54 protein-coding genes, 2 pseudogenes and 1 riboswitch (2 of these 57 only partly in view) are annotated in these 56,863 nt (G+C 57.9%); of the genes and pseudogenes, 14 read left to right on the top strand and 42 right to left on the bottom strand.

Features of this window, described 5'->3' with window-relative positions; all coding sequences use genetic code 11:
* The 7 genes and pseudogenes from lonB to rph all read right to left on the bottom strand — a co-directional run.
* Positions 1–771, bottom strand: partial view of an ATP-dependent protease LonB gene (gene lonB, locus IRT44_RS11420; RefSeq protein WP_230076694.1) — the 5' portion only. The gene continues 921 nt to the left of window position 1, outside the view; 771 of the gene's 1,692 nt are visible here — the first part of the coding sequence; the start codon lies at positions 769–771; the stop codon falls past the left edge of the window.
* A 350-nt stretch (positions 772–1,121) separates the two neighbouring features.
* Positions 1,122–2,387, bottom strand: coding sequence for an ATP-dependent protease ATP-binding subunit ClpX (gene clpX / locus IRT44_RS11415; protein ID WP_171566361.1), 1,266 nt, complete (start codon positions 2,385–2,387; stop codon positions 1,122–1,124).
* Between the two features lie 20 nt (positions 2,388–2,407).
* Positions 2,408–2,995: an ATP-dependent Clp endopeptidase proteolytic subunit ClpP gene (clpP, locus tag IRT44_RS11410; RefSeq protein WP_268255227.1), complete on the bottom strand. Its 588-nt coding sequence runs from the start codon at positions 2,993–2,995 to the stop codon at positions 2,408–2,410.
* 171 nt (positions 2,996–3,166) lie between these two features.
* A complete protein-coding gene (gene tig / locus IRT44_RS11405; protein WP_171566363.1) occupies positions 3,167–4,459 on the bottom strand; it encodes a trigger factor in 1,293 nt (430 codons plus the stop codon).
* A gap of 72 nt (positions 4,460–4,531) precedes the next feature.
* Complete coding sequence (locus tag IRT44_RS11400) at positions 4,532–5,107, bottom strand: metallophosphoesterase family protein (protein WP_230076693.1); 576 nt, start codon at positions 5,105–5,107, stop codon at positions 4,532–4,534.
* A 40-nt stretch (positions 5,108–5,147) separates the two neighbouring features.
* Positions 5,148–5,749: pseudogene (locus tag IRT44_RS11395) on the bottom strand (XTP/dITP diphosphatase).
* Positions 5,742–6,524, bottom strand: a complete 783-nt coding sequence (gene rph, locus IRT44_RS11390; RefSeq protein ID WP_171566366.1) for a ribonuclease PH — start codon at positions 6,522–6,524, stop codon at positions 5,742–5,744. Before rph ends, IRT44_RS11395 begins: the two are co-directional and overlap by 8 nt.
* A gap of 243 nt (positions 6,525–6,767) precedes the next feature.
* On the opposite strand from rph, the gene IRT44_RS11385 reads away from it, so the two are divergent.
* Entirely contained in the window at positions 6,768–8,009 is a 1,242-nt protein-coding gene (locus IRT44_RS11385; protein WP_230076692.1) for an MFS transporter, read from the top strand.
* A gap of 60 nt (positions 8,010–8,069) precedes the next feature.
* Here the strand turns inward: IRT44_RS11385 and IRT44_RS11380 are convergent, their stop codons facing one another.
* Together IRT44_RS11380 and racE are read right to left on the bottom strand one after the other, a co-directional pair.
* A complete protein-coding gene (locus IRT44_RS11380) occupies positions 8,070–9,134 on the bottom strand; it encodes a GerMN domain-containing protein (protein WP_171566450.1) in 1,065 nt (354 codons plus the stop codon).
* Positions 9,135–9,621: 487 nt separating this feature from the next.
* Positions 9,622–10,434 (bottom strand): glutamate racemase, encoded by an 813-nt coding sequence (racE, locus tag IRT44_RS11375; RefSeq protein WP_171566368.1) that lies wholly within the window; start codon positions 10,432–10,434, stop codon positions 9,622–9,624.
* A gap of 165 nt (positions 10,435–10,599) precedes the next feature.
* Between racE and IRT44_RS11370 the strand changes: the two genes are divergently transcribed.
* Together IRT44_RS11370 and IRT44_RS11365 are read left to right on the top strand one after the other, a co-directional pair.
* Positions 10,600–11,553, top strand: coding sequence for a superoxide dismutase (locus IRT44_RS11370; RefSeq protein ID WP_171566369.1), 954 nt, complete (start codon positions 10,600–10,602; stop codon positions 11,551–11,553).
* A 125-nt stretch (positions 11,554–11,678) separates the two neighbouring features.
* The gene (locus IRT44_RS11365) at positions 11,679–12,056 is read left to right on the top strand and encodes a DUF3899 domain-containing protein (protein ID WP_230076690.1); all 378 of its coding nucleotides are present in this window, start codon (positions 11,679–11,681) and stop codon (positions 12,054–12,056) included.
* 107 nt (positions 12,057–12,163) lie between these two features.
* Here the strand turns inward: IRT44_RS11365 and IRT44_RS11360 are convergent, their stop codons facing one another.
* The 9 genes from IRT44_RS11360 to IRT44_RS11320 all read right to left on the bottom strand — a co-directional run bounded on the left by IRT44_RS11360 (position 12,164) and on the right by IRT44_RS11320 (position 23,895).
* On the bottom strand, positions 12,164–13,186 hold the full coding sequence (locus IRT44_RS11360; RefSeq protein WP_230076689.1) for an ABC transporter ATP-binding protein: 1,023 nt from the start codon (positions 13,184–13,186) through the stop codon (positions 12,164–12,166).
* 19 nt (positions 13,187–13,205) lie between these two features.
* Positions 13,206–14,144 (bottom strand): ABC transporter permease, encoded by a 939-nt coding sequence (locus IRT44_RS11355; protein WP_230077880.1) that lies wholly within the window; start codon positions 14,142–14,144, stop codon positions 13,206–13,208.
* Positions 14,145–14,153: 9 nt separating this feature from the next.
* Entirely contained in the window at positions 14,154–15,086 is a 933-nt protein-coding gene (locus tag IRT44_RS11350) for an ABC transporter permease (protein ID WP_230076688.1), read from the bottom strand.
* A 16-nt stretch (positions 15,087–15,102) separates the two neighbouring features.
* Complete coding sequence (pepV, locus tag IRT44_RS11345; RefSeq protein ID WP_230076687.1) at positions 15,103–16,545, bottom strand: dipeptidase PepV; 1,443 nt, start codon at positions 16,543–16,545, stop codon at positions 15,103–15,105.
* Positions 16,546–16,562: 17 nt separating this feature from the next.
* A complete protein-coding gene (locus tag IRT44_RS11340) occupies positions 16,563–18,623 on the bottom strand; it encodes a sigma-54 interaction domain-containing protein (protein ID WP_230076686.1) in 2,061 nt (686 codons plus the stop codon).
* A 66-nt stretch (positions 18,624–18,689) separates the two neighbouring features.
* Complete coding sequence (locus tag IRT44_RS11335; RefSeq protein ID WP_171566375.1) at positions 18,690–20,345, bottom strand: peptide ABC transporter substrate-binding protein; 1,656 nt, start codon at positions 20,343–20,345, stop codon at positions 18,690–18,692.
* Between the two features lie 71 nt (positions 20,346–20,416).
* Positions 20,417–21,442, bottom strand: coding sequence for an asparaginase (locus IRT44_RS11330; RefSeq protein WP_230076685.1), 1,026 nt, complete (start codon positions 21,440–21,442; stop codon positions 20,417–20,419).
* Between the two features lie 370 nt (positions 21,443–21,812).
* Positions 21,813–22,784, bottom strand: coding sequence for a GDP-mannose 4,6-dehydratase (gmd, locus tag IRT44_RS11325; protein ID WP_171566377.1), 972 nt, complete (start codon positions 22,782–22,784; stop codon positions 21,813–21,815).
* Between the two features lie 7 nt (positions 22,785–22,791).
* On the bottom strand, positions 22,792–23,895 hold the full coding sequence (locus tag IRT44_RS11320) for a glycosyltransferase (RefSeq protein WP_230076684.1): 1,104 nt from the start codon (positions 23,893–23,895) through the stop codon (positions 22,792–22,794).
* A 158-nt stretch (positions 23,896–24,053) separates the two neighbouring features.
* Here IRT44_RS11320 and IRT44_RS11315 point away from each other — a divergent pair.
* Positions 24,054–25,791: pseudogene (locus IRT44_RS11315) on the top strand (phospho-sugar mutase).
* Positions 25,792–25,884: 93 nt separating this feature from the next.
* Here the strand turns inward: IRT44_RS11315 and IRT44_RS11310 are convergent.
* The 3 genes from IRT44_RS11310 to IRT44_RS11300 all read right to left on the bottom strand — a co-directional run bounded on the left by IRT44_RS11310 (position 25,885) and on the right by IRT44_RS11300 (position 28,664).
* A complete protein-coding gene (locus tag IRT44_RS11310) occupies positions 25,885–26,598 on the bottom strand; it encodes a class I SAM-dependent methyltransferase (RefSeq protein WP_171566380.1) in 714 nt (237 codons plus the stop codon).
* A gap of 32 nt (positions 26,599–26,630) precedes the next feature.
* Positions 26,631–27,275, bottom strand: a complete 645-nt coding sequence (locus IRT44_RS11305; RefSeq protein WP_171566381.1) for a class I SAM-dependent methyltransferase — start codon at positions 27,273–27,275, stop codon at positions 26,631–26,633.
* A gap of 126 nt (positions 27,276–27,401) precedes the next feature.
* Positions 27,402–28,664 carry a glycosyltransferase family 2 protein gene (locus tag IRT44_RS11300; RefSeq protein ID WP_171566382.1) on the bottom strand — a complete coding sequence of 421 codons (1,263 nt, stop codon included), beginning with the start codon at positions 28,662–28,664 and terminating at the stop codon, positions 27,402–27,404.
* Between the two features lie 279 nt (positions 28,665–28,943).
* Between IRT44_RS11300 and IRT44_RS11295 the strand changes: the two genes are divergently transcribed.
* From IRT44_RS11295 to IRT44_RS11285, 3 genes are read left to right on the top strand one after another with little or no spacing between them, the layout of a single operon-like run.
* The gene (locus tag IRT44_RS11295) at positions 28,944–29,660 is read left to right on the top strand and encodes an FkbM family methyltransferase (protein WP_230076683.1); all 717 of its coding nucleotides are present in this window, start codon (positions 28,944–28,946) and stop codon (positions 29,658–29,660) included.
* Between the two features lie 6 nt (positions 29,661–29,666).
* Positions 29,667–30,500 carry an FkbM family methyltransferase gene (locus IRT44_RS11290; protein WP_230076682.1) on the top strand — a complete coding sequence of 278 codons (834 nt, stop codon included), beginning with the start codon at positions 29,667–29,669 and terminating at the stop codon, positions 30,498–30,500.
* 13 nt (positions 30,501–30,513) lie between these two features.
* Entirely contained in the window at positions 30,514–31,755 is a 1,242-nt protein-coding gene (locus tag IRT44_RS11285) for a glycosyltransferase family 2 protein (protein ID WP_171566385.1), read from the top strand.
* Positions 31,756–31,891: 136 nt separating this feature from the next.
* Here the strand turns inward: IRT44_RS11285 and IRT44_RS11280 are convergent, their stop codons facing one another.
* The 3 genes from IRT44_RS11280 to IRT44_RS11270 are packed head-to-tail and all read right to left on the bottom strand — an operon-like array spanning position 31,892 to position 35,395.
* Positions 31,892–33,016: a glycosyltransferase family 61 protein gene (locus tag IRT44_RS11280; protein WP_230076681.1), complete on the bottom strand. Its 1,125-nt coding sequence runs from the start codon at positions 33,014–33,016 to the stop codon at positions 31,892–31,894.
* Between the two features lie 37 nt (positions 33,017–33,053).
* A complete protein-coding gene (locus tag IRT44_RS11275) occupies positions 33,054–34,001 on the bottom strand; it encodes a GDP-L-fucose synthase family protein (RefSeq protein ID WP_212133063.1) in 948 nt (315 codons plus the stop codon).
* Positions 33,998–35,395: a sugar phosphate nucleotidyltransferase gene (locus IRT44_RS11270; protein ID WP_230076680.1), complete on the bottom strand. Its 1,398-nt coding sequence runs from the start codon at positions 35,393–35,395 to the stop codon at positions 33,998–34,000. Before IRT44_RS11270 ends, IRT44_RS11275 begins: the two co-directional genes overlap by 4 nt.
* Before the next feature lie 244 nt (positions 35,396–35,639).
* Between IRT44_RS11270 and IRT44_RS11265 the strand changes: the two genes are divergently transcribed.
* Positions 35,640–36,431, top strand: a complete 792-nt coding sequence (locus tag IRT44_RS11265; protein ID WP_212133065.1) for an FkbM family methyltransferase — start codon at positions 35,640–35,642, stop codon at positions 36,429–36,431.
* 211 nt (positions 36,432–36,642) lie between these two features.
* Positions 36,643–37,860: a glycosyltransferase family 2 protein gene (locus IRT44_RS11260; protein WP_230076679.1), complete on the top strand. Its 1,218-nt coding sequence runs from the start codon at positions 36,643–36,645 to the stop codon at positions 37,858–37,860.
* Between the two features lie 9 nt (positions 37,861–37,869).
* On the opposite strand, the gene IRT44_RS11255 is transcribed toward IRT44_RS11260, so the two are convergent.
* The 3 genes from IRT44_RS11255 to IRT44_RS11245 are packed head-to-tail and all read right to left on the bottom strand — an operon-like array spanning position 37,870 to position 39,645.
* Positions 37,870–38,217, bottom strand: coding sequence for a DUF1360 domain-containing protein (locus IRT44_RS11255; RefSeq protein WP_171566391.1), 348 nt, complete (start codon positions 38,215–38,217; stop codon positions 37,870–37,872).
* A gap of 49 nt (positions 38,218–38,266) precedes the next feature.
* Entirely contained in the window at positions 38,267–38,866 is a 600-nt protein-coding gene (locus tag IRT44_RS11250; protein WP_230076678.1) for a hypothetical protein, read from the bottom strand.
* Positions 38,867–38,916: 50 nt separating this feature from the next.
* Positions 38,917–39,645 carry a hypothetical protein gene (locus IRT44_RS11245; RefSeq protein ID WP_230076677.1) on the bottom strand — a complete coding sequence of 243 codons (729 nt, stop codon included), beginning with the start codon at positions 39,643–39,645 and terminating at the stop codon, positions 38,917–38,919.
* Positions 39,646–39,797: 152 nt separating this feature from the next.
* On the opposite strand from IRT44_RS11245, the gene IRT44_RS11240 reads away from it, so the two are divergent.
* The 4 genes from IRT44_RS11240 to IRT44_RS11225 all read left to right on the top strand — a co-directional run bounded on the left by IRT44_RS11240 (position 39,798) and on the right by IRT44_RS11225 (position 44,626).
* Positions 39,798–40,682 (top strand): glycosyltransferase, encoded by an 885-nt coding sequence (locus tag IRT44_RS11240; RefSeq protein ID WP_171566393.1) that lies wholly within the window; start codon positions 39,798–39,800, stop codon positions 40,680–40,682.
* 155 nt (positions 40,683–40,837) lie between these two features.
* Positions 40,838–42,109, top strand: a complete 1,272-nt coding sequence (locus IRT44_RS11235; protein ID WP_230076676.1) for a BMQ_0737 family morphogenetic spore coat protein — start codon at positions 40,838–40,840, stop codon at positions 42,107–42,109.
* A 448-nt stretch (positions 42,110–42,557) separates the two neighbouring features.
* Positions 42,558–43,904, top strand: a complete 1,347-nt coding sequence (locus tag IRT44_RS11230) for a hypothetical protein (RefSeq protein WP_230076675.1) — start codon at positions 42,558–42,560, stop codon at positions 43,902–43,904.
* A 359-nt stretch (positions 43,905–44,263) separates the two neighbouring features.
* Positions 44,264–44,626: a M67 family metallopeptidase gene (locus tag IRT44_RS11225; protein WP_171566395.1), complete on the top strand. Its 363-nt coding sequence runs from the start codon at positions 44,264–44,266 to the stop codon at positions 44,624–44,626.
* A 105-nt stretch (positions 44,627–44,731) separates the two neighbouring features.
* Here IRT44_RS11225 and IRT44_RS11220 read toward each other — a convergent pair whose 3' ends face one another.
* From IRT44_RS11220 to IRT44_RS11200, 5 genes are read right to left on the bottom strand one after another with little or no spacing between them, the layout of a single operon-like run.
* Positions 44,732–44,887, bottom strand: a complete 156-nt coding sequence (locus IRT44_RS11220; protein WP_230076674.1) for a hypothetical protein — start codon at positions 44,885–44,887, stop codon at positions 44,732–44,734.
* 13 nt (positions 44,888–44,900) lie between these two features.
* Positions 44,901–45,215, bottom strand: coding sequence for a ferredoxin family protein (locus tag IRT44_RS11215; protein WP_171566397.1), 315 nt, complete (start codon positions 45,213–45,215; stop codon positions 44,901–44,903).
* Complete coding sequence (locus IRT44_RS11210) at positions 45,197–46,492, bottom strand: FAD-dependent oxidoreductase (protein WP_171566398.1); 1,296 nt, start codon at positions 46,490–46,492, stop codon at positions 45,197–45,199. The genes IRT44_RS11215 and IRT44_RS11210 overlap by 19 nt, the downstream gene beginning before the upstream one ends.
* Positions 46,476–47,507, bottom strand: a complete 1,032-nt coding sequence (locus tag IRT44_RS11205; protein WP_230076673.1) for an electron transfer flavoprotein subunit alpha/FixB family protein — start codon at positions 47,505–47,507, stop codon at positions 46,476–46,478. Before IRT44_RS11205 ends, IRT44_RS11210 begins: the two co-directional genes overlap by 17 nt.
* Positions 47,504–48,334 (bottom strand): electron transfer flavoprotein subunit beta/FixA family protein, encoded by an 831-nt coding sequence (locus tag IRT44_RS11200; protein WP_230076672.1) that lies wholly within the window; start codon positions 48,332–48,334, stop codon positions 47,504–47,506. Before IRT44_RS11200 ends, IRT44_RS11205 begins: the two co-directional genes overlap by 4 nt.
* Positions 48,335–48,654: 320 nt before the next feature.
* Positions 48,655–48,769, top strand: a riboswitch (glycine riboswitch).
* 162 nt (positions 48,770–48,931) lie between these two features.
* Between IRT44_RS11200 and IRT44_RS11195 the strand changes: the two genes are divergently transcribed.
* Entirely contained in the window at positions 48,932–50,296 is a 1,365-nt protein-coding gene (locus IRT44_RS11195) for an alanine/glycine:cation symporter family protein (protein ID WP_230076671.1), read from the top strand.
* A gap of 27 nt (positions 50,297–50,323) precedes the next feature.
* Here IRT44_RS11195 and IRT44_RS11190 read toward each other — a convergent pair whose 3' ends face one another.
* The 10 genes in view from IRT44_RS11190 to IRT44_RS11145 are tightly spaced (at most 43 nt apart) and all read right to left on the bottom strand, a layout consistent with a single transcriptional unit that may run on beyond the window.
* The gene (locus IRT44_RS11190) at positions 50,324–50,605 is read right to left on the bottom strand and encodes an HPr family phosphocarrier protein (protein ID WP_171566402.1); all 282 of its coding nucleotides are present in this window, start codon (positions 50,603–50,605) and stop codon (positions 50,324–50,326) included.
* 34 nt (positions 50,606–50,639) lie between these two features.
* Entirely contained in the window at positions 50,640–51,368 is a 729-nt protein-coding gene (locus IRT44_RS11185) for a KDGP aldolase (RefSeq protein ID WP_230076670.1), read from the bottom strand.
* 10 nt (positions 51,369–51,378) lie between these two features.
* Positions 51,379–52,485: a DgaE family pyridoxal phosphate-dependent ammonia lyase gene (locus tag IRT44_RS11180; protein ID WP_230076669.1), complete on the bottom strand. Its 1,107-nt coding sequence runs from the start codon at positions 52,483–52,485 to the stop codon at positions 51,379–51,381.
* A 43-nt stretch (positions 52,486–52,528) separates the two neighbouring features.
* Positions 52,529–53,179, bottom strand: a complete 651-nt coding sequence (locus tag IRT44_RS11175; RefSeq protein WP_230077879.1) for a DUF4310 family protein — start codon at positions 53,177–53,179, stop codon at positions 52,529–52,531.
* Entirely contained in the window at positions 53,179–53,967 is a 789-nt protein-coding gene (locus IRT44_RS11170) for a DUF4311 domain-containing protein (protein WP_212133070.1), read from the bottom strand. The genes IRT44_RS11175 and IRT44_RS11170 overlap by 1 nt, the downstream gene beginning before the upstream one ends.
* Positions 53,968–53,988: 21 nt before the next feature.
* On the bottom strand, positions 53,989–54,327 hold the full coding sequence (locus IRT44_RS11165; RefSeq protein WP_171566407.1) for a DUF4312 family protein: 339 nt from the start codon (positions 54,325–54,327) through the stop codon (positions 53,989–53,991).
* A 3-nt stretch (positions 54,328–54,330) separates the two neighbouring features.
* Positions 54,331–54,693 (bottom strand): glycine-rich SFCGS family protein, encoded by a 363-nt coding sequence (locus IRT44_RS11160; RefSeq protein WP_230076668.1) that lies wholly within the window; start codon positions 54,691–54,693, stop codon positions 54,331–54,333.
* Positions 54,694–54,713: 20 nt separating this feature from the next.
* Positions 54,714–55,085, bottom strand: coding sequence for a hypothetical protein (locus tag IRT44_RS11155; protein ID WP_230076667.1), 372 nt, complete (start codon positions 55,083–55,085; stop codon positions 54,714–54,716).
* Entirely contained in the window at positions 55,076–56,212 is a 1,137-nt protein-coding gene (locus tag IRT44_RS11150) for an amidohydrolase/deacetylase family metallohydrolase (protein WP_212133071.1), read from the bottom strand. Before IRT44_RS11150 ends, IRT44_RS11155 begins: the two co-directional genes overlap by 10 nt.
* Positions 56,202–56,863 carry the 3' portion of a BglG family transcription antiterminator gene (locus IRT44_RS11145; protein WP_230076666.1) on the bottom strand. The gene runs 1,285 nt beyond the window's last position, so 662 of the gene's 1,947 nt are visible here — the last part of the coding sequence; the start codon falls outside the window, past its right edge — the gene reads right to left on this strand; it ends in the stop codon at positions 56,202–56,204. The genes IRT44_RS11150 and IRT44_RS11145 overlap by 11 nt, the downstream gene beginning before the upstream one ends.

Genomic DNA, 56,863 nt, shown 5'->3' with positions numbered 1-56,863 from the left:
GCGGAGCGCTGCCGGCAGTTCTTCCGGCATCCTCGTCGTCGCACCCACGAGGCGAAAATCGGCCGGCAGTCCGTACTTGAATATCTCGTGGATGTGTGACGGTATTTGCGTGTTCTCTTCGCTGTAGTAGGCGCTCTCCAGCATCACTTTGCGGTCTTCCAGCACTTTCAGGAGCTTGTTCATCTGGATCGGATGCAGCTCGCCGATTTCATCCAAAAACAGGATTCCGCCGTGGGCCTTGGTCACCGCCCCCGGCTTCGGCTGCGGAACGCCCGACTGTCCCAAGGCGCCGGCACCCTGGTAAATCGGATCGTGCACGGAACCGATCAGCGGATCGGCGATGCCCCGTTCGTCAAAGCGGGCAATGGTCGCGTCCACCTCCACAAACTTGGCGTCGCTGGAAAACGGCGACAGCGGATTCTGCTTCGCTTCTTCCAGCACGACGCGGGCGGCAGCCGTCTTGCCCACGCCCGGCGGACCGTAGATGATGACATGCTGTGGGTTTGGCCCGCACAAGGCGGCACGCAGCGCGCGCAGCCCATCCTCCTGTCCGACGATCTCTTCCAGTTTGGTCGGCCTGGTCTTCTCCGAGAGCGGTTCCGTCAAGGCGATCATCCGCATCCGCCGCAGTTGGTCCAGGTCTTTGCGCGACTCCCGGTCACTCGATGTTTTCGCTGACCGCTGGGTGCGGAGCAGATTCCAGAAATAGGTTCCTATGATGATCCCGACGACTACTTCGATACAGGCAATCACCAATGTCGTATAGTCCATCCGTTAACCCTCCCACGCTCACTTCGCACCACATCGAGAAGAAAACGCGTCTGTTGCGGACACATGCGCAAAAGCCGGTTCTTCCTCTCGGGGATGCTTGTTTTTTGTATCAGCCCGTGTATCAGCCCGCGATCGCGAGAAGTCCTTCCTGATACAGTCGTGATCCAATCAAAAAGCGTCTCGTGAACTATATTGAGTAGTATTGCCTCGCAATCACGGGCGTAAACAAACCGCTCCGGCATTCCCTTGCACTTTGGCGGGCACTGCCGGCCGGGCGAACAAACGGAAGAGTCATGGAAAAACCACCCCGACGATCGGGGTGGTTGGGATGGCGTTTCCGGCGGTGCCGGTTACGCGCTTTCGTTTTTCAGTTCGCGGCCTTCCTTGGTCAGCAGCTGCGGCTTCACCTTGTCACGCACAGCTTCCTCGGTGATCACGCACTTGCTGATGTCTTCGCGGGACGGCAGTTCGTACATCATGTCGAGCATGATCTGCTCGATGATGGCACGCAGTCCCCGGGCGCCGGTGTTCCGCTTGATCGCTTCCTTGGCGATCTGCGTCAGCGCTCCCGGTTCGAACTCCAGTTCTACGCCGTCTAAGCTCAGCAGTTTTTGGTACTGCTTCACCAGCGAGTTTTTCGGTTCGGTCAGGATGCGGACCAGCGTCTCCTCATCCAGCGGTTCCAGTGTGGCCAGTACGGGGAGACGGCCGACAAATTCCGGAATCAGGCCGAATTTCAGCAGGTCTTCCGGCAGCACGTACTTCAGGTACTCGCCCGGCTTCAGGTCGCCTTTGATACCGTCACTCAGGTCGGTGCCGAAGCCGATCACCTTTTTGCCCAGACGACGCTTGATGATCTGCTCGATGCCGTCAAACGCACCGCCGCAGATGAACAGAATGTTGGACGTGTCGATCTGGATGAACTCCTGGTGCGGATGCTTCCGGCCGCCCTGCGGCGGCACGCTGGCAACCGTCCCCTCGAGAATTTTCAGCAGCGCCTGCTGTACGCCTTCGCCGGATACGTCGCGGGTGATCGACGGATTTTCCGACTTGCGGGCCACCTTGTCGATCTCGTCGATGTAGATGATGCCCTTCTCCGCCTTTTCCACGTCGTAATCGGCTGCCTGGATCAGCTTGAGCAGGATGTTTTCCACGTCTTCGCCCACGTACCCCGCTTCCGTGAGGGAAGTGGCGTCGGCGATGGCAAACGGCACGTTGAGAATCCGTGCCAACGTCTGGGCCAAGAGCGTCTTCCCGCTTCCGGTCGGGCCGATCAGCAGGATGTTTGACTTTTGCAGTTCCACATCCTCGATCTTGGCGCCGGAGTTGATCCGCTTGTAGTGGTTGTACACCGCCACCGAGAGGGATTTTTTCGCCAGATCCTGGCCGATCACGTAATCGTCCAGGATTTTGCGAATCTCCATCGGTTTGGGAATTTCCTTCATGTCGATTTCTTCTTCCGTTCCCAGCTCTTCCTGGACGATTTCGTTGCACAGTTCGATGCACTCGTCGCAGATGTACACGCCGGGCCCGGCCACCAGCTTGCGCACCTGCTCCTGCGACTTGCCGCAGAAGGAGCATTTCAGCTGGCCTTTATCGTCGTTAAACTTAAACATGCGCTTCACCTCACAACGGGTCAGTTTTTCCGTTCAATAATGGCGTCAATCAAACCGTACGCTTTGGCTTCTTCTGCGCTCATGAAGTGATCACGATCGGTGTCCTTTTCCACACGTTCGTATGGCTGACCCGTCCGTTCCGCCAGGATTTGGTTGAGCTGGCGCTTCGTTTTCAAAATCCAGTCCGCGTGGATGCGGATATCCTCTGCCTGGCCGCGTACGCCGCCGAGCGGCTGGTGAATCATCACTTCACTGTTCGGCAGGGCAAACCGCTTCCCTTTTGCTCCCGCAGCCAGCAGAACGGCTGCCATGCTGGCCGCCATGCCGATGCAGATGGTAGACACGTCCGGCTTGATGTGCTGCATCGTGTCGAAGATGGCCATGCCAGCCGTTACGGAACCGCCCGGAGAGTTTATGTAGAGTTGAATGTCCTTGTCCGGGTCTTCCGCTTGCAGGAACAGCAGTTGGGCGACCACCAGGTTGGCCACTTCATCGTCGATCTCGCTGCCGAGAAAGACAATCCGGTCCTTCAGCAGGCGCGAATAAATGTCATACGCGCGCTCGCCGCGGTTCGTCTGTTCAATGACCATGGGGATTAGCATATGTATCTCCTCCTCTGCCGTCAAAGAGGTAGCGTGCAGCCGCCGGTCCGACGGCTGTGTCGGAAAAAACGCAAGATGGTGAAAAACAAGGCACGAACATTATCGTGCCTTGTATCGCTTGGCAGTCGGGTCAATCGGGAACCTGTCTGCCGGTCGTTTCATGCGTTCTTCCTAAGCTTATGCACTGACTTTGTTTTCTGCAACCAGGAAATCGACCGTTTTCCGCGTTTGCACGTCGCGGTACAGGGCAGCCATACCGTCTTGAGCGGTGAAGATTTTGCGCAGTTCGTCGGCAGGACGACCGTATACGCCCGCCAGTCTGTTCAGCTCTTCGTTTACATCTTCTTCGGTCGCAGTGATGTTCTCGGCTTTAGCGATCGCTTCCAGGGTCAGCGCGGTGCGCACGCGGGTGGTCGCGTCAGGACGAAGCTGTTCGCGCAGCTGGCTTTCATCGGTGCCGGAGAACTGGTAGTACAGGTCCAGGTTCATGCCTTGGAACTGCAGGCGCTGAGCAAATTCGTTCACCATTTGGTCCAGTTCGTGTTCGATCATAACGTCCGGAATGTCGATTTCGGCGTTTTCAGCCGCCTTCAGCACGAGCTGCTCGCGGGTGTACTGCTCTTTCTCCTGAGCCGCTTTTTCTTCCAGCTTTTTCTTGGTGTCAGCCTTCAGCTCTTCCAGTGTGTCGAACTCGCTCACGTCTTTGGCAAATTCGTCGTCCAGCGCCGGGAGGTTTTTGCGCTTGAGGCCGTTCAGTTTCACCTTGAAGACTGCGTCTTTGCCTGCCAGGCTCGGAGAGTGGTACTGTTCCGGGAAGGTGACGTTGATCTCCTTCTCCTCGCCTACCTTCATGCCCACGATCTGCTCTTCAAAGCCGGCGATGAACGTGCCGGAACCCAGCTCGAGCGTGTAGTTTTCCGCTTTTCCGCCCTCAAAGGCAACGCCGTCCTGGAAGCCTTCGAAGTCAATCACAGCCAGATCGCCGTTTTGTGCCGGGCCTTCTTCCACGACAACCAGCTCGGCGTGGCGCTCTTGCATGCGCTTCAGTTCGGCTTCCACGTCCTCGTCAGTAACGTTGAACTCTTTCGACTCGATCGTCAGGTTTTTGTAGTCGCCCAGTTTCACTTCCGGCTTCACCGTTACGGTCGCCTTGAAGATGAGCGGCTTGCCCTTTTCCATCTGCTCAACATCCACTTCGGGGCGATCAACCGGTTCGATGCCGGTTTCGCGCACAGCTTGTCCGTAAGCGGCAGGGAGCAGGATGTCCAGAGCATCCTGGTAGAGCGCTTCCACGCCAAAACGCGCTTCGAACAGCTTGCGCGGCACTTTTCCTTTGCGGAAGCCCGGAACGCTTACTTTCTTTACGACCTTTTTAAACGCTTGGTCCAATGCCGCATCTACTTGCGCAGCATCTACTTCAACCGTCAGGACCCCCTGGTTATTCTCTAACTTTTCCCATTTTGCTGCCACGTAAACTTCCCCTCCTAGATTGAATCCACAGAACACCGCCCGCAACATGCAGTCGGTACGGGCGATGCAATTCTAGCCATTATAACCATTTAAGTATAGCACATATTCACCATTTTTCAAGAAGTCAGCGGCGCAGGGAAAACTTCCCCCCAGCCGCTCCACCGGATTGCCGTGGTGGTCGAAATAGGTAACCTGGACGCGCACTTCCCGCTTTCTCGTCTCAAGCTGTTCCAGGTATGCGTAGGTGGGAACGTCAAAGCTGCGGGGGAGCTGCAGACTACCCGGGTTGAGAAACAGGATGCCCCGTTCGACGCCGCAGACCGGAACGTGGGAATGGCCGAACAGCACGACGTTGGCCCCCGTCTCCTCCGCCCGGTAGTGCAGCCGCATCAGCGAGCTTTTCACCCCGAACAGGTGGCCGTGTGTCTGCAGGATTTTCAGGTCCTTCCACTCGGTAAGCTGTTCCTCGGGAACGTCCCTGTCCACATCGCAGTTGCCCCTGACCAAAATCATGTCGGCGAAGGGGTCCCGCTTCCGGTCGACGCAAAAATCGCCGCAGTGAAAGACCTTCTCCGCCGCGTGGCGTTCCACCGTCTCTTTCACTTCGCGTACCAAGCCGTGCGTGTCGCTGAGGATCAGGATGCCCACTGTACCGCACTCCCTTCTGCCTGTAGTCTGCCGCAAGCCGCTAACCCTGCCGCTTGATTGCCGCCAGCAGATTGCCCATCGCCATGGCCCGGTGGCTGATGCGGTTTTTCTCTTCCGGCGGCAACTGCGCCATGGTCACGCCCTTGTCCGGCAGGTAAAAAACCGGGTCGTATCCGAACCCGTTGGTGCCCTCTGGGGCTTCGGCGATGACGCCCTCACATGTGCCTTGGGCCACCACAGGCTCTTTGCCCGGTTCCGCCAGGACGAGCACGCAGCGGAAACGTGCCGTCCGCTGCTGTGCCGGCACGCCGCGCAGTTCATCCAGCAGCTTTCGCCAATTTTGCTCATCGCTGGCGTGTTCACCGGCGTAGCGGGCGGAATAGACGCCGGGACGTCCCCCAGAGCGTCCACCTCCAGGCCGGAGTCGTCGCCCACAGCCGGCATGTTCAGGTATGTAGCAATGGTCGTCGCTTTTTTCAAGGCGTTGGCTTCAAACGTATCGCCGTCCTCCACCACTTCCGGCACGCCTTCAAACGCGTCCAGGCTGATGCCTTCCCAGCCCAATTCGGCAAACAGGCTGTTGAATTCCTTTACCTTTCCCTTGTTTCGCGTTGCCAGCACCACTTTTTTTCGCTCAGACATGACTCTTCTCCGCCACCGTTTCCTGATCGTTTTCGTTGTCGTCTGCAAACCTCAGCGGTACGTCGGCCAACGCTTCCTTCTGCGCGGCAATCAGGCCGTCGATGCCTTTTTTTGCCAGGTCAAGCAGTTCATGAAGCTGTTCGCCGGTAAACGGCGCTTCTTCGCCCGTGCCCTGCAGTTCGACAAATTTGCCCTGACCGGTCATGACGATGTTCATGTCCACCGTCGCCGTCGAATCTTCCTTGTAATTGAGGTCGAGCATCGGTTCGCCGTCGATGATACCGACCGAGGTCGCCGCCAGAAAATCGCGCAGCGGCAGCTGCTTCAAGGTGCCGGCTTCCACCAGCTTCTGCATCGCATCCACCATCGCCACAAACGCGCCAGTGATTGCTGCCGTCCGGGTACCGCCGTCGGCCTGGATCACGTCGCAATCCAGCCAGATGGTGCGCTCCCCCATCGCTTCCAACTGAACGACCGAGCGCAGCGCACGTCCGATCAGCCGCTGAATTTCCATGGTTCGTCCGCCCACTTTGCCTTTGGACGATTCCCGTGGATTGCGTGACTCCGTGGCCCGAGGAAGCATGGAGTATTCGGCTGTAATCCACCCTTTTCCGCCTCCGCGCATGAACGGCGGCACGCGATCCTCCAATGTCGCCGTACAAATTACCTTGGTGTCTCCTACTTCGATTAGACAAGAACCTTCCGCGTGTTTGATGTAATTGCGCGTAATCTTGACTGGGCGCAATTGGTCACGGTCACGGCCATCAAGTCTCATTCCATGTTTCCTCCTAGCTTGCTATCGTCAACTCCGCTCATTATACCAGACTGAAGAAACCCTCTGCCACTCCGCAAACCCCTGCAACGCATTTCCGAAGCTGCGGAAAAATCCGCTGCCGAAAGCCCAAAGAAAAATCCATCCGTTCGGCGGGAACGAAACTCCGGCAAAGAGGGGTCTTGCGCACACACACAAATTTGACTAACATCTAATTAGACAGTTAACTAATTAATGGTGATTCTTATGTCGTCCTCCCTGCTTTTGCGTCAAGCCAATTTTCGCAGGCTGCTGCTTGCCAACTTTCTCAGCGGAGTCGGGGATTGGTTCAACAGCGTCGCCGTCCTGAGCCTGCTGTTGGAGATCACCGGCACGGCCATGGCCGTAGGCATTACACTGGCGCTCCGCACCTTGCCCTACCTGGTGTTCGGGCCGCTCGGCGGGTTGCTGGCCGACCGCTTCAACCGCAAAGCCGTCATGATCGCCTGCGACCTGGTGCGGGCGGTGATCGCCCTCTGCTTCCTGTTCGTCTCCTCTGCTGACGACGTCTGGATCGTCTACGCCGGAACGTTTGCCCTCGTCGCCTTCTCCGCGCTGTACAACCCGGCGAGGATCTCCCTGATCCCGGACGTCGTCGAACGCGATCAGCTCCTCTCGGCCAATGCGCTGGAGGAAAGCGTGTTCGGGATCGTGATGGCGGCCGGATCGCTGGTCGGCGGCGTCTTTGCCGCCTATTGGGGGACGGATGCAGCGTTCGTCTGCAACTCGCTTTCCTTTGTGCTGTCCGCGGCGCTGATTCTGCGGATTTCCCTCCCCCCGCGATCAAGCGGTGTCCGACGCGAAGCGGACAAGGAGGAGCGCAAAGCGAACGAACCGTCCTACCGTGACCTGTTTTCGCTGATCCGCCAAACTCCCCTGGTCCTGTACACCCTGCTGATGACGACCTTGTGGCCGGTCGGGGGAGGCATTCTCAACGTGCTGATCAGCGTCTACGCCTACCAGGTGTTTGCGGCCGGCAAAAGCGGAGTCGGTCTCCTCTACGGCGCGATCGGACTCGGTTTCATCGTCGGCGGGGTTGCGGCCGATCTGCTGAAACGGCGGCCTTACCACATGGCTTCCTGCAGTTTCGCCGTCGAAGGCTTCGCCCACGTGCTGACCAGCTTCGCTCCCACCATTTACCTGGCGGCTGCCTGCTACGCCCTCTCCACCGTCGCCGGGGGGATGGGCAACGCCAGTCTGCGCACGCTCCTGATGCGGCATCTCGACAACGCGTACCACGGCCGTGTGTTCGCTCTCGAATCGACCATCTCCAGCGTGCTCATCGGCCTCTCGATGCTCGTCGGCGGATGGCTGCTCACCGTCTTTGAACCGCGGCTGCTCGGTTTTGCCGCCGGGCTGCTGATCACCCTCTGCTCGCTGATCCTCGGCGTCTTGATCTTGCAGGCCTCCCGGGCAGCCGATAGCGCCGCCCCGGCTCAACCGGACTGACAGAACTGCCGCAAGCAAAAAACCACGCCTGCCGATTCGGGCGTGGATTCGTGCGCGCTGTCAAAACTGCATCGTGTTGATGTGGACGGGGCGGGCGACCGGCTTGGTGAAATCGTACGTTCCGCTGGTGAGCGGCTTGCCTTCCACCAGCAGTTGAACCTGTTTGGCCCCTGTGCTCTCGGTCAGCGAGAGAACCAGCGACTCCAGCGCATCCGGATTGGCTTCCCTGCCGCTGTCGTATCTGAGGATGTCGCTGCTCAGATCGACGGTAACGAGGTCATTCTCCTGCTTTACATCCAGCACCCGGGTGGTGCGCAGGAGCGAACTGAACAGCGGCGAATTGTCACTCGGTCCTTTGATCAGCTCCTCTACCGCTGCTTTGGCCACGTTCTGCGTCTCCGGTATCAGCCGGGTGACCGGTACGAAATAGGAGCGCTTGTCATCCAATTGTCCCTGGAAATAGACCGTAACCGCCGTGGTTCGACCGGGAACGGCCCCTTCCGCCAGCTCCAGGTTGATCCCGAGGTTGCGGTCCAGGGTGGACGAGATCGGTGTGCTGCCCACCGGCATTTCGGTAAGCGGCGTGCCGTTTACCCAGATCTGCACCCTTTTGACGTTGGGAAATTCGGTTAGTGCCCGGGTCACTGCGTCCAGAATCTGCTTTTCGTTCTTGCTGTCGTACTTTTTGAACTCCGGGGAAAAGTCCACTGTCGCCAAACCGTCCTTGATAACCAGTCCTTTTACCTCCGTCCCTTCAGGAAGCACCGCGGAAAAGCCGTTGGGGAGCATGTTTTCCACCGGCCCGCCTTTGACCATGTAGGTCAGCACCTGTTTCGCCACCCCTTCTGTTTTTGGCAGGGTCAGCGTAAACGGCACTACATACCCGTTGGCATCCAGCAAGTAGACGGTGCGGTCGACTGACTCTGTGACCGCGGCCTCCGTCCCATCGGCTGAGCCTTCCGCCGCCGGCAGACCGTTGGGTGTATTCTGGGCGGCTTCCGACTGCGGCGGAGGTGCATCAATGCTGGTGGCTTTCTTTTCCGGTCCGAACAGTCCGCACCCCGACAGCAGCAGTGCGCTGACCCCAAGCACGGCGGTGATTGTGCCGATGCGATGTATCTTCATCATTACCCAGCCTCCTCCAGACACTTTGTACTATCATGTATACGAGCAGGGCTTGTGTTTATGCGTTGAATTGTCCGAAACAGAACCAAAGCGAAAAGCGGCGCCATGATTGGCGCCGCTTCAGCGTGTAGACAAAGTCCGCGGCGCATGGGAGATCGGCCCCGCTCGCTCGCTTGACGCCCAGCAAAGAAGCGGATGAAGTCCGCTCCAAAACGAGACGCGGGCAGGGGACAAACATCTGGGTATTTCGAGGAAGTGAGACTTGTGTCCCCTGTTGGTCCCCGCGTCTTCGTTTTTCCGCTGAGCCGGTCGTCAAAGGAGCTCGCTTGGCCCATCCCTCCATGCGATGCCCATTGTCTTCCGCTTCGGTTGATGAATGGGCAGGCCTTCCGGCCTGGAAATCATTTTTTGTGGACGCTAACTCAATGAACCGTTTGTCTTCAGTCTGAAGCGGCGCCATGATTGGCGCCGCTTTCTTGCCTCTTTCTTATGGTTGATACGACTCCTCCAACGATCTATGCTCCACCTTCACCCGACGGCCCAGCCACTCCTCCGCGATGGAGCGGAAATTGTCGGCGCCGCCGCTGGTGAAGAACAGATGGTCGGGAGCCGCAGACGTTTTGTCCGCTCTCGCAATCGAGGCATGCCGGGTCAATTCCCGCGCGGTTTCTTCCGCAGAACTGATCAAGGTGACGGACGGCCCCATCACGTCCTGAATGACAGGGGCCAGCAGCGGGTAATGGGTGCAGCCCAGAATCAGTGTGTCCAATTCTTCCCGGATCAATGGCTCCAGCGTACGGGCCACTACCTGGCGCGCTTCCGCTGTATGCTGCTGATGGTGTTCCACCAGCGGAACAAACGCTGGACAGGCGAGCCCAGCCACATACGTCTCCGGCCGCAGCCGCAGCAGGGCTTGCTCGTACGCGCGGGTGCGGATCGTCGTCTCTGTCCCAATCACACCAATCCGGCCGTTTTTCGTGGCCCGCACCGCCGCTCGCGCTCCCGGCTCAATCACACCGATGACCGGCAGCGGCAGGAGCTGCTGCGCCTCCTTGAGGACGACTGCTGTCGCGGTGTTGCAGGCCACAACCAGAGCCTTTACGGGATATCGGGTGACAAACTCAATCAGTTGAAAACTGCAGGCGCGTATCTCTTCCGGCGACTTGGAGCCGTACGGGCATCGGGCATTGTCGCCGAAGTACAGAATCCGTTCGTCGGGCAGCTGCCGCATTACTTCTTTCGCTACCGTCAGGCCTCCCACTCCTGAGTCGATAATGGCAATTGCTCGTTGGTCGCTCATCTGTGTGTCTCCCCTGTTGTAATGTCCATCTCCCAGCATACCACTTTTTGCGTTCGTGGTATAACCATATGCGATCCGCCGGTGCCACGTACTCCGCACATGCCGCACCATCCCTGGGCGCTTTTCATACGCTGAAATAGATAAGCGAGAAAAGGAGGAATCGCGTTGGAAGAACAGATCAAACACCTCGTCCACTGGAGCCAGTGGGGCACTCAGTGGATTGAGCACCTGCGAAAATCAATGCAGCTCGGCCGGGAGCTTGAGCGCCACCTGCACAAGTTTGACGAAGCGTTTACGCTGATCGGCCGCAAAGCGGCACAGATAAAGAAATCCTCTCACCACGAGGCCGTTCCCGCGCTCGTTGCCAAGGCGGAAGAGGTGCAAAAGCAGTTTCACCAGTTCCTCCGCCTGATCCAATACAACGAACAGGAACAGCCGGAGACCATGAAAGCAGCCTTTTCCTCATCCCGTCAACCGGTTCCCGTCGCCCGCCCCGTACCCGTCGGACGCCATACGCTGCCTCCCCTGCCGTACGCCTACGACGCCCTGGAGCCGTACATTGACGAGACGACCATGCGCATCCACCATGACAAACTGCACCGCAAATACGTGGAAGACCTGAACAAGGCCGAACTGAAGCTGGCGGAGGCGCGAGCCAAAAACGACTTTGCCCTGATCCGCCACTGGGAGCGGGAACTGGCCTTTAACGGCGCCGGCCACTACCTGCACACGATCTTCTGGCAGGTCATGCACCCGGATGGCGGCGGTGAACCGCAAGGCGATCTGGCCGAGTACATCCAGCGCTACTTCGGCTCGTTTGACGCCTTCAAGGCCCAGTTCACGCAAGCCGCCATACAAGTGGAGGGGCCAGGCTGGGCAATCCTCGTCTGGTCGCCGCGAGCACAGCACCTGGAAATCCTCCAGGCGGAAAAGCACCAGAACCTCTCTCAGTGGGACGTCGTACCCCTGCTGGTGCTGGACGTCTGGGAACACAGCTACTTCCTGCAATACCAAAATCAACGGGACAAGTATGTCAACAACTGGTGGAATGTCGTCAACTGGCGGGCTGTCGAGGAGCGCTTTCAGCAGGCGAGACGTCTGCGCTGGCAACCGTATTGAGGCACAAACCGTACCGAGACACAACAATCCATCCCTCCTCTGCCGGAAGGGGCGGCGTGTTTTATGAGCGAATTAACTCAATCGTAAATGAGTTGCTCATCTTCCGGCAAAAGGACGTGAATGTAATGCTCGCAGTCGTCATCCTTTTCCTGATCATTGTGTCAGCAGCCGCTCTGGCAGCAGGTCTGTCCCCAGCCGGCGAATCGCTTCTGACGATCATTAACCGGAGTTTCCTGGCCGGACTCTCCCTGCTTGTCCTCGGCTGTATCTCCTTGGTTGTCCGCTCTGGATTCTTTACCGTGTTTGGTGCCGGCTTTAAACGGTTGAAAACGTTTTTCTTCCGCCGTCCTCGCGTGCTGGAGAGCGACTGGTACAACATGGTTGACACCGTTTTTGCCCAAAAAAAAGAGACGTTCTTCCGAATCGGAACGTCTCTTCTGCTTTGGAGCGGAGCCGCCCTGATTGTCTTTTCCGTCGCGATGCTCGTTTGGCACTACCGCTAGTCCGCGCACAGATGGCAGGTCGCCCCATGGCCTGTCCGCACTTGCCTCCGCGCAGTCTCCTCGATGGAAAGCGCCGCCGAGCATCTTTGCTCCCGGAAAGCGCCCTGTCATTCTGTCTGCCTCCCGGCCGCGACCAGTTCCTCGATGCGCGGGGCGCGCGGGTCATGCAGCCAGCAGGCAGCCTGATGACTTTCACCAAACACGGCAGGCTCCGGCATCTGCCGGTCGCAGATTTCCATGGCAAATTCGCAGCGGGGCGCAAACGGGCAGCCTTTGGGCGGATGCAGCAGATCAGGCGGCGCCCCCTCGATCGGCACCAGCCGCTGCTTTTCCCCGTCCAGCCGGGGCAGGGAGCGCATTAGTCCCCAGGTATAGGGATGGCGGGGATGGGAGAAGACGTCCTGCACGCTGCCGGTCTCCACGACCACGCCGGCATACATGACCACCATCCGGTGGGCGATTGCCGCCACCACACCCAGGTCGTGGGTGATAATCAGCACGGACAACCTTTGTTCCTTCTGCAGCCGCTTTAGCAGATCGAGAATCTGGGCCTGAATCGTCACGTCCAATGCGGTGGTCGGTTCGTCGGCGATCACCAGCTTCGGCTGGCATGCCAGGGCGATGGCGATGACCACACGCTGCCGCATCCCGCCGCTGAATTGGTGTGGAAAGTGGTCGACCCGCTTCTCCGGGTCGGGGATCCCCACCATGCGCAGCAGCTCAATCGCCCGCTTATGCGCCTCTTCCCGCGAGACCCGATGATGCCGGACGATTCCCTCCGCGATCTGTCTTCCCACTTTCATTGTCGGATTGAGCGCCGTCATCGGGTCCTGAAAGACCATGCTGATCTGCGCGCCGCGAATCTCCAACTGCTCTTTTTTGCTCATCGCCGTAATCTCTTTTCCTTCAAAGACAATCCGGCCATCGACAATCCGGCCGTGCGGGGCGGGGACCAGGCCCATGATCGCCTGGGCCGTGACGCTTTTGCCGCAGCCGCTCTCACCGACGACCGCCACTGTCTCTCCCTTGTCCACATGGAAGGAGACACCGCGTACCGCCTGTACTTCCCCTTCATACGTCTTGAAGTGTACTTTCAAATTGTCGATGGTCAGCAAATGTTGTTCGGCCATCGCAGTTCCCCCCTTTTTCTTACTCGCGCAGACGCGGATCAAGCGCATCCTGCAGACCATCGCCAAACACGTTGAAGGCAAACATCGTCAGCGAGATCATCAGTGCCGGGAAAAAGAGCCGCCACCAGTCGCCGGTGAGGATGACCCCAAGCGCGTCGTTGGTCATCGTTCCCCAACTGGCTACCGGTGCCTGTACGCCCAGGCCGAGAAAGCTGAGGAATGACTCGGCAAAGATCGCCGACGGGATGGTAAACGTCAGGTTGACAATGATCACGCCAAACGTGTTGGGGATCAGATGTTTGAACAAAATGCGGGGAAAATTTGCCCCGAGCACCTGAGCGGCGAGGATGAACTCCTGGTTTTTCAACTGCAGGATTTGCCCCCGCACCAGACGGGCCATTCCCACCCACCCCGTCGCAGACAATGCGATGATGATCGTCAACATGCCCGGCTCCATCACGACCATCAGCAGGATGACGACCAAAAGGTAAGGGAGTCCGTACAGTACTTCGATCAACCGCATGATCACGTTGTCAATCCGATCCCCCCGCTTGCCCCTGCCTGCCATGTACCCGGCGATGCCGCCGACGGTCACGCCAATGATCAGGTCGATCAGCGCCGCCACCACCCCGATCGTCAGTGAGATTCGGGCGCCGTACCAGGTGCGGGCAAACATGTCCCGGCCCAAATCGTCTGTCCCGAACCAGTGCTCATCGGAAATCGGCTTGTTTTTCATTAACAGATTTTGGTCGGAATAGCTGTACGGGACGAGATGCGGCCCGATGATCGACATCGCGACCAGCGCGACGATGATGACGAAGCCCAGCATCGCCAGCTTGTTTTTCACGAGCTTGCGAATCACCAGTTGGGCGTTGCTCAGGCTCGGGCGGGCAGATGCTGCGTCAGCCTGCTTACGTTTGACCAGCGGGCGAAACAGCGGATCGATTCTCTGTTCCATCGCCACGTTCTATCCCTCCTTGCCGGTCAGTTTGATCCGCGGGTCGATCAGGGTGTACGCCACATCGATCAGAAAAATGGCCACAATCAGAATCGAGCTGTAAAAAACAGTCGTTCCCAAAATGACTGGATAATCGCGGTTGAAGATGCCGTCGACAAAGTATTTGCCAATCCCGGGAATGGCAAAGATTTTTTCCACGACGAACGTACCGGTGATCAGCGATGCAATCAGCGGCCCCAGGAACGTAACTACCGGCAGGATCGCATTGCGGATTCCGTGTTTGACCACGACTGCCCAGGTGGGAATCCCTTTCGCCTCTGCGGTGCGGATGTAGTTTTGGTTCATCACTTCAATCATGCTGGCGCGCATGTAGCGGGTAATGATCGCCAACGGACCGAACGCCAGCGCCAGCGACGGCAGCACCGTATGCAGCCAGGTCCCCCAGGTGGCGACGGGAAAGATTGGCCACTTGATTGCAAAATAGTTGATCAGCAGCGGGGCCATGATGAAGCTGGGGATTGCCACGCCGAGGACAGCCAGGGCCATCGCCCCGTAATCGATCCAATTGCCGCGGTTGAGTGCGGCAACAATGCCGAAGAAAATGCCGAACACCAGCGCAATCGCGACCGCCTGCATGCCCAGCAAGGCCGATGCGCCAAATCCGTCCGCGATCATATCGTTGACACCACGTGTATCAGATTTGATGGAAGGACCCAAATCCAACATCATCAGATTTTTCAGATAAATAACGTATTGAATCGGCAGCGGCTCGTCCAAATGGTATTTGGCTCGCAGATTAGCGCGGATCTGCTCCGGCAGTTGATCCGAATCGGAAGCGAACGGATCGCCGGGAATCGCATGCATCAGCAAAAAGGTCAGCGTCACGATGATCCACAGCGTCAAGAGCATCATCAGGACGCGCTTTGCCAAGTAATGGAACATGCGTGCTCCTCCTTCTCTATTTGGCCAACTCGTACATCGCCTGGGCGTAGATCGCCATCGCCTGAAGCAGATCGTCAATCTCCGCATACTCGTCCGCGAGGTGGGCCGTCGACTCTTTCCCGGGGAACACTGGGCCAAATGCCACGCCGGCTTTCAGCGTCTTGGCATAAGTGGCGCCGCCGGAAGCGAGCAGGCGGGCAGGCTCTCCGGTATGCTGCTCATACACGCGGGAGAGCGTCCGGATGACGGGATGGTCCGCTGGCACGTAGTGGGACTTGGAGGTGCGCACGCTTGACAACATCCAGCCTAGCTCCTGGATGCGCGCCATCAGCCGCTCCACGTACGGCTCCGGTGCCAAGGTGGCGGGATAGCGGATGTTCAGCCGGACAAGCCCTCCCTCGCTCCTGGTGTAGCGAAGGATGCCTGCGTTGACGGTCAGCGCTCCGCTCACCTCGTCCTGACATGCTACGTTCAGCCGTTCACCGTAGTGGTCTTCGTGCAAAACCTCTGCGAGGAAGCGGAGAAACAGGCGATCGGTACCGGCAAACGGGTAGTCGTACAAAAAACGTGCCAGCAGCGTTCCGGCGTTGACTCCATTGAATGGCTCCATGCCGTGAGCCGGCTTGCCGTCGAGTTGAAACGCCAACACGTCAGGCGCTCTTGGCTCCAGCCGTCCCGTCACACCACTGGCAAGGAGAAACGCGTTCCAGCGTTCGGTCACAGCAGCCGCGGCTGATTTCGCCTCCGCTCCCGCCGGTACCATCACCGAGGCTGTCGCTTTATCCGGCACGCTGTTGCCTTGATCACCGGAGGCAAACGACAGCAGCTGCCAACCTTCGTCCGCCGCGGCCCCTGGCTGTGCAGCCAGCATCAGTGTCGGATTGATCTGCCCCTTTTCGGCGTGGATGATCGGAAACGATGCGTCCGGTGAAAAGCCGATCTCCGGAAGCACCTCCCGTTCGGCGTAGTGCTTCATGCACAACCAGCCGCTCTCCTCGTCAGTGCCGATAATCAGGCGCACGCGTTTGGTGAGCGGCAGACCCGACTGCTTGAGCAGCCTCAGCGCGAAAAAGGCGGCCAGCGCCGGCCCCTTGTTGTCGATGGCGCCGCGGGCGTAGATTTTACCGTCGCGGATGTGCGGCTCGAACGGCGGTGTCGTCCATCCTTCACCAACAGTGACTACGTCGACGTGGACGAGCACTCCCACTTCCTCTTCGCCCTCTCCGTGTTCCACGTATCCGGCGTAACCCTCCAGGTTTTTCACCGCAAAGCCGTCTGATCGCCCCAACTCCAGCATGAAGTTCAGGGCCTGCGCCACTCCGTCGCCGAACGGTTTGCCCGGACCGGCGGTCGACATATCCTCGATGCTGTTAATCCTCAGAAAAGACTGCAGCGTTTCCAAATAGGCTTCGCGCTGTGCCAAAGCCTTCTGCTTCCAATATTCGGAGTGACCGCTCATCTTACTCCCTCCTCCGTTTATCCCCGGCTTTTCTCACAGCAGGCGAGAAACACCGCCCCTTTAGTGGACAGGCGGCTGCCCTGCCGTCCTTTGCCGACGTGTATCAGCCCGTCCTGCTGCAGCAGCTTTAAACGGTACCGCACTTGTTGGCCGCTCAGCTCGATTCCCTGCCGGCTGAGCTGCTCGCCCAACGCGTACCTCCCGCTCCCCTGCTGTTTCAAAACATGCAGGATCGCGACGACATCGTCCAAAAAGCCGCGCTGTTCGTATGCCTCGCACAGCGTCCGGCATTCGTCCGCAAGCACATCATCGGCCGGAACGGCAAAAGACTCCTGCATAAACGGCAGGTGGATGGCATACACTTCCTCCTCTACTACGTGGGCCAGGTATTCCATCACGTTTTCCAATTCCCGGATGTTACCGGGCCAATCGTACTCCTGCATCGCCTTCAGTGCCTCCTGCGTAAGTGTAAACGGTGGGCGGCGCATCTCTTGGCAGTATTTGCGAATAAATTCCTCCGCCAACAAGGGGATGTCTTCCGGCCGCTGTCTGAGGGGCGGCAGGTGGATGGGCAGGATGTTTAACCGATAGTACAAATCAGCGCGGAAGCGTCCTTCACGCACCATGCACTGCAAATCCTGGTTGGTCGCGGCGATGACGCGAATGTCGATCGGGATGACTTTGTTGCCTCCCACCCGCATGATTTGCCGCTCCTGCAGCACCCGCAGCAGCCGGTTTTGGATCGCACCGCTGGCATCGCCGATCTCGTCGAGAAAAATCGTTCCCTTGTGGGCCAGTTCAAACCAGCCGATGTGTCCTCCCTTGCGCGCACCGGTGAACGCCCCCTCCTCGTAGCCGAACAGCTCACTCTCCAACAGTGATTCGGAGATGGCGGCAAAATTCACACCGACGAACGGCTCCCGCCTGCGGGGAGAGGCGTTGTGAATGGCCTGCGCGAACAGTTCTTTACCCGTTCCCGTTTCACCCAGCAAGAGCACTGTTGAGTTGCTGCGGGCAATCTTGCGGGCGATTCGCAGCACCTGTTGAAAAGAGAGGCTTTTTCCACAGATGTCGTCAAAGTGGTACTTGGCCACCAGCCCTTTGCTGTACAGGCGCATACGGTAGTCGTGTTCCATCTGTTCGATTTCCGCAGCCTTGCGGAACAAGAGCAGGCTGCCGAAAAACCGCCCCTCCATGACGATGTGCATTTTGCGGAAAAAATACGTCCGGCCGCCCCAATCCACCAGTACGTCGTCGTTCTCGTCGCACTGCCGAATCATTTCGTAAAAGTCTGGCGGCAGACAATGGACCGCTTTTTCCCCCTGAATCGGCACACCCTGCAGGTGAAGGGTGTCCACCGCCTTCTGGTTGATAAACCGGATGGTATCCTTTTCGTCCATGGCAATCACAGCATCCTCGATTCGGTTGACGATTGCCTCCAGGTATTTGTGCAGCAGGTGGGCGTGATGAATCTCGTTGCTCAACTGTTTCGTGATATCGATCAGCGACTGCATCGCGCGGGCGGTCACCCGCTGAAAATTATCGCTGTCGAAATGGGCGTAAATCTCCAGCCAAGTGGACAGGTCGATAAGCCGGAAGCCGATGTCCACCACTTTGCGGATGGTGCCCGGCACGTGTTCGGCCTCACCCGGCGTGACGGCAATCTCAATGTCGCGCGGATAATCGGCCCCCGGATAGTACGGGTAGAGCTCAAAATCCATGCCGGAGTCAATCAGCAGCCTGACCGACTCCTTCGCCGTCTCCTCCGTATCGCTCACAAGCAGCACCTTTACCCCTTTGGGCACTTCCAACATTTCCCGCAAATTGTGATACGGCAGCATCCGCTTGGCAATGATCACCTTCGCTCCCGGCGGCAGATACGCCGCCACCTGCGGATAGATGCTTTTGGAGGACAGGACAACGAGCGAACCATCTGCAATCGGCCAGTAAGGCAGTTGATCCACGCGCCTGCCTTCGATGTGAAAATCCTCGGAGATGCCCAAATCACGGCATTGGCTGACCACAGACTGCAAAAATTCGTCCATTTTGGCGACAAATGTTACCGTTTTTTTCTTCATCACAACCCGCTCCATGCTGTAAAGTGAAGACAAGGGCGCGCAGCTTCAGCCCTTGTCTTCATTGTATTATTTCTTTAAAATCACCGCCCACTTGTAATCAATCGTGCCAACAGCATGGCGAACGATCCCATTCACGTTCGGCTGTTCCATGTACGCCACCGTTCTGAAATAGATGGGCACAATCGGCATGTCCTCCATGAAGATCTTCTCCGCTTCGTGCATCAGCTTGAAGCGCTCGGTTTCGTCAGCCGTGCTGCGGATCTTCTGCACAAGTGCGTCGTATTCCTTATTGCTGTAGTTGATGCGGTTGCCGGGATGATCGGTGGTATAGAGTTCCAGAAAGTTGTAGGGATCAGCATAGTCAGCCGGAATGGTGGAACGGGAGAACTGAAGCTTGCGTGCGCGCTGCTCCGCCAAAAACACGTTCCATTCCTTGTTTTCCAGTTTCACGTCAACACCGAGGTTTTTCTTGTACATCTCCTGCAGCACTTGGGCTATCGCCTTGTGCGCGTCACTGGTGTTGTAGGTCATGGTAACGGGCGGCAGGGTCGTCCAGCCTTCCTCTTCCATGCCTTTTTTCAGCAGCGCTTTTGCCTGTTCGACATCATTGTCCTTAAAATAGTCCCCTCCCACTTCACGAAAGTCGCGTCCGTCCGGTTCCAGCAAGCCGGTTGGCACGTGAGCCAAAGCAGGGAGTTCGTTGCCCTGCGTGACGTTTTCGATTAACGCCTTCCGGTCAATCGCCAGAGCAAACGCCTTGCGGATATTCTTGTTCGTAAACGGCGGCATGGACGTGTTCATCCGGTAGTAGTAGACGGATGCTTCCGACATCACTTTGGCTTCCCCTGAATCGATCAACCGCTTTTTCAAGTCGTTGGGCACAGATTGGACCATGTCAAGCTGTCCGGTTTTGTACATTTGGTACTGGGTATTTTCGTCGTTTACCATCACCCAGTCGATGCCGGCAATCTTGACCGAATCCTTGTCCCAGTAGCCTTCGTTCTTTTCCACTTTCACCGTCTGGTCATGCACCCACTCCGTCAGTTTGAACGGTCCGTTGGTAATGAGTGTGGACGCTTCGGCAGCGAAGTTCGGATTGCTTTCCACCGACTTTTTGTGAACCGGGAAGAACGTCGGCTGCGTGATGATGTTGAGGAAAAAGCCGGTCGGCGCTGTTAGCTTCACTTCCAACGTCCTGTCGTCGAGCGCTTTCACTTTTACGTCGTCTGCGCTTCCCTCTCCCTTGTTGAACTTCTCGGCTCCCTCAATAAAATAGGCAAGGAAAGCGGACGGGAAAGCGTTTTGGGGATCGACGATACGTTTCCATGCGTACTCGAAGTCGTGAGCTGTCACCGGGTCCCCGTTTGACCACTTACTGTCGCGCAGCGTAAACGTGTACGTTTTTCCATCATCGCTGATCGTCCACTGCTCCGCCATGGCCGGCTGCGGCTTGTGATCCTTGTCCAGTCGGACGAGCCCTTCCATGATTGCATTCAGCACTTCATTGGAGACGCTGTCGAAGCCCTTTGGCGGATCGAGCGACGGCGGCTCCGTCCGCAGATTGAGACGGAGTTTGGCTGTTGTGTCTGCCTCTCCACCCGCTTCCGCCGTCTGCCCTTTGCCTGGCTGATTCGGTGCAGCCGATTGGTTGCAGCCGGTGACCATCAGTGCCAGCAAGAGGGCGGACGTGCTCAAGACTTTCCATCCTTTGCGCAACTTCATCGGAACATTCCCCCTTTTCGCGGTAAATTGTATGGATCAAACCGCAGGTGCGGCCAGGCGGCCATCCGCTATTACGCGCGCAAGTCGATGCTGTCTCGGTTTAGCGCAAATCTGGTTGCGATGCGCCCGACAGCCACCCCACTCATGGTGGTCACGGCCGGCTCCGTGTACGCCGCCAATTCCTCCAACGGGCCGTCCGTCCCGATCCCCAACTGCCGCAGGACTTCGTTTACGACGGCGTAAAGGGCGCGTGCTCCTCCGTCTTCGATCTTGACTGCGATGCCCAGCCCGGTCTGCCGGTCCCCCAGGCAGTAAACCGCTTCCGCCCCCGCCTTGCCGATGACGCGGCCGCGAAACGCGCGCATCAGATCGGTGCAGTAGCGGTGATTGCCGCCGACCATCTCCGGATGGGCAGTCATCGCATCAGTGATGCGGCGGACTGCCTGCCGCCGCTGCGGGGCGGCAATTACGTCCGGTTTGGCCAGCTTCGCGTACGCCCAGGCGCAATGGGACAGCGGCAGACAGTGGACCGGCACGCCGCAGCCGTCCACAGCCAGCGCAATCTTCTCTCGCGGATAGCTGGTCAGGTCGCTGACCGCATCGAGGATGCGCTGCTGGACCGGATGATCCGGGTGATGGTAGGTGGCCACATCTTCGCCCAAATGAACGGCGGTGGCAATCATCCCGGCGTGCTTGCCAGAGCAGTTGCTGTAAACCGGCGTCAGCGGCTTGTCCTCCCGAAGCAGCTGCTTGTAGCTCTCCTCGTCCCGCGGCACGTGGGCTCCGCATTGGAGCGCTGCTTCCGTATGTCCGCAGCGGACCAGCATTGCCAGCGCCCGTTCGCGGTGGCGGAGCTCCCCGCTGTGCGACGCGCAGCATAACGACAGATCGGCTGGCTCCAGCCCGAATCGGTCCGCCGCTCCCGTCTCCACCACCGGGATCGCCTGGATCGGCTTCATGCTGGAACGGGCAAACGTGAGACGGTGAGGATCGCCGTACCAGTACAACAGGGTTCCTTTTGCATCGACGACAGCTACATGGCCGAGGTGAGAACTTTCCACGATTTCCCCTCGGTATACCTTGGCTACTACGTTCATGATTTGTCTCCTTTTGTGTTGAAGTGTTAGAATATGACTCTTCGACATGAGATAGAAGCAACTTTCATGCCACATAACGAATACGTAAAGAAGATTGGAAAAATTCCATAATTATTGCTGTTTGCGCGACTATGCTCATTGTTTGATGTTTTTTAGGATGTCCTCTTAACCTTAACAGGTTGTCCTAAAGAATAAACAGGTCATGGTTAAGCACAATCAGGTGAACACCTCTGAGTCGGACACCCCATTGTTTTGAAACCGGAACGAAAAAAAACAGCCTTTGGCAAGACTGTTTCCCGGCACATGCCGATGCGCTGATTCACGTTTTTTGCCTGCTGCTTGATGCTCCCTTTATCCTTCGATCAATCCCCTACGCCTGTTTGACTCTCTGCAGATCGGCCTCCACCATCATGTGAATCAGTTCCTGCAATCCCGTCTTGGGCATCCAGCCCAGCTCCCGTTTCGCTTTGGCTGGATTCCCCAGCAGAACGTCCACCTCCGCCGGACGGAACAACTGCGGATCGATCACGAGGTAATCCTGATAATTCAGCCCCACGTAGTCAAAGGCGATCTTGCACATTTCCTCTACCGTCGTGGTGGTTCCCGTGGCGATCACATAATCGTCCGGTTTTTCCTGCTGCAGCATCAGCCACATCGCTTCCACGTAATCACCCGCAAACCCCCAATCCCGCTTGGCGTGAATGTTTCCCAGCCGAAGTTCCTTTTTCCGGCCGGCCACGATTTGCGCAACGGTGTAGGTCACCTTCCGCGTCACGAATTCAAGCCCTCTCAGCGGCGACTCGTGGTTAAACAGGATGCCGTTGCTGGCAAACATGCCAAAGCTCTCCCTGTAGTTTTTCGTCATCCAGTACCCAAACAGCTTCGAAACCGCATACGGGCTGCGCGGGTAGAACGGGGTTTGCTCCGACTGCATCGGTTCCTGGATCAGCCCGTACAGTTCGCTGGACGACGCCTGATACATTTTGATCCCCGGGTCCACCTCGCGAATGGCTTCCAGCATGTGCAGCACACCCATACCGGTCACCTCGGCGGTCAAGATGGGCTGCTCCCAAGAGGAGCCGACAAAGCTCTGTGCCGCCAGGTGGTATACCTCATCCGGTTTGACCGCCTTGACAGCCCGGATCAGCGACGAGAGATCCAACACGTCTCCGTCCCTGTATTCCACCTCGTCCGCGATGTTCAGGTATTCCAGTCTCCACAGGTTGCTGGTGCTTCGCCGCGGAAGCAATCCAGCCACCCGATATCCTTTTTCCAGCAGAAACTTGGCCAGATAAGCCCCATCCTGGCCGGTGATGCCTGTGATGAAGGCTGTTTTCGTCACGGTCTCGCTACTCCTTTTCCACAAGTGATTGCAGTCTGCGGAGGACGGCCTTTGCGCTGTGTTTCCACGTAAAGGCGGATCGCACCCGCTCGCTGGCCGCGCGCCCCATTTGCTTGACGAGCAAGCGGTTTTCGCTGGCCGCGCGCATGGTTTTTTGCAGGACGTGCTTGTCGACGGACAGCCACCAGGGCGGCGCCACCGTCTCCGGAAGACCTGTACCCTGCGCGGGGAGCTCAACCTCCCTGGCCGGGAGCAAAAAAGCCGTCCGCCCGTCACAAAGATCGCGGCTGGGGCCCTGGTCCGGCGCGATGACGGGAAGGCCGCATGCCATCGCCTCCGCAAGCGGCAGCCCAAATCCCTCTCCCCTGTACGGGTGAACCAGGCAGTCGCATCCCGCATACAAACCCGCCATTTCCTCATCGGAGAGATGCCGGTCCAGATAGACAATGCGCGGGCTGCGCGGCCGGGAAGCTGCTTGACGGATTGCTTCGTGAAACGTCTGTCCTTTGTAAAAGCTGCCTGCCCCGTTGTCCTTGATCACCAGACATACATCGTCATCCGCCGTAAATTCGTCCACATATGCCTCTAGCAAGAGGTCGATCCCCTTGCGAGTGATGGTGCCGCCGACGAACAAAAAGCAAAAACTTGCCGTCCCCACGCGTAGCGGCGCAGCCTCCGGGCGGAAGACCGTTTCGTCGACGCCCAGCGGAATCACCTGGATTTTTTCTTCCGGAATGCCGCAGCGCACGTAGCATTCCTTGTTGTAGGTGCTGTACACCCAAATTTCATCGACGTCTTCCTGTAACGGGATGAACCAGTCGCGCGGAATGGCTCCGTACTCCCAGGCCTGCATGCAGATCCGGCGCTTCCCGGCCGGCTTCACCCACCTGGGCGTCCACTCGTGGACAACCGCAGCGTCTGCATCGGAAAATGGTACAAACGAAGCGGCGCGGCTGGACGGCACCCGTACGATTTCGTCCGGCGGCACTTCCATTCTCAGGAGAAGGCGAGGATCTCGCTCCAGCTGCCTGCAGAGATTCCGGTTGACAACAGCGATGCTGTGGCCGGCAAATTGCGGCCCGGCCCAGTTGACCCTGATTCGCTCGTTCAACGGCTCACCCCCGGACTGCCAAAATGACATTCTTCCTCAATATATGGCGCCGGGGCAAGGCCGGTTCCGGTTTTCCTTTGACTGCATCGTTCACCAGGACCGACACCCGGTAATACCCTAACAACAACTGGTACTATCAAGCGGGAGTGAAAACAACGATGACCCAACATTGGCAGGACCACTATCAGCGCTGGATGACGTTCGCCCACCTTGATCCTGAACTGCGCGCCCAGTTGGACAGCCTGCGGGATGACCCCCACACACTGGAAGACTGTTTTGCCAGACCGATCGCATTCGGAACCGGCGGCATGCGCGGGGAGCTCGGTCCCGGGATCAACCGGATCAATCTGTACACCGTGCGCAAAGCGGCGGCGGGTCTGGCCCGCTATGTGACCGCACACGGGAAAGCAGCGATGGAAGCGGGCGTGGCGATCGCCTACGACAGCCGGCACAAATCCCGGACGTTTGCCGTGGAGTCGGCCAACGTGCTGGGATGGTACGGCATTCGCGTCCATTTGTTTGACCGCTTGTGCCCGACGCCTCTGCTGTCGTTTGCCGTTCGCCATCTGGGAGCGTTTGCCGGCATTGTCATCACGGCGAGCCACAATCCGCCGGAATACAACGGGTTCAAGGTATACGGCGCGGACGGCGGACAGATTACGCCGGCGACTGCCGACATGCTGCTTAGACACATGGAAGAGGCAGGCGACGAGCTGCGGATTGAGACGGCGGACGAATCGTCGCTTCGGGCGAGCGGCTTGTTGCGTTCGCTTGGCGACGAGCTGCTTAAGGCGTATCTGGAACAATTGCACCGCCGCCGCATCCCGCCCGCCGTCCAACCGGCAGGCGATCCCGTCCGCATCGTGTTCACGCCGCTCCACGGCACCACGTACGAAGCGATCACAAAAGGACTTGACGCCTTTGGCTACCGCCACGTCACAGTCGTGAGGGAGCAGGCCGATCCGGACCCCTCCTTTTCCACCGTCTCCTCCCCCAACCCGGAGGAACATCACGCGTTTGACCTGTCCATTCAGTATGCGAAAACAGTCGGGGCCGACCTGGTTCTGGCAACCGACCCGGACGGTGACCGCCTCGGGGTGGCCGTGAAGCACCCCCAGGGAGACTACGTCGTGCTGACCGGCAACCAGACCGGAGCGCTCCTGCTGCATTACCTGTTGTCGCAAAAACAGCGAAGCGGCGCTCTTCCGGCAAACGGCGTCGTGTTGAAAACGATTGTCACGTCAGAGATGGGACGGGCGATCGCGTCTGATTTCGGGCTGGCCACCGTCGACACGCTGACCGGATTCAAATACATCGGCGAGAAACTGGGCGAGTTTGAAAAAAACAGGCGCGTACACCTTCCAGTTTGGCTATGAGGAGAGCTGCGGCTACCTGATGGCTGACATCGTCCGCGACAAAGACGCCGTGCAGGCGGCCTTGTTCATCGCCGACGCCTGCGCCTGCCACAAGGCTGAAGGGCGAAGCTTGTACGACGCATTGCTCCAGTTGTACGACAGGTACGGCTACTACAGGGAAGACCTGCATGCGATCACCTGCAGGGGCAAAGACACCATGGCCGCAATGGTATCCACTCTGTCCCGCCTGCGCAGCCGGCCGCTGACGGAGATCGCCGGAAAAAAGGTGGCTGTCGTGGAAGACTACTTGACGGGCAAACGCCGCAATATCGCCCTGGGCATAACCGATCTCTTGACCCTGCCGAAAACCGACGCGCTCAAATACGTGCTGGATGACGCATCCTGGTTCTGCGTCCGGCCGTCGGGCACAGAGCCAAAAATCAAGCTGTATGTCGGCGTCAAGGGTGACTCTCTGAAAGAGGCAGACACCAAACTGGCGACGCTCAAGCAAGCGGTCGGACACCTGTTTCAGACCCCATAGCCCGCTTTGTGCGGATCAAAACGACAACGCCTCTAAAGCGGTAACCCACCTTTAGAGGCGTTGCATTATCCGTCTGTGCAACGGGGGCACAACCTAGGATTCCTGCCATTTTTGAAACACGATCAAGCCGTTCCAGTATGTCGGATGACCGTTGCCAGCCGTCTGGACATCCATCAGGATTCGGTAACGACCGGGCCTGGATGCGATGAAGTCGAGGGTGGCTCGGCGCGGATCGGCCCAGTTTGTATCGTCGACGAGGATGACGCAGCCATCGGCGAAATAAGGTTCGGCTAGCTGAAGCGCCAGCAGCTGGTTGTGGTAGTCGTGCGGCCCGTCAAACATGTAGCAGCCGATCTGCTCCTTGTGCACGCGTTGGAAATACTCGACGTAATCCATCTCGAAAAACTTGTGGTTCCCGCTTTTATGCCGTTGAAAGTAATAGTGGAAACGGTCACGCGGTCCGCCGAATGCCGAAAAGTTGTCAATCCCGATGCAGATTTTGTCGGGGTGGTTGACCAGTCCCGCCAAAAACGTGTATCCGTGCCACACGCCGACATTCACGTATGCGTGTCCGGGAGCCATCTGCGAAACGAGGCGGTTCAGGATGGCTCCGATCGCAAAGGTGGACATTTTGGGAATGTCCCACACGCTGCGGATGTTTTCCGTCAACCTTAATCCGTCTGCCGGCAGCACGGTATTGGTTGACTGCAGCGCGAAATCGTCGGCAAAATACATGTTCTCCGGCAGTTGGTCGGTCGGCCGAATCCTGCGAAACGAGATTCCGGCCAAAAAATCGGCAGGGTTCATGCGGACGATTCCCTCCCTTCTCCAGTAACAGCTCAGCCTTGCATCTTCTGAAAGACGCAAATGTTCCATCCCATGTAGATCCGCCTGTACGAGGCAGGCAGTTCCGAAGCGAGGCGGGTGGGTCCCGGCCAGGACGGAACGTCGTCAAACACGACATAGCCTCCGGCCGGCACCATCGGACTCCACGACCAAAAGTCGCGCTTCACCGCCTCGTAATTGTGGTCAGCATCGATAAACAACAGACCGATCGGATTATTCCTGGGAAAATGCCAGGAAGTAGCCCCCGTATCTCCTCGCAGCGGCTGCACACAATCGGCCACGCCGGCGTTGGTGAGATTTTGCAAAAACTCTTCGAACAGCTGGTTTTCCTTATACCCTTTCAATAACGTCTTGCATGTCTGTTCATCAGGTCCCCCGTTTTTCGTGCCCTCCCAGGTGTCAACCGCAAATACGCGGCCTGCGCCCCGGTCTTTGACAGCATGGGCCAGCCAAACGGTAGACCGTCCTTTCCACGATCCCAATTCCACGACCGTGCCGGTAGGCGCATAAAACCGCACGAGCTGGTATAGCACCATGCCCGCTTGATCGCACACCCATCCCTGGATGGGCGCCACTTTTGCCTGTATTTCCAGAAACCGGGCATGCAGTGTGGGCGATTGCATGAAGTGTCCGCTCATTGCCCGCCACCCCCTCACGCAAGTTTTGGCACGTGCTGCCTTGTTTTCCGATGCTGCTATGATATGCATGCATGTTCAATGCGGCGTGTTCGTTGGCGGACGGGCGTGAAAAATAGGTGAGTGGGATCAGAGTCGGGGAACAGGCTGCCTGTTTTCGCGAATCCACTCTCTCAGCCTGTGCTGCTCTTTTGTAAACACACGGTAAAACGCCGCTTCTTCCCGGGACAGGGGCATAATCTCGTAGGCCATAAAACTGCACACTCGCCTGTTTGCCTGACTGTCAGGAAGAATGACATGCCACGAAGAATAGATTTCTACCCGGTTCTCCGCTTGATCGGAATGAAGCGGAATCTCCAGCTCAAACAGGTTTGCGGGTATGCGAACGCTGCCGGCATGCTGACCGTTGAGCATTACGGTCAACTGCTGAATGTTCTGCGGCTGGGCGGGAATATGATGGGGAATTTGTCCCTTGATCAAGAGCGTGTCAAGCGGATGCTCGGGATTGACCTCGATGGACAGGACGAGCTGAATCGGCACCATCCGGTCCGGGTATCGGTTCATGTCCACCAGCTTCGGAGTATTGCCGAACATCTGGTATGCTTTCACATCGCGCAGGATCCGGTAGATTCCGTATTTTCGGTAATGGGGGACGTAATGGTCGGCAAGCCACGTGTTGGAAATGGCCCCGAAGTGTTTCAGACTGGTTTTTAGCACCTCCGGTATTCCGATGGATTCCCACTGCGTGCCCGATTTGCTGGAGCCGTGATATCTGGCGTTGGCCAAAAAGTCATCAATGGTGCCGATGCGATGCGTTTTGGCAATCCGAATCCACAGGTCGTAATCCATGCAGAAATTCAGCTTCTCATCCACTCCGCCTACCTCTTCTATCACCTCTTTCCGGATGAAAGCGGACGGCTGGCAGATGTGACAGCATTCAAACAGTTCGCGGGCGTCGACCGGCAGTTTTGGGGGAAACGGAAAGACGGTAACTTTTTGATTGTATTCGTTGATGACATAAGCTTTGCCGTGAACCATCCCCCATTCGGGATGCGCTAATAGCGCCTTCACGGCTTTCATGACCGCCCCCGCCTCGTACGTATCGTCCGAATTCAGCCAGCCGATGATCGCTCCCCTGGCCAACGCCAGTCCCTTGTTGATCGCGTGGGACTGACCCCGGTCAGGCTCGGACACGAAACGAAAGCGCGTGTCAACCTGGCTGAAATGCTCCAATATCGCCAGCGTTTCATCTGTCGATCCGCCGTCAATCACGATGTGCTCCAGATTGGGATAATCCTGCTGCAGCACACTCTCAATCGTTTGGCGGATAAAATGCCCCTGATTGAACGACGGCGTAATGATGCTCACCAAGGGTAGATCTTCCACAGCCACCACATATCCCTCCTTTGTTGTAAGAAGTTATGTTTCCCGGCACGATACGATAACTTATGCAAAGCGAATCCGCGGCGAGACCGGGCGATGTTTCCGGAAAGCAGGACGTGAGGCGGCCTTCATCTGCAGCTGACCGACCGCGGGAGAACGCACAGCGTTTTGAAAAAAAACTGAAACACGAAGACACTGCTGTCCAAACCATTCGGGTGAAGCGATCATATCCTACTCTATAAGGCAAAATCCAGATGCCAGCCATTTACGATGAGGGGAGAACCTGTAATGGACAATCGTCAATTCCTGAAACACGCCGTCCGCACTGCCTTGGATACGCGCAATTTTGACTGGGTCTTCCGCCAGTTTCCCAACAGATCACACTTGATTGCTCATAAACGAATTGCCCTTGTGCTGGATGTCGGTGCCAATACCGGACAATTCGCCAGCAAATTGAGACAGCAAGGGTATCGCGGCAGAATCGTCTCCTTTGAACCATTGTCCAAGGAATTTGCCCAATTGCGGCAATTGGCCTCCAGCGATCCCCACTGGGACTGCAAGCAGGTGGCGCTCGGCAGTACAGAAGGCCAGGCCATCATCAACATCGCCGGCAACTCCTACAGCAGTTCCCTTTTGCCGATGCTGGACCGGCACGTGATCGGCGCTCCCGATTCGCGCTACGTCGGCAGGGAAACCATCGTCATCACACGTTTGGATACGCTGCTGCCGTCACTGATACACGCGCACGAACGCGTCTACCTCAAGCTGGACGTCCAGGGATACGAATTGGAGGTTCTCAAGGGGGCCCAACGGACGCTGCCCCACGTAGACATCTTGGAAATGGAACTGTCGCTTGTCCCTTTGTACCAGCACCAATTGCTGTATCCGGCCATGATTGACTACGTGGATCGCCTGGGTTTTGATCTGCTCTATCTGGAAAGGGATTTTGCAGACTACACCACAGGGGAAGTGCTTCAGGTTAATGGCATCTTTGTACGGAGGTAGACAGCCATGCACCCTTTTACGCATTCGGAAGTATCACTGAATGACGTCACCATGACGCTTGTGACAAACCTGGAAGATCTGATTTCCGGCGCCGAATTACGGAGCGGGAAGAAGCTGTGGTCGGACGCCCTGGATCACGCGCGAAAAAATCTCAAACCCCATGGCCGGATTCTCTACGCCGGCGGCCATGTCGGCTCAGCGGTGATTTTTCTGGCCAAGGTGGAGCCAACCGCGCTGATCTACTGTTTTGAACCTGACCCGATCAATTTCGCGCTGTTGACGGTTAACCTGGAGATCAATCAGGTGCGCAACGTCCATGCGTTTCCGTTTGCAGCAGGAAAAACACAAGGATTTATTCCTTTTTACAAAAGCGATTGGGATTCATCCGACCACCGCTGCGCCATGCCCCGAATGGACGATCCGGACGTTACCATTTTTCACGGCCTCCCCTACCGCATCCCGATCGTGCAGCCCCCGGAATTTCTCAAAGCGTGCTATCGCAGCAAGGCTCCTCGCTCGTTTGACTTGATCGTGACCGACACCCAGGGGGCCGATTTTGACATTTTGGAAGCGTGTTTGCCGATGATTGGCCCGCATACCGGCGTGATTGCGGAGTATTCGCCCTATCACCTGTACCGCCACGGCACTTCCAGGCAGGATGTAGAACGCCTGCTTCGCCTCTTTTCCCGGGCGGAAATCGTAAACTCGCGGGTGGAAAATGTCATGCCCGCCCCCGTTACCGTTGACCAACTGCTTTCGTTTTATGACGAACACTGCGAACAGTACAAAGGCTATGTGGACATCTGGTTGACTGCACGCCAGGACCCAACACACAAATAGGAGAGTGAGGCCCATGGACACCCAATCGCTTCCGCTTGTGAGCGTCATCACCCCCTCCTATAACCACGGAAAGTATATCCAAGAAACGATCGAAAGCGTGCTGAAGCAGGATTACCCGCATGTGGAACACATCGTGATTGACGGCGGATCCACGGACAACACGTTTGCGATCCTGTCCCAATACAACCAGCTAAGCGAAAAATTCACCTTCGTATCCGAACCGGACCGCGGTCAGTCCCACGCGATCAACAAAGGCCTGTCTGTCGCGCGGGGAGAGATAATCGGATGGTTGAACTCGGACGACACGTATATGCCCGGCGCCATCCGCCGAGCGGTTCAAGCCCTGATGGCAAACCCTCACTGGGGGATGGTACACGGAAACGGCTACGTTGCCAACGAGCGAAACCTGCCGGTCAGGCCGTTTCCCGTCAAGCCGCAGGATCGGCTGAAACTGTTTGAACGGTGCAACATCCTGCAGCCTGCCGCCTTCGTCCGCAAACAGGTCTTGTACGATGTGGGAGGGTTGGATGAAACCCTCAGCTTCTGTATGGACTACGATTTGTGGATCCGCATCGCAAAGCGCCACCGCATCGGCTATGTGCCCGAATTCTGGGCAAAAGCCAGGTATCATTCCGCATCCAAATCGGTCACCCAGTGGCCGACGGTAGGACTTCAGGAAGTGTTCCGGACGAGCGCCAAACATTACGGTACCGTGTCAAACGACTGGGTGATGGAATACCTGTACTTCCACCACAACAAAGGCGTGTTTCCGCTGCTGAACTTTTTTCGGGCGCACGCGGTTTTTGGCAACGCACCGCGAATCACAGCGATGAACCGCCACCCGGACATGTGGGTCCCGCCCAATTTTCACGTCTCGATTCAATCCGATCCGCAATCTCCCGCACACACGCTGCTGATCAGGGGCGCAAGACCGGCCGGGCCGTCCGCGTCCCAATCAGCTTTCCTGCATTACGTCATAAACGGCAGCATGACGGGAACAATCGCCGTGAACGGGACGTCATTTACCGTGGAATTTCCGCTCCCGCCGGATCGGACGAACCATGAACTGGACATTTTCGCATCGTGGAACATAAAGCTTGGCTCCCCGGCGCAGCCGCGCGTCGTCAGCTTTTTGGCCGATCAGGTGCTTCCTCTCTCGTATCAGGAGCTGCAGTTTTACCGTGCATATCTGACAAATCCCGCCGGCATCGCGCAGTGGATCAGGGATCATCGCCGCCCGGTTCCCCGGCTGTAAGCTGCAGTCGGCCGCATGCGGCAAGCGGCGCGACTCGCGCATGCCGCGTCATTCAAACCGTTTTGGAAGGAATAATAGACACGGGGTGCTTGGCCCAATGGCAAGCACCCCGTTTTTTCCTTTTCCACCCCTGCTGCTATGTGCATCCGGCCAGTTTCAGCAGTCCGGCCAGTCTCTTCAGATCGACGACGATATCGTCTTCGATGTGGTAGCGAATGGACCACACATCGTAGACCAGCTTCCGCTTCCTGCCGATCAGGTAATAGTAATCTAGATCGCAGTGGCAGCTGATCATCCAGTATGTTTGGCGAACCCAGTGAGGAGAGAAGAATTCGATTACTTTTGTTCCCGGCCGGCAGAAGACAATATTGGCAAGGCCCGCCCCATGCGATGCGACAATCACCTCTGCTGACGCAAACAGGCGCACCTGCTCGGCGACCGAATACTCCTCACAATGGATGCGGGTAAATCCGTGCCGTTCCAGTAGAGCAACCACTTCCTCTTCATTGCGCACGTGTCGGTAACGGGCCCCTGAGCGGCTGATGTAGAGGCGTTCCCCTTTCCCGCCGGACGCGGCTGCACGCCACCCGGCGAACCGTTCGCGCAGAAAGTCGCACACCCATTTTTGCACGTGGCCGGAGTATGCCACCGGCGGAGTAATGACCAGATTGGATGCGCAGATGTGGGTATCGCTTTTGCATTCAATCAGCCGATCGGGTGTTACCCCGAGTGCGGCAAGCGTCTCATCCTGAAACGGCTGGCGCTTTTGATTGATCAGGTATTTGTCGACGGCGATCCCCTCTCGCCGCAAAAGTTCCATCCGCGCCAATACGTCGAACATCCAAAAAAAATAGTTGGAACTGCCCACATATGTCAACAGCGCAGCGGTCCCGGGCAGACGTGTGACGGGCGGCAGATATTCCTGTTCAAAGACGGAATGCTCCTGCGGCAGCCGGTACATCTCATGGGAGACATCCCATACCAGTTTGTTGTCCGGACTGATTACCGCGCCGTTCTCCCCCCACACTCTTCCGTTCGGCATGAAGGCAATGTAGTAGGGCAGCGGTTCGCCATACATCGTCCACATCGAAGGGTCAATCGGCTGCTGGAAACGGCCGGGATCATAGCGAAACGGTTCGACCGGACATTTCCGATACATGCCCGCCGCACTTTTCTGATCCGGATACGCTGCGGCCGCCCAATCCTCCGTGGAGTTGTAAAAATCACGGGGAGGACCGATACCTTCATCCCATCGTTCCATATGTTCCCCTCCGATCAGTCGTAAACGTGCAGAGCTGCTAGCCTCTTTGCGCCCGCTGCGCGACGTACCACGCAATCGTCCTGCGCAATCCCTCGCGCAGCGACACCCGGGCCTGAAATCCGAAGTACTCCCTGGCCTTCCGGACATCGAGACATCTGCGCGGCTGTCCGTCCGGCTTTCCGGTATCCCAGCGTATCTCGCCCGTAAAACCCGTTTCCCTGGCGATCAGCTCCGCCAAATCTTTGATGGAGATTTCCTCCCCCGTGCCGATGTTGACCGGCTGATCGCCGTCGTAATGCTCCGCTGCCAGCACGATGGCTTCCGCAGCATCCTCGACATAGAGAAATTCGCGCGTGACCTGTCCTGTCCCCCAGACCACGATGTGATTCTCGTTACGCTCTTTGGCCTCCACGCATTTGCGGATCAACGCCGGAATCACATGAGACGTCTCCAGATCAAAGTTGTCGCGCGGCCCGTACAGGTTGACGGGAAGCAAAAAAATCGAATTGAACCCGTATTGCTGCCGGTAGGCTTGACTTTGCACCAGGAGCATCTTTTTGGCCAACCCGTAGGGAGCGTTTGTTTCTTCCGGATAGCCGTCCCACAATGTTTCCTCCCGAAACGGTACAGGAGCGTGCTTGGGATAGGAACAGATCGTTCCGCAGGCCACGAATTTTTCCACACCGCCGCGCCTGGCCGCTTCCATCAGATGAATGCCCATGGACAAGTTGTCGTAAAAAAAAGCCCCCGGATTTTTGCGGTTTGCTTCTATTCCTCCAACCGAAGCCGCCAGGTGAATGATCAAATCAGGCTTTGTCTGCTCAATAAGCGACATGGCTGTTTGCTGATTGCGCAAATCGTAATCGCGGCTTCGCGGTACAATGATCCGGCTGCAGCCTGCCGCCCTCAGCCGTTCCACCACATGGGAACCGAGAAAGCCCGAGCCTCCGGTCACCATGATGGTCTTGTCAATCCAGCGTTTCATGCTCCTCCCTCCAGCTGGTCACGGTTTACCCGCTCCATGATCTCTTCCCACGAGAGACACAGGCGGACGATGTCGTCTTCCACCAGGCTGTCTCCCATCTGCACCTCGATGATATCCAGATCGGCAGTGGCCTTGATCGCGTGCTTGGCCCCGACCGGAATTTCCAGTACATCCCCGGCCTGAACATGCCGCAGACGATCGTCCAACACAAATTCACCCTCGCCGGCGACAATTACCCACACTTCTGAGCGATGACGGTGATACTGGTAGCTCAAATTCCGCTCAGCATGGATGTGAAGCCGCTTTGTCAATACCTCGGCCCCGCTGTCCGTGGTCTGGTAACCGATCGCTTGATACCACCCCCAGCGCCGTTCTTCAAACATCGGACGGTGGTTCCACTCTTTCGCAATATCTTTGATGCGGTGACTTTTCGCTTTATCCGATACCAGGATGCCGTCAGGACTGGCCGCCACCACCACGTCGGACGTTCCAATGACGACAATCGGCAGGTCCAATTCATTGATCACGTGGGTATTGGTACATCCGTTGTCCAGGTGCCCTTTTCCGACGAGATTCACGGTCATTTCCTCCGTGATCGTGTTCCAGGTGCCCAGATCCTTCCACTCTCCGTCGTAGGGAACGACGACGACTCGTTCCGCTTTCTCCACCACTTCGTAGTCAAAACTGATCGCGGGCAGCCGGTCGTACTGCTGAATCAGCGCGTCGTACTCAACGGGGTATCCTCTTTTCTCCAATTCCTTGATCATCGTTTCCAGGCGAAACGCAAACACGCCGCAGTTCCAGAGCGCGCGCCGCTTCAGCAGCCACTTTGCCTGCTCCTCAGACGGTTTTTCCGTAAACGAAAGGACGCGGTACATCTGCGGCTGTATCTTGTCTGCTTTTGATTCAGCAGGGACGATGTAGCCGTATTTGCTGGACGGATAAGTTGGCGTAACCCCGATCAGCGCAAGATCGGCTCCCGATTGGTCGAGCACGTGCTCCAGCTGCTTGATCAGCGCGAAAAAATCTTCCCCGACGTAGGGATCGACGGGCATGACCGCAACCGTTTCCTGAAGGTCCACGCCCTCTCTGGAATACAAAAAGCTGGCGGCCAGTGCGATCGCAGGAAACGTGTCCCGCTGCTTGGGTTCAAGGATGAGCGGCACCTCCGTCCCCAACTGGTTCACGATCATGTCCGCCTGCGTTTTGCTGGTGGAAACGTACAGAGAATCGAGCAAGCCGTTGGCAGCCAACTGCCTCCACAGCCGTTGCACCATGGATTCCAACTCGCCGTTCGGATTGCGCAGCATTTTCAAAAACTGTTTGGACCGTACATCGTTTGATAACGGCCACAGTCGCTTTCCGGACCCTCCTGATAGCAATATGAGTTTCATCCACTGCACCTCTGTCCGATTTTTGTCTTGGCCTGCACTATTTTATGAACAAGGAAAGAGGGGTGATATTGAAACGGACAAAAATAGGTATTCTCTCTTCCGCCGGGATGAACGGCCGCATGATGAAGCTGTCCCGTTTCAAAACGACTGTGTTGCACATATCATATTCAATGGCACAGTGACACGAGTCTCTTCCACCAAACTCTGCATGACCTGACGGGGTCATGAAAGGAGAGGAACGGGTTTGTATCCTTTTTCGATCGCACACGTGACGTTGAACAATCTCACCATGCAGCTGATCACCCATCTCGACGACAAAGTGGCGGGAGCCGGTTTTCGCAGCGGAAACCGCCTCTGGAGCGATTCGCTGGAGCATGCGCGGAGCCTGTTAAAGCCGAAATGCCGTGTTCTCTATGCCGGGGGCCATCTTGGCTCGGCGGCCATCTATCTGGCAAAGGCTGAGCCGTCGGCGACCATCTACTGCTTTGAGCCTGACCCGCTCAATTTCGCCCTGTTGACGGTGAACCTTCACCTCAACCAGGTTCAGAACATTCATGCGTTTCCCTACGCGCTGGGAAAAAGCGGGCAGTACATCTCGTTTTTCAAGAGCGCCTGGGACTCGTCCGATCACCGCTGTGCGATGCCGAAAAGCAGCGACATGGAAGTATCGATCTTCCGCAGTCTGCCTTACAAAATCCAGATGGTGAACCCCGTGGAGATGTTCAGCAATTGTTACGGCTTCACCGTTCCCCCGCTGATGGATCTGATCGTGATTGACACGCAAGGGGCCGACTTCGCCATTATCGAAGCGTGCCTGCCGCTGGTGAGCAAGGACACGACGATCATCGCGGAGTACTCCCCGTATCACCTGTACCGGTACGGCACCACCAGGGAAGACGCCGCGCGGGTGCTCAAGCATTTTTCGCGGATCTCGCTGAGCCGGGAGCAGCCTGCTACCGTCCAGCAGCTGTTGGCGATTTACGACGACTACTACGCCCAGTACAAAGGCTTCTACGACATCTGTCTGAGAAAGTGAAAGGAGGCTTTCTTACATGGGAGGAACATGGACCGAGTCGTTCATGCTCTTTAACGTCCCGCTGGAAGCCAAATTTCCGCAATCCCGGATTGGTGCCGGATTATTTGTAACCGCACCGCATGACGATGGGAAATAGCGCAAAAAGGGAGGCCGAGTGCATTGACCCGGGCCCCCTTTTTTCCGCATTTCATTTTGGAAGGGAGTGAGACGTATGTCCCAACAGGATCTTCCTCTCGTCAGCATCATCACCCCCTCCTACAATCAGGCCGGCTTTATCGCGGAAACGATCCAGAGCGTTTTATCCCAGGACTACCCGAACATCGAGCACATCGTGGTGGACGGAGGATCAACGGACGGCACAGTTGCCCTCCTGCAGCAGTACAGCAGCACTCTGGGGGAGCGGTTTCGCTTCGTGTCCGAGCCTGACCGGGGCCAGTCCCACGCGGTCAACAAAGGAGTAGCCATGGCAAAAGGGGAGATTATCGGTTGGCTGAACTCCGACGATACGTACGTGGCGGGAGCGGTCAGGAAAGCCGTGCAGGCATTGCGGCAGCATCCGGAATGGGCAATGGTGCATGGCAATTGCTTCGTCATCAACAAAAACAGTCGTGCCTCTTCTTCGCTCACGGTCAGCACCGCCACGCTCCAACGCCTGTATGAGAGCTGCTGTGTCTGCCAGCCTGCCGCGTTTTTCCGCAAGCACGTGTTTCAACAGCTGGGGGGTGTGGACGAATTCCTTCATTTTTGCATGGATTACGACTTGTGGATTCGCATAGCCAAACACTACACCATCGGCTACATCCCCGAGCATCTGGCAAATACCCGCGTTCACGAAAGCTCCAAAACTGCAACCCAATGGCACTCGGTCGGGATTCCGGAAGTCCTGCAAACCGTCGTCAAGCACTTCGGCTCGATCTCAAATACGTGGATGAGGTACGCGGCTCCCTACCTGCGCATGGGCACCTACTCCCTGCTGCGCCAAATCAAGGCCAACGCCGCCCGCAAACAGACTCCCAAGGTCACGCACATGAACCGGTACAAGGATTTGTGGGTCCCCCCCATGTTCACGGCAACGGTGGAAGCAGATCCGAGCAGTCCGGCCCACCTCTTGCTGGTCAAGGGAAGATCATCCCAGCACATCCCGTCCCCATACGAGCAGGGGGTCCATTTCCAGTGTTCCGTCGTGGTCAACGGACGGCTGATGGCTGTGCACCAGATCACAAAACCATCGTTTTCATTGGAGATACCGCTTGACAAAAGCCGGTTGAAAAACGACGTGGCCATCTTTTCGTCGCGGTTTATCTCTCTTGAAAATCAGGTGTACCCGATGAAGCGGCAGGTCAGCTTCATCGCGGAGGATGTGCTTCCTCTATCCCAGGACGAAGCACGGCTCTATCAAACAATTCAGCATGCGTCCCACACGCCATAGCCGCAACCGTCAACCCGTGTACAACTTGGTCTCGATTACGGCCGCTGCACCTGCGACAGCGAGAAGCAGCAGCAGAGGAAAGGCGGCCGGTACATAGACGTAAAGCGCGACGACTGCCGCTGCCGCCCAAATGCCTACGCACCAATGGCAGCTGAGCAGCATGCCGAGCCAGCGGCGCAAGCCTTCCCCGTGAAATTCGATATGCCGGATCAGTTGACCGACAGCGTCGGTCTCATACTTCTCCGTAAAGAAAGGCGCTCTCAGAAACGCAGTGATTTCGTCAAACACGATCAAGTGGGTCAGGCGAAAACTGGCCAGCACCAGAATCGCCAAATCCAGCCACGAGACGCCTTCCATACATCCCACTCCTTTTCCTGATACGTTCTTGGTTCTTTACCTCTTACGCTTACAAGGAAAGGGCGATCCGGTTATTGGCCGCAAACTGCAGCCCCTGTTCCTGAAAGAATACATAGCCCTCGACCGTCACGGTGTTTCCGGTTTCCGGTTTGGTGACGGAGAACTGGAAATTCTGAAACATCTCGGTTGTGTTCGGCTCAATCCTCACGGGATGAATCGGTGCCATCCAGTACTCCCCTCGTTCTTTCGCCTGCGTAAACCAGTCATTCTCCAGATACCGCCACCCTTTGATCCCTGCAGAACTTTGCACGGCGAGCGTTTCCACCAAATTGGGCGGCAGGATTTGTCCCCCCATCTTGATGCTGTCAGGCGGATCGGCGCGAAGGCAGACAACCGGATTGTACAGCGCTTCTGTTCCCGTATTTTTTACGCAAATATTGCCGATGAGCAAAAACGGCCGGTTTTCGACATCGGACCGCAGCACGGTGTAGTCGAAAAACACCTCTGCTTCCAGCCGCCTTGCTTCCGCCTGCCGGAACGTTTCCGCCAAAGGGACTGCTTCCTGCACAGTAACTTGCGGCTCCGCCTCGTCCGTCCTGGCTTCAGCCGTGTCAGGATCAGGCTGCACATCGATTGTCTGTGCGCCCAAGGCCGCCTCTGTCTCCAGAGGTTCCGTTGGAGCCGCTTCCTGCTGTTCGTTCACCCCGGCGGCGCTGTATGCGTCCGCTTCCTCCCCCGCATTCTTTGCTGCATCTGCCGAATCCGCCTCTTCCGCAGCAGCTCTGCCCCAAACGCTTTCAGCAGATGGCGCGACAGGTATGACAGCGGTGAGATACGCAGACCGGTGAGAAAGTAATGAAGGATTCCGGAAGCGAGAAAAAAGGCGATGCATTCTGCGTACGCCTTGCGCTGCTGTTCATCCGTACCCTGAGGGAGTTGAAATTGAACCGCGATACCGGAGGAACCAGAGCGGGCTTCCCGCAGCAGTTTTATCACGCAGTTGATCCCTGTTTGCTTCAGTTCATGGTGGAGGCAGTCAACCAGCGTCCTGCGTGACTCGTTTTCGCTGCGAAACACGATCAACTTGGGGGAGACGGATGCGCGGATCTCCTTGACGCTAAAGCGGATCGCCACATCCTTTTTGAGAATCTTCGCCGGTTCTCCGATCACGACCTCTGCCCCGTACTCGGACAGAAACGCCTGCACCCTGTTCAAAATCTCACATTCGTAGGAGGCGTCTTTTCCGGCTTTTCCCACCGCCAGGACACAGACTCTCCCCTTTAGCCCGGAATCGAGCTCAATCCGCTTCTGTTCGGCATCCCATCTGAGCTGAAAGCCATTCTGTTTGCAGAACAGGCGAAAGGCGGGCACCGACATGTACGGTATGGTCCCGCTGCGCTGTCCCGCGTAATATACCTCGACGTCCATGCGATTCACTCCTCCAATGGGTATTTCCCCATCCGCTGTCTAGTGTATGAACAGCCGGCACCATGCGTGAGACGTGAAGCGGTCATTTTCCGAGAAGACGGGTACCCCCTTCTTCGTTCTGCCATACCATGTCAGGAGAAAGGAGTGATCCCATGTCGGACGAACACCTGCCGTTGGTTTCCGTCATTTTTCCGGCCAAAAATGAGGGAAACAACGTGCGCACCACGCTTGAATCGCTTCGCGCCGCGAAAACGCGCTATCCGTATGAGATCATCGTGGTGGATGACGGTTCTTCAGACAACTGCTGCGCCTTTTTGCAAACAGAAGAACAGAATGGCCGGGTCAAGCTGATCACCACGCCTGGAATCGGCGCAGCTGCTGCGAGAAATCTGGGAGCGGAACACGCCAAAGGCACCTATCTGATTTTCTGTGACGCCCATCTGACGTTTCCGAATTACTGGATCGACGGTCTCGTCGATCTGATCAAGTCCGGGCGCACCGATGCGGTATCTCCCGCCATCGCGTCGATGCAGGAGCCCCACAAGGTCGGCTACGGCCAGACGCTTGACCAGCGATTGGGCGTAGTCTGGACCCGGCATGTAAACCGACCGGAACCATCCGCCATCCTCCCCGGCGGCTGTCTGGCCATGCCGAAACACGTCTTTATGGACATCGGCGGTTTTGACAGAGGGTTTCGCGTCTGGGGCTTTGAAGACATCGAAATTTCCATAAAATTATGGTTGTTTGGTTACCGCTGCCATGTACAACCCTCGGTCAAAATCCTCCACCTGTTCCGAAAAGCCCATCCGTACAAAGTGGAGTTTGAGCATGTGTACTACAACATGCTGCGAATGGCGTACAGCCACTTTAACGAATCGCGGATTGCAGCTTGCAAGAAACTGATCATCCACGCCGATCCCAACCGGATTGAGCGCGAGGTGCTGCAATGCGGGGCCGTGGCCCAGCGTCTGCGGTATTTCGCCCGTCGCAAATACGACGACGACTGGTTCATGCGCCAGTTCGCCATTCCTTTCTAAACAGAAGGGCACGAAGCGAAGGCTGCGCGAAAAATGGGCATTCGTTGACAAGCAAATCTCCCGCTGCCTCCATAGTATGTAATGCAAAATCAAATACCCTATAGAAAGGAAGGGTTGTACTGGTGCATAAAGTGAAGCCCATCAGGGGTTACCAAGTGCCGACACCTACACCGACGCCAACCGCACCTCCGCCGATTCCCAACAATCTGCAGGAAGAGTGCATCCGCGTTCAAAAGGTGTACGACTGGGTTGTATTTGCCAACAGGGACCGCAACAAGGTTCCCATTCCAGACGACTGCCGGCCGTTGGTTGACGAAGCCATCCGTGCGGGACAGGACATTACGATTCAGTGCGTGGAACCGATCGTACCGCCGCCGTTCCCGCTGATTCCGAAACCGCAACCCACGATTTCGCCTGAATTTTCCTGCCGTGTCATCGGCATTCGCCGTGAGACGATCACGGTTGGCGGTGCTACCGTCCGCGTAGGCGTTGTCCGGTTCCTGTTCGGTGCTACTGTGTTGCTTCGCATTTTTGCTGATGGTACGTTCCTGTGCGAATTCCCGGCGACCATCCAGTTTGATGACGAAGTGGTGCTCTGCCTGCCGGAGCCGCTGGACGAAAACAACATTCTCTGCCGGATTACCGCAATCGAGTGCACGCCGATCGGCAGCGTTCTGCTCGGCGGCATGGTAGAATTGGAGATCACGATCTGCAAGGAAATCCAGGTGGAAGCGGAAGTAAAACTGGAGGTACTGGCCAAGTTCTGCGCACCGCGTCCGAACGACATCCCGGTACCGACACCGTCCCCCGGTCCTGGTTTCCGCTGCCCGCCGATCGTCTTCCCGCCGCAGTGCCCGACGATCTTCCCGCGTGCGAACTGCGACTGCCAGGCTACAGTCAATACGCTGCTTACCGGCGTAACAGTAAGCCTCGGCCTGCCGCCGCTGGCACCGGTAGAAATCGGTACCGTACAGTTGATCGCCGACATCTGCCCGAGCTGCAATCCGTCGGCCAGCACGTTCACCTTCAACTTCTTCGATACGCCTGGTCCGACACCGCTGCCTGACGTCATCCCCGGCGACCAAAGCTTCAGCCTCACGCCAACGACGATCAGCTCGCCGACGTGCATCACGGTTCTGCCGGACCTTGGTCTGGGAATCGTTCTGCCGACCATCCTCCTCGGTCTTGTCGTTACCGGTACCGGCGTGAGAACGTTCACGGCAACAGGCACGCAAGAAACGGTGAACTACACGCTCGTCTTGGCCGAAACCGGTCTGGGGCTGCCGGACGTCGTGCTCCTGCTGCTGACCAACGGAGCCGGACTCCCCATCTTCTCCGCAGCACTTACGATTGTCCCCGACGAGCAGCTGCTGGTCCAAGACTGCGTAACGTTCCCGGATGTAATCCCGACGCCGTCCATTCCGTAATTCGCCAGAATCGATACAAAACGGGAGAAGAGTTGCTCTTCTCCCGTTTGTGTGTTGACAAAGTGGCCGTTGCAAGGAGAACACGTTTCCGTCATCCGCTCCGTGCTCGCCCAGCAAGGAAGCACAAACTGCTCGCTCCGCATCGATTTGCGGGGGATCGCCAAAGCCGCATAGCTACGCAGCCTGTTCAACGGTGGCGATCCTTTTACCCGCAAATTGCAGCTCCGCTCGGTAGGGCTCACAAGTCGCTCTGCCTGGAAACGTGCTTCTCCTCGGTACGACCGGTTTGTCTTCAGTACGACGGGAGAAGAGTTGCTCTTCTCCCGTTTCTGTTTTAAGTGAAACATATACTCACCCGTAACAGCCTAACTCTTCTCCGCTTTTTCACACTTCCCGCTCCCTTACATATGTCTATAGGGGAACACACACTGCAAAGGAGGAACGTACGGTGCTGAAAAAAAAGACCTCCAGCAAAGCGAAGCCGGAGAAGGAAAAGCTTCTCCTGCTGAAGCGGCAAGCGCAGTTTTTTGAAGCGAAAGCGAACCAGCACTACGAAGAACTACAGCTTGCCAGCAAAAAACTGAAGGAACTGCGGGACCGGGAAGAATGGCACAACCAGCACCTGGAACAGGTAAAACGATCACTGACAGAGCAACAGCGCAGGGCAGACGAATTGAACCGCGTGGTGGCCGAACTGAAAGACCGGGTGCACGAGCTTGAACAACTCGAGGCAAGTCAGCTTGCCCTGCTTGAACAACGGGACCAAACCATCGCCTATTACAAGGAAAAGGAGGCGGAATGGCAGAAAACCCTGGAAGAGTGGAGGGAAATCGTAAGGGAAGCCCAGGGGGCGATGCTTTCAGAGGACGTTGCGCAGCTGCTGCAGCAAAAAGACGACATCATCGCCTACTATCAGGCCAAAGAGGCGGAGTGGAGCGAAAAATGGGAGTTGTTGAACCAAGAAGTCAAGGCGCACCAGCAGCAAACAGCCGACGATGCCCAGCGCATCAAGCAGCTGGAAGAAACCATCGCCAGCTACCAAACAAAAGAAGCCGAATGGCAGGGAGCGCTTGAAGAACTGACGCAGCAGCTTCACCAGCGAGACGACATCATCGCCCGCTATCAGGCCAAAGAGGCGGAGTGGAGCGAAAAATGGGAGTTGCTGAACCAAGAGGTCAAGGAGTACCACCAACAAACAGCCGACGATGCCCAGCGCATCAAGCAGCTGGAAGAGACCATCGCCAGCTATCAGACAAAAGAAGCCGAATGGCGGGGAGCGCTTGAAGAACTGACGCAGCAGCTTGAATCTTCCCGGCAAAACGAGGAAGCGCTGACGCAGTTGCTTCACCAGCGGGACGACATCATCGCCCGCCATCAGGCCGAGAAATCAGAATGGCAGCAGCAGATTGATGAATTACAGCAAAAATTGATACACGCATCGACTCAATCGGAGCGGGAAGAAACCTATCAGCAGCAGCTGAAGGAGAAGGAAGAAGTGATCGCCCGCTTGCAGGCGCAGGAAGCGGAATGGCAGCGGGAACGCCAGGAGTTGAAGAAGACGATCAAAGACTTGCAGAAAAAAGAAGAAAAGTACCGGCAGGCCATCCACGATTACCAGTCACGCGAATCGCGAAGCAAAAAAGGGATGGAATCCCCTGCTGCTGCCCAGCAACAGCAACTGGCAGCGGGCGGCACGCCCGTGTTGAGACTGCCGTCCAACAGCGCTCACGCCTCTTTTCTCAAACCGCACAACACGTCTGCAGTCACTGCCTTTAATCCCTTTAAAAACGCGTAACCATGCACCCAGACCGCCCGTCCTTTCCCCGACTGCACTCCGATGTGCAACCGCCGTTCCCTTCCTTTCCGCCGACGAATACATCATAGTATACGCCGAAGGAAAGGAAGGGATTTTCATGACACCGGATCAGATCCGCGCACTCTACAGACAACGGCAAATGAGGCCTGTCCACACGCACCCCCATCTTCCGAGCAACAGTCAGCAGCACGTATCCCCTCCAGGACATACCGGATGGGGCAAGTCGCACGTGGTCAAATCGTTGCCGCAACGAAGATCGGGCGGTTGCTGCGGGAGGCGTTTCAAGCCGTAGTCCCATAGGCATCGTCCTGCCGCTGGCTTATCATGTGTGGCGAGAGATGGTTGTCCACTGCACTGCTGAACAGCCCTATGAAGCATGTGGACTGCTGTCGGGGAGATGCGGACGGGCGGAGACCATTTGGAAGATGGAGAACGCCGATAAAAGCCCCTTCTCGTTTTCCATGAGAGAGGAACAGATTCGCCAGGTCTTTGCCCAAATGGAACAGAGAGGGGAACGTCTTGTCGCCATCTACCACTCTCATCCGGCCGCTCCCGCTTATCCATCGCCGTACGATATCGAGCACGCCTGTTATCCGGAGACTGCCTATCTGGTCCTGTCCCTTGCCGGACAACAGCCGGTTCTGGGATGTTTTCGCATCCACGGCAAACAGGTGACGCCGCTCAGATGTATCCTTTATTGAGTGACGTTGGTCTTGATTGACCGGGCATGTCCCATCTCTTCACAGTCTCGAAACAGTATATGGAAAAGTTGGGAAGCGGGAGCCGTGGCTCCCGCTTTTTTGTCGTCAGGAAAGCTGCTCCGCTTTCATCAGCACCTCCGCTTTTTCCCAACTGACAAAGGTGTCCTCCCAGAATATTTGATACCATTCCCCGTTCACCGCGATGACGATTCCTCTGGCTCCGTCACGGGTGTAGACAACGCATTCCCCCGGCTTAAACATGTTCCACCGTCCATTACCCCAGTCTGAAAATAATCCCGTGACCGCCTTTCGGGTATTCCCACTTGATGTTTTCGTACGGACAGCCAATCCGGCAGCTTCCGCATTCGTGACATCCCTCGTACCCCACATGCATGCGCACACCTTCCCACTTGTACACTTCGGCCGGACAAAAAATCGTGCACAGCTTGTCAGGACACTTGGTGGCACAGATGTCCGCATCCAGCACGTGCAGGTGTGACTTGGTGTCTGCCTTGAAGCGGACGAGGTACTGCTTTTCCTCGATCGATTGGCCTGCGGGCAGCTCTTTCCTCATTTCATCACCCTCCATGCCTGCATCAGATCGCGGGCCATCTTCCATTTCTCCCTGGCCGTGCCCAGATCACGCCAGATTTTCTTTTGCTTCTCCCACTTTGAACTGCCGTCCACGGTAAACATCTGGCTGGCCGCCCGGTTCATCATGGGAATATATCGCTCGAAATACTGGGGAGAACGTTCAAAGTGATGCGTGGCGTCCTGATACTTTTTCAGGTCCTGGCCAATGAAGCTGTCCAACAGTCTTTTGCGGTACGTATCCAGCGTCTTTTCGGAAAAGTCTCCCGCCGCTTTGGCCTCCAGGATCGCTTCCGCCGCCAGCACACCCGAGGTCATCGCCATGTTGGAGCCCTCGCGGTGGATCGCATTGACCAGTTGGGCTGCGTCCCCTACCACCAGTACGCCGTTACCGACAATCTTGGGCATGGAGCGGTAGCCGCCCTCCGGGATGAGATGGGCCAGGTACTCCTGCTGTTCGCTGCCCTGGATATAGGGGCGGATCATCGGGTGATTCTTGACGTAGTCCAGCAGTGCATAGGGTTTGATCTTATGCTTGATCAGACCGGACAGCATTGCTCCTACGCCGATGTTGAGGCTGTCCTTGTTGGTGTACAGCCAGGCGGTGCCGAGAATGCCTTTGGTCGAGTCGCCGAAGATTTCGATCGTACAGCCCTGATCCCCTTCCAGATTAAAGCGGTCCTCGATGATCTTGCGGTCCAGCTTGAGCACTTCCATGACAGCGAGGGCCACTTCGTCAGGCCGAAATTCCTTGTGGAAGCCGAGCGACTTGGCCAAGAGCGAGTTCACCCCGTCGGCCAACACTACCACGTCAGCGAACACCTCTCCGTCCGGCCGGTCGGTGCGTACTCCCACCACCTTGCCGTCTTCCACGATGCACTCCCGCACGACCGTTTCGTTTACCAGCAGGGCCCCCTGCTGCACTGCCTTGTCGGCAAACCACTGGTCAAACTTGGCGCGCAGCACGGTGAAGTTGTTGTACGGCTCCTTCGCCCACTCCAACCCCTTGTAGCTGAATGTCAGCGCCGATTGTTCATCCAGCATCATGAAGCGCTGCTCCACGATCGGCCGCTCCACCGGCGCTTCCTTGTAAAAGCCGGGGATGATGTCCTCCATCATTTTGCGGTAGAGCACTCCACCCATGACGTTTTTGGAGCCGGGATATTCGCCCCGCTCCAGAAGCAGGACGTTGACACCGGCCTTCGCCAGCGTGTAGGCGCACGCCGTGCCCGCCGGTCCGGCCCCGACGACGATTGCATCAAACTTTTCCGCCATACTGCACCTCCTTGTCCGATTCCGCCTGAAGCGCCTCGATCAAGAGCGGGACGATTTCAAACGCGTCACCGACGAGGCCGTAGTGGCACGCCTGAAAGATCGGCGCGTCCGGGTCCTTGTTGATCGCGATGATCAATCCGGAGTTCTGCATCCCGACCAGGTGCTGAATCGCTCCGGAAATGCCAATGGCAAAGTAGATTTTCGGCGTCACCGTCACCCCGGTCTGCCCCACCTGATGCTGGTGATCGATCCATCCCGCCTCGACGGCATCCCGGCTGGCCCCGACCGTCGCGCCGATTGCCTCGGCGAAGCGGTGGATCAGTTGGAAGCCCTCCTTGCTGCCCATCCCCTTGCCGCCGGCGACGATGATGTCCGCCTCGTCCAGCCGCACTCTCCTGCTGGTTTCGCGGACGATCTTCAGCACTTTGGTGCGGATCTCTTCCTCCCGCAGGGGAATCCGCTCCTCCACAATCTGGCCTGTACGATTGGGATCGGGCGGCAGCGCCTTCATCACCTTGGGCCGGACGGTGGCCATCTGCGGCCGATGCTTTTTGCACAGGATAGTCGCCATGATGTTGCCGCCGAACGCCGGACGGCTGGCTTCCAGCAGGCCCGTTTCTTGATCCACGTCAAGCATCGTGGTATCGGCGGTCAGCCCCGTCTCCAGATCGGTCGCCACGGCGCTGGCCAAATCCTTGCCGGTCGACGTGGCTCCGTAGAGCAGGATTTCCGGTTTGTGCTTCTGCACGCATGCGATCACGGCACGCATGTAGGACTCGGTCCGGTAGTAGTGAAAAATCGGGTCATCGTAGAGATAGACGACGTCCGCTCCGTACTGGAAGGCGACCATCGCCAGTTCACGCACCTGGTCGCCGATCAGCAAGCCGGAAAGAGGCACACCCCGCTTGTCAGCCAGCTTTCGCCCCGCCCCCAGCAGCTCCAGCGACACCGGGGCGATCCGGCCGTCCTGCTGTTCCAAAAACACCCAGACCCCGCGGTACTCCTCCAGGTTCATGCCCGTCCCTCCTTTGCGCGAAACAAATCCTTCTTCTCCGCCAGGATTTCCATCAGCCGGTTCACCTGCTCGCGCGGGCTGCCCTGCAGCTTTTCGCCCCCCTTGGGTTTCTCCGGCGGCCACACCTTGGCGACGATCGTGGGTGAACCTTTCAGCCCCAGCAGGCTCCGATCCACGTCCTCCAGGTCGTTGACGGACCAGATGACGGGCTGGTAGCGGGCGGCGCGCAGCATGTTGGGAAGCGGAGAGTACGGCACCTCGTTGATCTCCTTTTCCACGGAGAACAGACAAGGCAGCGTGGACTGGACCACTTCGTACCCGTCCTCCAGTTTGCGGTGGACGATGGCGTATCCCTTCTCCTTGTTGATCTCCACCACCTTTTTCACATTGGTCAGCGGCGGTATGTCGAGCCGTCTGGCGATGCCCGGCCCCACCTGCCCGGTGTCGCCGTCGATCGTCATCTTGCCGCAGATGATCAGATCGATCAGCTTCTGCTTGGCGATTTTCTCCAGCGCCTTGGTCAGCGCATAGCTGGTGGCCAGCGTGTCCGCCCCGGCGAATGCCCGGTCGGTAATCATGTAGCCCTCGTCCGCACCGATCTCGATGCACTTGCGGATCGCCTTGACGGCCGGCGGCGGTCCCATTGTCAGCACGGAGACAGTGCCGCCGTAGCGCTGCTTCAGCCGGACCGCCTCTTCCACGGCGTGGGCGTCATACGGGTTGAGAATGGCTGGAGCGCTGGATCGGTCCATCGTGTTCGTCTTCGGGTTCATCTTGATAACCTTCGTGTCCGGCACCTGTTTGATACAGGCGACGATATGCAGCATGCACAAATCCCTCCTCGCTGCCAGCTGCGGTCTTCAGCGAAGTCCCGCACGGGTTGTCTCTTTTTTAGGCGCATCTTGGGCAGCGTGTTGTTCATTGTTATAACGTATTGCGGGGAGCTGTCACTTAGACCTGGAATATGGGACACGTTCGAAACATTTCACAAGATTGACAGAAGTTTAATTTAGCTATATATTTTTTCTGTCAAATTGCATATGAGATCGGATGAACCATTCAGGAAAAGATCGGAAACGATCTACCGACGGGGCAAGGGAGCACATCCCGAAACTCTCAGGTCTTGGCAACAAGTGAAACTGAATGGGGACGAACCTCTGGAGAGACCCCCCTACCCGCATCGGCGAGGGGCACGGGCACCGAAGGAGCAAATTCGCAGCAATGCGAATGAATCTCTCAGGTAAAAGGACAGAGCGAACGACAGCTGCAAAACGACCGGAATGGCGCAAGGGGCTTATTGCTCCCCTGATTCCCCATGAACGGGCCGTTTTGCGTGTCCATGCCCGCTCCAGAAACATTTCATCCGCGATGAAATGTTTTTTCTTTTGTACGCAGATTTGTACGACAAACAAGGAGGAAACGACATGGACAAGCTGCTGCATTGGCTGGATGTAATCAACGGTTACGTATGGGGACTGCCCACGCTGGTGCTGCTGGTGGGCACGGGCGTAATGCTGACAGTGAGGTTGAGAGGATTGCAGTTCCGCAAACTGTGGTATGCCTTGAGGCTGGCCTTTGGCCGGCAGGAGAGCGGCTCGCCTGGGGATATCAACCACTTTCAGGCGCTGATGACAGCGCTGGCCGCCACCATCGGGATGGGCAACATCGCAGGTGTCGCCACTGCCGTCGCCACGGGTGGTCCCGGCGCCATCTTCTGGATGTGGGTTACTGCCCTGTTCGGCATGGCCACCAAGTATGCCGAAGCCATTTTGGCGGTCACCTACCGGATTCGCGAAGCGGACGGCCGCTATTCCGGCGGCCCGATGTACTACCTCGAACGGGGATTGAAGCAAAAATGGCTGGCTGTGCTCTTTGCCTTGTTTGGCACGCTGGCTTCGTTTGGGATCGGCAACATGGTGCAGGCCCACTCGGTGGCGGACGCGCTGCATTTGAACTTCGCCGTTCCCCCGCTCGCGTCCGGCGTGGCCCTGGCGCTGTTCACCGCGTTCGTGGTGCTGGGCGGCGTGCGCAAGATCGGCCAGGTGACCAGTGTTCTCGTGCCGTTCATGGCCCTGTTTTACATCGCCGCCGGCATTTGCGTCGTCCTGTTCCACCTGGACCGGGTGCCGCAGGCGGTATCCATCATTCTCGAAGGGGCCTTCAACGGGACGGCGGCCACGGGCGGCTTTTTGGGGGCCACGGTGGCGATGGCGATTCAAAAAGGAGTGGCCCGCGGCGTCTTTTCCAATGAGGCGGGGCTGGGCAGCGCTCCGATCGCGGCCGCTGCCGCCAAGACCGACACGCCGGCCAAGCAGGCGCTGGTCTCGATGACAGGCACCTTTCTCGACACCATCATCGTCTGTACGATTACCGGACTGGCCCTGGTGACGACCGGCGCATGGGAAACGGGCAAATCAGGAGTGGAGGCGACGACCTACGCATTCCAGACCGTATTTGGCCCGGCCGGCAGCTACGTGCTGGCCGTCGCCGTCATCCTGTTTGCCTACTCCACCATTCTCGGCTGGGCCTACTACGGCGAAAAGTGCTTCGAATACCTGGCGGGCAAGGATTCCGGCCGTTACTTCCGCCTCGTCTTTGTGGCGATGGTGAGCGTCGGTGCAACGCTGAAGCTGGACCTCGTCTGGGCGCTGTCTGACATTATGAACGGGCTGATGGCTGTGCCCAATTTGATCGGCCTGATCGGTCTCTCCGGCGTCGTCGTGGCGGAAACGAGGCGCTTTTGGGAACAGGAAGCAGCCTGCACCGCGAAACGAAAGCTGGCTGGCTGACACGCTTTGCCTGTTACCTGATCTCGTTTACGAATGAGCGCCTGGCTGCTGCTCGACCGCCATCGTCAGCAGCTTTTCCAACGCCTCCAGCGCCCGCTGCTCGTCAGGCCCGTCAGCGGTCAGGGTCACCTGCTCACCCTGGGCAACGGTCAGCGACATGATGCTGATGATGCTTTTTCCGTTTGCCGTCTTCCCGCCTTTGCGCAGACCGATGTCACTGGCAAAAACGGAAGCCGTTTGCACAAATGCGGACGCCGGTCGGGCATGCAGCCCTTGGGGAAGGGTGACAATCACTTGTTTTTCCAACATGAAACATTCCACTCCCAATCTCTCTTTGCAAGTGTTACACCTGCGGCAGGGCGGCGATCAGTTCTTTCACCTGGTCCGTCCTGGTCAGCCCGTTCGCCTTGTCGACGATGGAGGTATAGATGTGCGGAATCACGTGTTGGACCCCCTCCTCCAGGCAGGTTTCCACCACACGCCGGATGGAGGATGCGTCGATGCCTCCGGTCGGTTCGAATACGGACAGACCGCAGCGCACTGCCGCGCGAGCCATCGCCCGCAGTTCGTCGAGGCGTTGGCATCCGTTCACCGGGTAAAATTTGACTGAATGCACGCCGATCTCCGCCAGCATCGCCGCAGCCGCCTCGCAGGAGACGGTCTCCTGCCAGGTCCCACTTACGGGGCCGGTCGATATGATGACCCGGCCCGGTGTGCCGCTGGGGGCGATCAGCGCGTTGACAATTGTATCGCTGCTCCCTGCCTGCTGCAGGCAGCCCAGTGTGTAGCCGGCGGCGGGAAACACCTGGTTGACATGGGCCGGTTTTGTCCGTGCGGCCACCTCAGCCACCTTGTTCCACTGGGTCGGGTCGCCGGCCCCCAAACCCACGGAAACGGGCACGCCGGCGCGCTGGAACGACTCTACGGCGGCAGCGGCGGCATCAACGTCAGGGTACGCTTTTACCATCACGCCGATAAGCACCCGGCCCTCGGCTGCTTCCAAAATCCCCCTGGCGTTTTCCACGTGTTTGGCAAGAACATTGAGTCGGATGGTTGGCTTGTTCGTTGACATGGGTGCTCCCTCACTTTCTGTTGCTCCAAATCTCCCGGAGGCGGGCTGCAATGATCGCTTCCTGTCCGGGGCGCAGCGGTCTCGGGTCAAAGGCAATCACGCCCGTGTTGGCGTAGTGATTGCGGGTGAAAATGGCCGGGTCGCCCGCTTCCAGGAGGCGAATCAGCTCATGGGCTGTCATCCCTGCCGTCCGCTCGTCCACTTTTACCTGCGCACGGTAGATGGCGCGCCCCGCTTCGTCCTGCACCACGGCGGCATGGAGTCCCGGCAGTTCGTTGATTGCCGCGACGAGCCGTTCGACCAGCTGAAGCTGCTCTCCGGCGTCCTTGCTGGCCAATTCGTACCGCTCAAGAGCTGCCAGCAGGCCAACGATCGCCTCCTTACCTACCTTCATCGCCCGGCCGATGCCTTTGTACTGGGCGCGGCAGGCTTCCATCAGTTCGGCTTTGCCGCAGACAAACCCGGAGGTGGGCCCACCGATTGCCTTTCCGCCGCTGTAAATGACCGCATCCGCTCCCTTGGCGATGTACAGCCGGAGGTCTTCCTCCGCGGCGGCGTCCACGATAACGGGAAGTCCGTACTCCCTGCCAAGGGCGATCATCGTCTCCAGCGGCTGCATCCCTTTCTGCACGGCGTGGTGGGACTTGACGTACAGCAGCGCCCCCGTGCGTTCGCCGATCGCTTCGCGCAGGTGCGCTTCCTCCACGTGGTTGGCGTGACCCGCTTCCACCACCTTCCCGCCGCCGAGGGCAATCATCTGCCGTACCGATGCCCCGAAGTGGACGGCATGCCCTTTTTGAATCACGATCTCGTTGCGCAGCCCCTCCGAGTCCGGCAGCTGTTCGATCAGACGCAAATTGCGGCCGGCGATGACGGCGGCGACGGCAATGGCGATGCCCGCAGCCGCGCCGGATGTCGGACACCCGTCTTCCGCTCCCGTCACATCGGCGATTTTTTTGCCGGCCGCTTTCACCAGCTCGGCGATCTCCGCGTAGTCCATGGCTGCCTCGCCCATCGCCTGGGCGACAGCGGGATGGACGGCGCTGGCTCCGAGCGCCGTCATTTTGCCGCTGGCGTTGATTACCTGTCTAAGACCGTATGATTGGTAGATGCCCATTTGGTTGCAGCATCCTCCTTCCCGGTGTGTTGGGCCAAAGGCGTCACTGCGGCGGGATGGGGAACATCGCTCCCAAAATCATCGCGCCGATGATCGCCCCGCCGGCAATCGGTTTTTTGAAGTAGTAGAAAACGGCTGCCCCGATGGTGGCACCGATGCCAACCGGTATGGACGCCATGATCGCAGAAATGACGATCAGCGGACCGAGATAGCGTCCGGCTGCGTTGCCCGCTCCCATCATCACGTCGGCGCCAAACGTGGACTTGGCCGCGTTGATCGTAAACGTGCGGATCAGGACGATCACCGCGCCGATGATCAGTCCCAGCAGCGCTCCCGTTACCAGTGCCAGCGGGAACGAAAGCAGCGGGGCCGTCATGCCCGCGCTGAGCATCAGCGCCGGAACGCCGATGCCAATGCCCGTCTGCAGCGAACCGCCGATGTCCAGGATGCCGACCAGCGGCCCTTCCAGGACGCGGGCAAACAGGAAGCTGGCGCCAAACGCAGCTGCCGCTCCATACCCGCCGCCTTTTATCCCCGCTTCCAGCATGGCGACGATGGCGATGTCGTTGAAAGCTCCAACGTGATACACATAATACAGATGAGTCCCGGCAAAAATCCCGGAAGACAGGCACGCGACGAAGAGCGGAAACGCCCACTCGGAATACCAGAAACCTTTTGCCTGACCTTCATTCATCACTTGTTCACCACCGATCCAAACATCTCATGCAGATCAATCAGCCACTGCGGAACGTCCACCTGGATGCTCTTTAACAGCGCCACGTCAAATGCGCGGAAGAACCCGCTCAGGATAAACAGCAGCACCACGGCCGTCACCAGGGTTTTGGTAATCCGGTTCCATCCGCTGTCGTCCAAGCCTTTGCCGATCAGGATGCCGAGCACAATGCCCGGTACGGCGTTGCCCATGACCAGGTGGGAAAACCCGCCGAGAACGGTGCCCCAGACGCCGGTTCGTTTTCCCGCATCCATCGCAGCCATCCAGAAGACGATCGGCATGATTGGATTGATCAGCCAGTTGGCGGCCGGAACCAGGACTTTCGTCGCCACCAGCTGCATCGACTGGGGAATGGCCGTCGCTGTCGAATTGAGCAGCGTCACGACGACTGCACCGACGACTGCCCCGACGATCGCCATTTTTTTCGGGTCGTGCAAAGTCTCCTCCACGTTTTTGTTTTTCCACAGCAGAAGGGCTGCCGTCCAGTTGGGCAAAATCCGGTGGTCCACATCCTGGGTCAGCGCGCCGGCCCCGACCACGGACGCCCAGGAATTGAAGAAGAAGCCCAATCCGAACGAAAAGTGGGAGATCGGGTCACCGGCGCAGGCGTTCAGTTCGCCAAAAGTGCGAAACGCCCCCATTCCCTGCACGTTCGGTGCGTGAAACATCCGGGCCGCCCCCGCTCCCACGCCGAAGCCGACCAGTGCGCCGATTACCATCGATTTCAACGCAATCATCCATGTCACCATGAACGTTCCCCCTGTTTCTTTCTATCGCTGGCCGAGCAGCTGCTTCACGCCGGTCGGCTGCTCGCTTTGCTGCCGGAACGGAATCTCCTGCAGCCGAACAAGTCCCAGCCGGACGCTTACGTCTGCGGTAATCTCGTATCGCGTGCGGGTGCGCGGAAAAAAGAGGCCAAACAGCCGCTCCCGGTATGACGTCTCCGTCGCGGACACCACCTCGACCGCGAGCGGTTCAATCCGCACCACCAGATCGGACGTCTCCCGCGCGATCGCGTGCTTGATCTGGGCGAAAATCCTGTTGAACGCCCCTTCTTTGGTCTCCGCGCTCCCCGTCAGTCTCAGCGTGCGAGTCACTTCCGTGTACATAGGCTACCTCCCCGCCAGTTTGATGAATGCTTCGGTCAACCGTCTGCCCAGCTCTTCCGTGTCCATAAACCCGAATCCGATCACCTTGCTGCCGTTTTGAAGCGCGGTAATGCCCGCTTCCACAGACCTGAGACCGTATTCGACCGGGTAGCCGTACTTCGTCTTCGCGGTCAGCGCCCCTGCGCCTCCGCTGCCGCAAAACGACAGGCCGAAATCAGCGTTTTCCCGGTACATCACGTCCCCCACTTTCATGTCCGCGCCGACGCCGGGTATCAGGATCGCCAAGCCCCCCGCCGCTTCCACGCCTTTTGCCACATTGTGGCCCTTGCCCAACCGGTCGCCAATCACCACTTTTACCTTTGCCATTCGCATACCCTCCTCCATTGCTACGGTTGTTCCTGCTGCAGCGCCCGTGCCGCTTCAAAATGGACGGCCATTAAAAACACTTCCGCATCCCCGGCTTCCCGTGCTGATCCGGCGGCGGCGAGCACGCGTCCGGCGAGATGCAGCATCTCGGACGGGATCTCCGCATACAGCTCCTTCTCCACGGGCGGAAGCGTCTCTCCGCTTCGCATCCGCCGCAAAAATCCCAGCATGTGCACGCCCATCGCCAGCCATCTGTCACGGGAGACTGTTAATCCCAGACGGGTCGTCTCGTCAAGAGCTGCTGCCATCAGGTTGTTTAATTCAGAAATTTCAGATAAGTTAGCTTCCAACTGTTCCGCCACTTCCTGCACTATTGCCTTGATCATCTGCATGTCAGTACCTTTCCTGCTTTAATCGTCAGCCTTGCTGTAACCGACTCCTCCGCCGTGAGCTGCTCTCGTTCCGAGTCTGTCAGGACGACGGGGACGTTTGTCAGCTCCAGCACACTCAGATCGGCCACTGCACCCGGCCGCAGCGTCCCGATTTCATCCGTCATTCGCAAAACGGCGGCAGGCGCTGCCGTACAAGCGGCAATCACCTCCTCCAGCGAATAGCCGAGCGCCACAAACTTCGTCATCGTGGTCGTCAGGCTGTGTACCGGTCCCGCCGCGTTCTGCCGGTAAATGTCGGTGCTGATCGTATGCGGCGCCAGGCCGAGCGCCCGCGCCTGCCGCATGGTGCGGAAGCTGAAACTGGACGTGCCGTGCCCCACGTCAAACAGCACGCCGCGCGCCAGTGCCTTTTCCGCTTCCGGAATCAGCCGGCCCCGTTCGTCCAGGATGCCGCCCGCTTTTCCGTGAAACGCGTGGGTCACCACGTCGCCGGCATCCAGCACGCGCAAAATCTCCGACAGTGCCGGCGGTGCGTTTCCGATGTGCACCATAAGCGGACAGCCCGCTTCCCGGGCCGCTTCCTTAGCGACGAGCAGAGGCTTGATGCCGTTTTCCCTGACGACCGACGCACTCATTCTCGCCTTGATACCGCGGATCAGCGGCTGCTCCCGGATGAGCGCCACCGCTTCCCGCGGCGTGAGCCGGTCCATGTCCGCCAGCTCGGACAGCCCGCCGCACAATCCTTCGCCGGCAATGTTGAGAAACGCAAGCACGCGGGTCCCGGCCGGTTTGACAGCTTCGTCCAGGAAGGTTGCGAACGTGCGGGCTCCGGCGCTGCCCGCGTCCACCAGCGTGGTAACGCTCTGTTCGATCCCTACGCGGTCGGCCTCGATGCCGAGCGGCGTCCGCCCCGGAAATACATGGGCATGCAGGTCGATCAGTCCTGGCGTCACGATGGTCCCCGAGGCATCCAGCGTCTTCCTGGCGCCGCCCAATTGCGCCGGCAGCCGTCCCGGCTCCGCCAGCGCCGCGATCCTCCCGCCGCTGATGGCAATGTCATACCGTCCGTTGATCGACTGGGAGGGATCGATCACCCGCCCTCCCTGGATGAGCAAATCAATTGTCACTCTCTGTCACCCCTTTCCCTGAAAAATATCGCATGATTGCCGTTATCTCGCTCTCCGGCACCGCAAGCCCGGCGTTTTCCACGAGCGTTTTCAGCGTTTTGCGCCATGCGGCATAGTCTTCTCCCTCCGGCTCCGCTTCCGTCTGCCACTCCACGTAGGAGGAGCCAAACGTCAAGCGGTTGACCATTAGCATGATGTGGAGCATCAGACCGCTTGCCGCCTGTTCGGTCAAGTGTTCGCGAAACGCCGCGGTAATCGCTTGGCTCAGCTCGAATCCCTTGTAGATCACGTCCTGCGACAGCCGCTCCACCACCGGCAGGTCACGCTCGTGAAGGTCGGCGCAGAGATCGCTTCGCCGCGGCCCTCCGCCACTTCCGGACGCAGCCGAATCGGCCGACGGTTGTGCGGAGATCGTTTGCAGACAGTCGTGAATTTTTTCGAGATCGTGCCGGGTGGGCAGAGCGTTGACGACGACAACCGGCACGTCCGCCTTGACCGGCAAAACGCTGACGATCAGGTCCACTTTGCGGCTGGCCAGGTATTTCTCCACCTCCAGACTGCCGCACAGGCCGACGACGCGCAGCCCTTTCAGTTCCGCCTCCAACTGGGTTTTCAGGAACCGGGCCGTGCCCCGTCCAGTACCGCACACGA

The sequence above is a fragment of the Brevibacillus sedimenti genome (assembly GCF_020923495.1).
Taxonomy (GTDB): domain Bacteria; phylum Bacillota; class Bacilli; order Brevibacillales; family Brevibacillaceae; genus Brevibacillus; species Brevibacillus aydinogluensis.
This window is presented reverse-complemented; position numbering and strand designations above follow the sequence as displayed.

What these genes read in the sequence shown, in the direction of transcription:
- clpX (WP_171566361.1), bottom strand. Translation starts at nt 2,387, where the DNA reads ATGTTTAAGTTTAACGACGATAAAGGCCAGCTGAAATGCTCCTTCTGC.
- rph (WP_171566366.1), bottom strand. Translation starts at nt 6,524, where the DNA reads ATGAGACTTGATGGCCGTGACCGTGACCAATTGCGCCCAGTCAAGATT.
- IRT44_RS11385 (WP_230076692.1), top strand. Translation starts at nt 6,768, where the DNA reads ATGTCGTCCTCCCTGCTTTTGCGTCAAGCCAATTTTCGCAGGCTGCTG.
- IRT44_RS11380 (WP_171566450.1), bottom strand. Translation starts at nt 9,134, where the DNA reads ATGAAGATACATCGCATCGGCACAATCACCGCCGTGCTTGGGGTCAGC.
- racE (WP_171566368.1), bottom strand. Translation starts at nt 10,434, where the DNA reads ATGAGCGACCAACGAGCAATTGCCATTATCGACTCAGGAGTGGGAGGC.
- IRT44_RS11365 (WP_230076690.1), top strand. Translation starts at nt 11,679, where the DNA reads ATGCTCGCAGTCGTCATCCTTTTCCTGATCATTGTGTCAGCAGCCGCT.
- IRT44_RS11360 (WP_230076689.1), bottom strand. Translation starts at nt 13,186, where the DNA reads ATGGCCGAACAACATTTGCTGACCATCGACAATTTGAAAGTACACTTC.
- IRT44_RS11355 (WP_230077880.1), bottom strand. Translation starts at nt 14,144, where the DNA reads ATGGAACAGAGAATCGATCCGCTGTTTCGCCCGCTGGTCAAACGTAAG.
- IRT44_RS11350 (WP_230076688.1), bottom strand. Translation starts at nt 15,086, where the DNA reads ATGTTCCATTACTTGGCAAAGCGCGTCCTGATGATGCTCTTGACGCTG.
- pepV (WP_230076687.1), bottom strand. Translation starts at nt 16,545, where the DNA reads ATGAGCGGTCACTCCGAATATTGGAAGCAGAAGGCTTTGGCACAGCGC.
- IRT44_RS11340 (WP_230076686.1), bottom strand. Translation starts at nt 18,623, where the DNA reads ATGAAGAAAAAAACGGTAACATTTGTCGCCAAAATGGACGAATTTTTG.
- IRT44_RS11335 (WP_171566375.1), bottom strand. Translation starts at nt 20,345, where the DNA reads ATGAAGTTGCGCAAAGGATGGAAAGTCTTGAGCACGTCCGCCCTCTTG.
- IRT44_RS11330 (WP_230076685.1), bottom strand. Translation starts at nt 21,442, where the DNA reads ATGAACGTAGTAGCCAAGGTATACCGAGGGGAAATCGTGGAAAGTTCT.
- IRT44_RS11310 (WP_171566380.1), bottom strand. Translation starts at nt 26,598, where the DNA reads ATGAACCCTGCCGATTTTTTGGCCGGAATCTCGTTTCGCAGGATTCGG.
- IRT44_RS11305 (WP_171566381.1), bottom strand. Translation starts at nt 27,275, where the DNA reads ATGAGCGGACACTTCATGCAATCGCCCACACTGCATGCCCGGTTTCTG.
- IRT44_RS11295 (WP_230076683.1), top strand. Translation starts at nt 28,944, where the DNA reads ATGGACAATCGTCAATTCCTGAAACACGCCGTCCGCACTGCCTTGGAT.
- IRT44_RS11290 (WP_230076682.1), top strand. Translation starts at nt 29,667, where the DNA reads ATGCACCCTTTTACGCATTCGGAAGTATCACTGAATGACGTCACCATG.
- IRT44_RS11285 (WP_171566385.1), top strand. Translation starts at nt 30,514, where the DNA reads ATGGACACCCAATCGCTTCCGCTTGTGAGCGTCATCACCCCCTCCTAT.
- IRT44_RS11280 (WP_230076681.1), bottom strand. Translation starts at nt 33,016, where the DNA reads ATGGAACGATGGGATGAAGGTATCGGTCCTCCCCGTGATTTTTACAAC.
- IRT44_RS11275 (WP_212133063.1), bottom strand. Translation starts at nt 34,001, where the DNA reads ATGAAACGCTGGATTGACAAGACCATCATGGTGACCGGAGGCTCGGGC.
- IRT44_RS11270 (WP_230076680.1), bottom strand. Translation starts at nt 35,395, where the DNA reads ATGAAACTCATATTGCTATCAGGAGGGTCCGGAAAGCGACTGTGGCCG.
- IRT44_RS11260 (WP_230076679.1), top strand. Translation starts at nt 36,643, where the DNA reads ATGTCCCAACAGGATCTTCCTCTCGTCAGCATCATCACCCCCTCCTAC.
- IRT44_RS11255 (WP_171566391.1), bottom strand. Translation starts at nt 38,217, where the DNA reads ATGGAAGGCGTCTCGTGGCTGGATTTGGCGATTCTGGTGCTGGCCAGT.
- IRT44_RS11245 (WP_230076677.1), bottom strand. Translation starts at nt 39,645, where the DNA reads ATGGACGTCGAGGTATATTACGCGGGACAGCGCAGCGGGACCATACCG.
- IRT44_RS11240 (WP_171566393.1), top strand. Translation starts at nt 39,798, where the DNA reads ATGTCGGACGAACACCTGCCGTTGGTTTCCGTCATTTTTCCGGCCAAA.
- IRT44_RS11225 (WP_171566395.1), top strand. Translation starts at nt 44,264, where the DNA reads ATGGTTGTCCACTGCACTGCTGAACAGCCCTATGAAGCATGTGGACTG.
- IRT44_RS11220 (WP_230076674.1), bottom strand. Translation starts at nt 44,887, where the DNA reads ATGTTTAAGCCGGGGGAATGCGTTGTCTACACCCGTGACGGAGCCAGA.
- IRT44_RS11215 (WP_171566397.1), bottom strand. Translation starts at nt 45,215, where the DNA reads ATGGAGGGTGATGAAATGAGGAAAGAGCTGCCCGCAGGCCAATCGATC.
- IRT44_RS11210 (WP_171566398.1), bottom strand. Translation starts at nt 46,492, where the DNA reads ATGGCGGAAAAGTTTGATGCAATCGTCGTCGGGGCCGGACCGGCGGGC.
- IRT44_RS11205 (WP_230076673.1), bottom strand. Translation starts at nt 47,507, where the DNA reads ATGAACCTGGAGGAGTACCGCGGGGTCTGGGTGTTTTTGGAACAGCAG.
- IRT44_RS11200 (WP_230076672.1), bottom strand. Translation starts at nt 48,334, where the DNA reads ATGCTGCATATCGTCGCCTGTATCAAACAGGTGCCGGACACGAAGGTT.
- IRT44_RS11195 (WP_230076671.1), top strand. Translation starts at nt 48,932, where the DNA reads ATGGACAAGCTGCTGCATTGGCTGGATGTAATCAACGGTTACGTATGG.
- IRT44_RS11190 (WP_171566402.1), bottom strand. Translation starts at nt 50,605, where the DNA reads ATGTTGGAAAAACAAGTGATTGTCACCCTTCCCCAAGGGCTGCATGCC.
- IRT44_RS11185 (WP_230076670.1), bottom strand. Translation starts at nt 51,368, where the DNA reads ATGTCAACGAACAAGCCAACCATCCGACTCAATGTTCTTGCCAAACAC.
- IRT44_RS11180 (WP_230076669.1), bottom strand. Translation starts at nt 52,485, where the DNA reads ATGGGCATCTACCAATCATACGGTCTTAGACAGGTAATCAACGCCAGC.
- IRT44_RS11175 (WP_230077879.1), bottom strand. Translation starts at nt 53,179, where the DNA reads ATGAATGAAGGTCAGGCAAAAGGTTTCTGGTATTCCGAGTGGGCGTTT.
- IRT44_RS11170 (WP_212133070.1), bottom strand. Translation starts at nt 53,967, where the DNA reads ATGGTGACATGGATGATTGCGTTGAAATCGATGGTAATCGGCGCACTG.
- IRT44_RS11165 (WP_171566407.1), bottom strand. Translation starts at nt 54,327, where the DNA reads ATGTACACGGAAGTGACTCGCACGCTGAGACTGACGGGGAGCGCGGAG.
- IRT44_RS11160 (WP_230076668.1), bottom strand. Translation starts at nt 54,693, where the DNA reads ATGGCAAAGGTAAAAGTGGTGATTGGCGACCGGTTGGGCAAGGGCCAC.
- IRT44_RS11155 (WP_230076667.1), bottom strand. Translation starts at nt 55,085, where the DNA reads ATGCAGATGATCAAGGCAATAGTGCAGGAAGTGGCGGAACAGTTGGAA.